This window comes from Natrarchaeobius chitinivorans (genome assembly GCF_003841505.1).
GTDB lineage: Archaea > Halobacteriota > Halobacteria > Halobacteriales > Natrialbaceae > Natrarchaeobius > Natrarchaeobius chitinivorans.
The window spans coordinates 1-57,671 of sequence record NZ_REGA01000007.1 but is presented as its reverse complement, the minus strand read 5'-3'; the positions used below and the strand labels follow the sequence as shown (position 1 = coordinate 57,671).

Annotated in this window: 46 protein-coding genes and 4 pseudogenes (1 of these 50 running past the window's edge); 22 read left to right on the top strand and 28 right to left on the bottom strand. The window is 58.0% G+C overall.

Going from position 1 to position 57,671, the window contains the following annotated elements:
• The 3 genes in view from EA473_RS09925 to EA473_RS09915 are tightly spaced (at most 19 nt apart) and all read right to left on the bottom strand, a layout consistent with a single transcriptional unit that may run on beyond the window.
• Positions 1-428, bottom strand: the 5' end (the start) of a protein-coding gene (locus EA473_RS09925) for an ABC transporter permease (protein ID WP_124195506.1). 481 nt of this gene lie to the left of the window's left edge; the window shows 428 of its 909 coding nt (coding positions 1-428); it begins with the start codon at positions 426-428; its stop codon lies off the left edge, out of view.
• A gap of 19 nt (positions 429-447) precedes the next feature.
• Entirely contained in the window at positions 448-1,395 is a 948-nt protein-coding gene (locus EA473_RS09920; RefSeq protein ID WP_124195505.1) for an ABC transporter permease, read from the bottom strand.
• A 17-nt stretch (positions 1,396-1,412) separates the two neighbouring features.
• Positions 1,413-3,119: an ABC transporter substrate-binding protein gene (locus tag EA473_RS09915; RefSeq protein WP_124195504.1), complete on the bottom strand. Its 1,707-nt coding sequence runs from the start codon at positions 3,117-3,119 to the stop codon at positions 1,413-1,415.
• Positions 3,120-3,237: 118 nt separating this feature from the next.
• On the opposite strand from EA473_RS09915, the gene EA473_RS09910 reads away from it, so the two are divergent.
• A complete protein-coding gene (locus tag EA473_RS09910) occupies positions 3,238-4,788 on the top strand; it encodes an amidase (protein ID WP_165875247.1) in 1,551 nt (516 codons plus the stop codon).
• 168 nt (positions 4,789-4,956) lie between these two features.
• A complete protein-coding gene (locus EA473_RS09905) occupies positions 4,957-7,122 on the top strand; it encodes a hydantoinase B/oxoprolinase family protein (protein WP_207890165.1) in 2,166 nt (721 codons plus the stop codon).
• Positions 7,123-7,269: 147 nt separating this feature from the next.
• Here EA473_RS09905 and EA473_RS09900 read toward each other — a convergent pair whose 3' ends face one another.
• The 5 genes from EA473_RS09900 to EA473_RS09880 form a co-directional block, all read right to left on the bottom strand.
• The gene (locus tag EA473_RS09900; RefSeq protein ID WP_165875246.1) at positions 7,270-8,448 is read right to left on the bottom strand and encodes an NAD(P)/FAD-dependent oxidoreductase; all 1,179 of its coding nucleotides are present in this window, start codon (positions 8,446-8,448) and stop codon (positions 7,270-7,272) included.
• A gap of 272 nt (positions 8,449-8,720) precedes the next feature.
• Positions 8,721-9,101 carry a RidA family protein gene (locus EA473_RS09895; protein ID WP_124195501.1) on the bottom strand — a complete coding sequence of 127 codons (381 nt, stop codon included), beginning with the start codon at positions 9,099-9,101 and terminating at the stop codon, positions 8,721-8,723.
• A 117-nt stretch (positions 9,102-9,218) separates the two neighbouring features.
• On the bottom strand, positions 9,219-9,722 hold the full coding sequence (locus EA473_RS09890) for a nucleoside deaminase (protein WP_165875245.1): 504 nt from the start codon (positions 9,720-9,722) through the stop codon (positions 9,219-9,221).
• Between the two features lie 184 nt (positions 9,723-9,906).
• A complete protein-coding gene (locus tag EA473_RS09885; protein ID WP_124195499.1) occupies positions 9,907-10,860 on the bottom strand; it encodes an electron transfer flavoprotein subunit alpha/FixB family protein in 954 nt (317 codons plus the stop codon).
• Positions 10,857-11,648, bottom strand: a complete 792-nt coding sequence (locus tag EA473_RS09880; RefSeq protein ID WP_124195498.1) for an electron transfer flavoprotein subunit beta/FixA family protein — start codon at positions 11,646-11,648, stop codon at positions 10,857-10,859. The genes EA473_RS09885 and EA473_RS09880 overlap by 4 nt, the downstream gene beginning before the upstream one ends.
• Before the next feature lie 142 nt (positions 11,649-11,790).
• Between EA473_RS09880 and EA473_RS09875 the strand changes: the two genes are divergently transcribed.
• On the top strand, positions 11,791-13,245 hold the full coding sequence (locus EA473_RS09875) for a polysaccharide deacetylase family protein (RefSeq protein WP_124195497.1): 1,455 nt from the start codon (positions 11,791-11,793) through the stop codon (positions 13,243-13,245).
• 80 nt (positions 13,246-13,325) lie between these two features.
• Here the strand turns inward: EA473_RS09875 and EA473_RS09870 are convergent, their stop codons facing one another.
• The 3 genes from EA473_RS09870 to EA473_RS09860 form a co-directional block, all read right to left on the bottom strand.
• Entirely contained in the window at positions 13,326-13,862 is a 537-nt protein-coding gene (locus tag EA473_RS09870) for a helix-turn-helix domain-containing protein (RefSeq protein WP_124195496.1), read from the bottom strand.
• Positions 13,863-13,936: 74 nt separating this feature from the next.
• Complete coding sequence (locus EA473_RS09865) at positions 13,937-14,527, bottom strand: flavin reductase family protein (RefSeq protein ID WP_124195495.1); 591 nt, start codon at positions 14,525-14,527, stop codon at positions 13,937-13,939.
• An 82-nt stretch (positions 14,528-14,609) separates the two neighbouring features.
• Positions 14,610-16,154, bottom strand: a complete 1,545-nt coding sequence (locus EA473_RS09860; RefSeq protein WP_124195494.1) for a class I adenylate-forming enzyme family protein — start codon at positions 16,152-16,154, stop codon at positions 14,610-14,612.
• A 1,223-nt stretch (positions 16,155-17,377) separates the two neighbouring features.
• Between EA473_RS09860 and EA473_RS09855 the strand changes: the two genes are divergently transcribed.
• The 10 genes from EA473_RS09855 (at position 17,378) to EA473_RS22250 (ending at position 25,334) form a co-directional block, all read left to right on the top strand.
• A complete protein-coding gene (locus EA473_RS09855; RefSeq protein ID WP_124195493.1) occupies positions 17,378-18,145 on the top strand; it encodes an IclR family transcriptional regulator in 768 nt (255 codons plus the stop codon).
• 56 nt (positions 18,146-18,201) lie between these two features.
• The gene (locus EA473_RS09850) at positions 18,202-19,236 is read left to right on the top strand and encodes a cupin domain-containing protein (protein ID WP_124195492.1); all 1,035 of its coding nucleotides are present in this window, start codon (positions 18,202-18,204) and stop codon (positions 19,234-19,236) included.
• Positions 19,237-19,487: 251 nt separating this feature from the next.
• Entirely contained in the window at positions 19,488-19,934 is a 447-nt protein-coding gene (locus EA473_RS09845) for a RidA family protein (RefSeq protein ID WP_124195491.1), read from the top strand.
• Between the two features lie 450 nt (positions 19,935-20,384).
• Positions 20,385-21,326, top strand: coding sequence for a 1,2-phenylacetyl-CoA epoxidase subunit PaaA (gene paaA, locus EA473_RS09840; RefSeq protein ID WP_124195490.1), 942 nt, complete (start codon positions 20,385-20,387; stop codon positions 21,324-21,326).
• A 44-nt stretch (positions 21,327-21,370) separates the two neighbouring features.
• Positions 21,371-22,153, top strand: coding sequence for a 1,2-phenylacetyl-CoA epoxidase subunit PaaC (paaC, locus tag EA473_RS09835; RefSeq protein WP_124195489.1), 783 nt, complete (start codon positions 21,371-21,373; stop codon positions 22,151-22,153).
• A complete protein-coding gene (locus EA473_RS09830; RefSeq protein ID WP_124195488.1) occupies positions 22,150-23,532 on the top strand; it encodes an acetate--CoA ligase family protein in 1,383 nt (460 codons plus the stop codon). The genes paaC and EA473_RS09830 overlap by 4 nt, the downstream gene beginning before the upstream one ends.
• Positions 23,529-24,230, top strand: a complete 702-nt coding sequence (locus EA473_RS09825; RefSeq protein ID WP_124195487.1) for an acetate--CoA ligase family protein — start codon at positions 23,529-23,531, stop codon at positions 24,228-24,230. Before EA473_RS09830 ends, EA473_RS09825 begins: the two co-directional genes overlap by 4 nt.
• Positions 24,231-24,489: 259 nt before the next feature.
• Complete coding sequence (locus EA473_RS09820) at positions 24,490-24,756, top strand: hypothetical protein (RefSeq protein WP_165875244.1); 267 nt, start codon at positions 24,490-24,492, stop codon at positions 24,754-24,756.
• A gap of 2 nt (positions 24,757-24,758) precedes the next feature.
• A complete protein-coding gene (locus EA473_RS09815) occupies positions 24,759-25,157 on the top strand; it encodes a metal-sulfur cluster assembly factor (protein ID WP_124195485.1) in 399 nt (132 codons plus the stop codon).
• Positions 25,158-25,160: 3 nt separating this feature from the next.
• Positions 25,161-25,334, top strand: a complete 174-nt coding sequence (locus EA473_RS22250) for a PaaD-like zinc ribbon domain-containing protein (protein WP_165875243.1) — start codon at positions 25,161-25,163, stop codon at positions 25,332-25,334.
• A gap of 301 nt (positions 25,335-25,635) precedes the next feature.
• Here EA473_RS22250 and EA473_RS09810 read toward each other — a convergent pair whose 3' ends face one another.
• The 8 genes and pseudogenes from EA473_RS09810 to EA473_RS22760 all read right to left on the bottom strand — a co-directional run bounded on the left by EA473_RS09810 (position 25,636) and on the right by EA473_RS22760 (position 33,282).
• Positions 25,636-27,750 carry a hydantoinase/oxoprolinase family protein gene (locus EA473_RS09810; RefSeq protein WP_124195484.1) on the bottom strand — a complete coding sequence of 705 codons (2,115 nt, stop codon included), beginning with the start codon at positions 27,748-27,750 and terminating at the stop codon, positions 25,636-25,638.
• Between the two features lie 475 nt (positions 27,751-28,225).
• The gene (locus tag EA473_RS09805) at positions 28,226-28,672 is read right to left on the bottom strand and encodes an acyl-CoA dehydrogenase (protein WP_124195483.1); all 447 of its coding nucleotides are present in this window, start codon (positions 28,670-28,672) and stop codon (positions 28,226-28,228) included.
• A complete protein-coding gene (locus EA473_RS09800; protein ID WP_124195482.1) occupies positions 28,669-29,664 on the bottom strand; it encodes a ParA family protein in 996 nt (331 codons plus the stop codon). Before EA473_RS09800 ends, EA473_RS09805 begins: the two co-directional genes overlap by 4 nt.
• A 978-nt stretch (positions 29,665-30,642) precedes the next feature.
• A complete protein-coding gene (locus EA473_RS09795; protein ID WP_124195481.1) occupies positions 30,643-31,146 on the bottom strand; it encodes a dihydrofolate reductase in 504 nt (167 codons plus the stop codon).
• A gap of 333 nt (positions 31,147-31,479) precedes the next feature.
• Positions 31,480-31,803 (bottom strand): transcription initiation factor IIB family protein, encoded by a 324-nt coding sequence (locus EA473_RS23385; RefSeq protein WP_243645224.1) that lies wholly within the window; start codon positions 31,801-31,803, stop codon positions 31,480-31,482.
• A gap of 131 nt (positions 31,804-31,934) precedes the next feature.
• Positions 31,935-32,298, bottom strand: a pseudogene (locus EA473_RS23380) (transcription initiation factor IIB family protein); the annotation flags it as partial.
• Positions 32,240-32,611: pseudogene (locus tag EA473_RS23375) on the bottom strand (DUF7342 family protein). The pseudogenes EA473_RS23380 and EA473_RS23375, both read right to left, overlap by 59 nt.
• Positions 32,612-32,721: 110 nt before the next feature.
• Positions 32,722-33,282: a hypothetical protein gene (locus EA473_RS22760; RefSeq protein WP_124195480.1), complete on the bottom strand. Its 561-nt coding sequence runs from the start codon at positions 33,280-33,282 to the stop codon at positions 32,722-32,724.
• A gap of 495 nt (positions 33,283-33,777) precedes the next feature.
• On the opposite strand from EA473_RS22760, the gene EA473_RS09770 reads away from it, so the two are divergent.
• Together EA473_RS09770 and EA473_RS09765 are read left to right on the top strand one after the other, a co-directional pair.
• On the top strand, positions 33,778-35,079 hold the full coding sequence (locus EA473_RS09770; protein ID WP_124195479.1) for a metallophosphoesterase family protein: 1,302 nt from the start codon (positions 33,778-33,780) through the stop codon (positions 35,077-35,079).
• Complete coding sequence (locus EA473_RS09765; protein WP_124195478.1) at positions 35,076-38,558, top strand: AAA family ATPase; 3,483 nt, start codon at positions 35,076-35,078, stop codon at positions 38,556-38,558. Before EA473_RS09770 ends, EA473_RS09765 begins: the two co-directional genes overlap by 4 nt.
• Before the next feature lie 282 nt (positions 38,559-38,840).
• Here the strand turns inward: EA473_RS09765 and EA473_RS23225 are convergent, their stop codons facing one another.
• Positions 38,841-39,632: an HNH endonuclease gene (locus EA473_RS23225; RefSeq protein WP_394341304.1), complete on the bottom strand. Its 792-nt coding sequence runs from the start codon at positions 39,630-39,632 to the stop codon at positions 38,841-38,843.
• A 408-nt stretch (positions 39,633-40,040) separates the two neighbouring features.
• On the opposite strand from EA473_RS23225, the gene EA473_RS09755 reads away from it, so the two are divergent.
• Positions 40,041-40,406 (top strand): hypothetical protein, encoded by a 366-nt coding sequence (locus EA473_RS09755; RefSeq protein WP_124195476.1) that lies wholly within the window; start codon positions 40,041-40,043, stop codon positions 40,404-40,406.
• A gap of 365 nt (positions 40,407-40,771) precedes the next feature.
• Positions 40,772-41,791: a hypothetical protein gene (locus tag EA473_RS09750; RefSeq protein ID WP_124195475.1), complete on the top strand. Its 1,020-nt coding sequence runs from the start codon at positions 40,772-40,774 to the stop codon at positions 41,789-41,791.
• Between the two features lie 99 nt (positions 41,792-41,890).
• Here EA473_RS09750 and EA473_RS09745 read toward each other — a convergent pair whose 3' ends face one another.
• From EA473_RS09745 to EA473_RS09730, 4 genes are all read right to left on the bottom strand, one after another.
• The gene (locus EA473_RS09745; RefSeq protein WP_124195474.1) at positions 41,891-42,307 is read right to left on the bottom strand and encodes a PIN domain-containing protein; all 417 of its coding nucleotides are present in this window, start codon (positions 42,305-42,307) and stop codon (positions 41,891-41,893) included.
• Positions 42,304-42,531: a DUF7557 family protein gene (locus tag EA473_RS09740; protein ID WP_007261163.1), complete on the bottom strand. Its 228-nt coding sequence runs from the start codon at positions 42,529-42,531 to the stop codon at positions 42,304-42,306. Before EA473_RS09740 ends, EA473_RS09745 begins: the two co-directional genes overlap by 4 nt.
• An 83-nt stretch (positions 42,532-42,614) precedes the next feature.
• On the bottom strand, positions 42,615-43,070 hold the full coding sequence (locus tag EA473_RS09735; RefSeq protein WP_124195473.1) for a hypothetical protein: 456 nt from the start codon (positions 43,068-43,070) through the stop codon (positions 42,615-42,617).
• Positions 43,071-43,598, bottom strand: a complete 528-nt coding sequence (locus EA473_RS09730) for a DUF7342 family protein (RefSeq protein WP_124195472.1) — start codon at positions 43,596-43,598, stop codon at positions 43,071-43,073.
• 572 nt (positions 43,599-44,170) lie between these two features.
• On the opposite strand from EA473_RS09730, the gene EA473_RS09725 reads away from it, so the two are divergent.
• Entirely contained in the window at positions 44,171-46,837 is a 2,667-nt protein-coding gene (locus EA473_RS09725) for a PD-(D/E)XK nuclease family protein (protein WP_124195471.1), read from the top strand.
• A complete protein-coding gene (locus EA473_RS09720) occupies positions 46,834-49,701 on the top strand; it encodes a UvrD-helicase domain-containing protein (protein WP_124195470.1) in 2,868 nt (955 codons plus the stop codon). Before EA473_RS09725 ends, EA473_RS09720 begins: the two co-directional genes overlap by 4 nt.
• A 77-nt stretch (positions 49,702-49,778) precedes the next feature.
• Here EA473_RS09720 and EA473_RS09715 read toward each other — a convergent pair whose 3' ends face one another.
• The gene (locus EA473_RS09715; protein WP_124195469.1) at positions 49,779-51,017 is read right to left on the bottom strand and encodes an orc1/cdc6 family replication initiation protein; all 1,239 of its coding nucleotides are present in this window, start codon (positions 51,015-51,017) and stop codon (positions 49,779-49,781) included.
• A gap of 962 nt (positions 51,018-51,979) precedes the next feature.
• Positions 51,980-52,357 (bottom strand): hypothetical protein, encoded by a 378-nt coding sequence (locus EA473_RS09710; RefSeq protein WP_124195468.1) that lies wholly within the window; start codon positions 52,355-52,357, stop codon positions 51,980-51,982.
• A 634-nt stretch (positions 52,358-52,991) separates the two neighbouring features.
• Here EA473_RS09710 and EA473_RS09705 point away from each other — a divergent pair.
• Positions 52,992-53,630 carry an HNH endonuclease gene (locus tag EA473_RS09705; RefSeq protein ID WP_243645223.1) on the top strand — a complete coding sequence of 213 codons (639 nt, stop codon included), beginning with the start codon at positions 52,992-52,994 and terminating at the stop codon, positions 53,628-53,630.
• 211 nt (positions 53,631-53,841) lie between these two features.
• Here the strand turns inward: EA473_RS09705 and EA473_RS09700 are convergent.
• Positions 53,842-55,010, bottom strand: a pseudogene (locus EA473_RS09700) (ISH3 family transposase).
• Between the two features lie 36 nt (positions 55,011-55,046).
• On the opposite strand from EA473_RS09700, the gene EA473_RS09695 reads away from it, so the two are divergent.
• A complete protein-coding gene (locus EA473_RS09695) occupies positions 55,047-55,337 on the top strand; it encodes a hypothetical protein (RefSeq protein WP_124195467.1) in 291 nt (96 codons plus the stop codon).
• A 13-nt stretch (positions 55,338-55,350) separates the two neighbouring features.
• On the opposite strand, the gene EA473_RS09690 is transcribed toward EA473_RS09695, so the two are convergent.
• A complete protein-coding gene (locus EA473_RS09690; protein WP_124195466.1) occupies positions 55,351-57,393 on the bottom strand; it encodes an APC family permease in 2,043 nt (680 codons plus the stop codon).
• 86 nt (positions 57,394-57,479) lie between these two features.
• Here EA473_RS09690 and EA473_RS09685 point away from each other — a divergent pair.
• Positions 57,480-57,671, top strand: a pseudogene (locus tag EA473_RS09685) (IS4 family transposase); the annotation flags it as partial.

The following is a 57,671-nucleotide window of genomic DNA, read 5'->3' as shown; positions in this document are numbered from 1 at the left end:
AGGATGCTCGGGAACGCCAGCATGACGTCGACCGCCCGCATGATCGCTTCGTCGACGTACCCCCGGAAGAAGCCCGAGACGAGGCCGAACGTGACGCCGGCGATCGTCGCGAATCCGACGGAGAGAACGGCGACTTGCAGGCTCGCTCGTGCGCCGACGACCGTCCGGGTAAACACGTCTCGACCGTAGTGGTCCGTCCCGAACGGGTGTGCCATGGACGGTCCGGCGAGACGGCTGGCGGAGTCCATCGCCGTCGGGTCACGTGGGACGATGATCGGCCCTGCGATCGCGAAGAAGAGATAGCCGATAACGATCACGAGACCGATCACTCCCAATCGGTGCGACCTGAAACGTTTGTACGCGAGGTGAAACTGGCTCCCGTCGTGGAAGCCGTTTCGAGCAAATGATACGATTTTTCCGTATACCATCAGTTTTCACTCTCCATTGTTAGTAGCTTATCCGCGGGTTCAGATAGCCGTAGACGATGTCGACGACCAGGTTGACGAGAATAAACGTCCCGGCCAGGATCAGGAGGCTCATCTGAACGATGGGGTAGTCCCTGTTCAAAAGCCCGTTCAGGATCAACTGACCGACGCCACCGTAGGCGAACACCGTCTCGATGACGACGACGCCGCCGATCAGGAACCCGAACTGCATCCCGAGCATCGTGACGTACGGAATCAGCGCGTTCTTGAGCGTGTACTTCCAGACGATCCGCTTTTTCGGATGGCCGAACGCTCGAGCGGTGGTGACGTAGTCTTTGTTCAACTGATCGATCATCTCCGAACGCATGTATCTGGTCAACACAGCAGCAGCCAGTATGCCGAGCGAGACGCCCGGAAGGATCAGATGCCGGATGTTCTGTACCGGATCCTCCGTGAACGCCACGGAGCCCGACGCCGGAAGCACGCCGAGATACCTCCCGAAGATTAGCGCGAGCATGATACCGAGCCAGAAGTTCGGAATCGCGATACCGATCTGGGAGAAAAACAGCGTGGCCTGATCCGTCTTCGTGCTCCGGTTGAGCGCACCCATGATCCCGAGCGGGAGGGAGATGACGACGGCGATTGCCAGTGCGAACAGCGCGAGTTCGATCGACTTGGGGAATCGCTCGACGATCAGCGTCAGGACTGGCTGGTTGGAGATCAGACTGTTGCCCCAGTCGCCGGTGAGCGTTCCGACGAGCCAGTCACTGTACTGGACGTACAGCGGATCGTTCAACCCCATTTCCTGACGGACGCCTTCGACGGCCTCGCGGTCGGCGAACCGTCCGAGTGTGACTCTGGCGGGGTCGCCGGGAACTAAATGAACGATTCCAAAGATCAGGATGGACGCACCGAACAGTACCCAGATACTGACGAAGAGGCGTTTTGCAGCGTAACTAAGTATACTCATCAATACCTACTGAGTAGTTACTGATCTAGCCAGGTACCGTGAATGTCGAGGTTCGATCCCCACGGATGGGTACTGTACCCCTGAACGGACTCGTTGTACGCGGTGATCTGGTCGGGGTGACAGACGACACACCGAATCGGATCGTCGACCATCATTCGCTGAACTTCCGCGAAGATGCTCAACCGTTCCTCAGGATCCTCTTCGGTGAGCCCCTCTTCGTCCCACATCTGATAGATCGTCTCGTGTTCTTCGTACATGTAGTTGAAGAACGGCGGGTCGTCCTCCTCGTAGCGCCAGAAGCCACGAAGTGCAGAGAGACTCGGCGCGCCGAACAGGTCTTCGACGGCGATGTCGAACTCGCCGGCCCACATGCGGTCGGACCAGACGGTCTGCTCGTACTCCTGGAGGTCGGGAGCGAAGCCGGCGGCCTCGAGGTTTTCGGCCGTGATCTGGCCGAGTTCGCGCATGTCGTCTCGTTCGGCCGTCGAGATGAGGGTTACTTCCGGTTCGTCGAAACCGGCCTCGTCGAGCAGTGCCCGTGCGGCGTCGGGATCCGCCCCCATCGAGTGGGGGTTGTAATCGATGTGATACGGACTCCCCTCGGGGAAGTAGTTCTGCGTCGCCGTCGCCTGGCCGTTGTAGATGATGTCGACCATCGCGTTCCGGTCGATCGCCTCCGAGATCGCCTGTCTGACCTCCGGGTGGGTCGTCGGGTAGTCTTCGCCGCGGTTCTCCTCGGTCTCTTCCGTCGGGTTGATCAACAGATCGAGGATCGCGAACGAGTCGGTCTGGTCGACGACGGTCGCATCGTCGTCTTCTAGCTGTGAGAGGAGATCGAAGGGAACGTCGACGACGATGTCGACGTCGCCTTGCATGATCTCGGTCATCCGTCCGGATCCGTCCGGGATCGGTCGGAAGACCACTTCGTCGACGTACGGATACTCGTCGTGCCAGTAGTCGTCGAACCTCGTGAGGGTGAGCTGTTCGCCGGTCACCCAGTCCTCGAAGACGAACGGGCCGGTCGCGACGGGCTCGGTCTGCATGTCCATCCCGTCCTCGATTGCGTCGGGCGAATAGATCGGGAACCCGTGCCATCCCGCCATGTAGCTGTCGAACTCGAGTTGACCTTCGTCGAACTCGATGACGAACGTGTGATCGTCTTCGGCGTGCCAATCGGCGATCCCCGCCCACGGTTTGTTCCGCGGCGAGAACCGTTCGGGATCCGTGACGTGATCGAAGTTCCAGGCGATGTCCTCGGCCGTCAGTTCGCGTTCGTGTGGCGGGTGGAAGGTGACGCCCTCGTGGATGTTCATCTCCCACTGCGTGCCGTCGTCGTTCACGTCGACGCTTTCGACGAGCCCGCCCACGACTTCCATGTCGTGGTCGACGCGGAACAGGAAGTCGGTGTTTGCGTACGTGACGATCTGATCCGCCGGCGCAGTCTGCATGTGCCCGTCGAGGTTGGACAGTCCGGTCGACAGCGCAACCTCGAGCGTCCCACCGTCCTGAGGTTCGCCGGCGTCACCGTCGTCGTCGTCCGTTCCGGTTCCGTTTCCGTTCCCACCGTTGCCGTCGGTATCGCCGTTTCCGTTCTCGCCGGCACAGCCGGCCAGCGAGGCGACGCCGAGTGAACTGACGATCGTTGCGTACTGCCGTCTCGTCAGCCCGGTCGACTCGACGTCATCGTATTCCAGGATCGACTCCCCACTGTTAGGCTTTGGCATGATACAATGGATGTCACGTATACTATTTAGTTGTTTCCCTTATATGGTCACTCTTTCTCGTATGAGTGTGGGACAGTTTACCCATACACTTATCTTGTACGTTCATCAGGATTGCACCGTGACCGAAGTACCACCAACGCTTGATCCACCTACGGAGGCAGAGATGGCCGAGTTGGCCGATCAGTTCGGGCTCACCCTTACGGACGAGGATCTGGAGGCCCACAGGGAGCTGATCCAATCGAGATTGGGTGCATTCGAATATCTGGAGGGGCTATCCGTTCCGCCGAAATCACACGAACACCGTACACGCGACCCCGGATACCGACCATCGGCGGACGAGGATCCGCTCAACGCGATCGTGACGAACTGCCGCGTCGAGGGCGAGGAGGATGGCCTGCTGAGCGACCACACCGTCGGTATCAAGGACAATATCGCCGTTCGTGGCGTCGAAATGACCTGTGGTTCTCGGGTACTGGACGGATACATCCCGGCCGAAGACGCGTTCGTCGTCACGCAAGTACTCGACGCCGGCGGGACGATAACCGCGAAGACGAACATGGACGAGATGGCCGTCTCCGGAAGCGGCGAAGTCACCGCGTCGGGCCCGATCGTCAATCCACACAGCGAGGACCACCTGGCAGGCGGTTCCTCGGGTGGCTCGGCGGTCGCCGTCGTCACCGGTCAGGTCGACGTCGCGATCGGCACCGACCAGGCTGGATCGCTGCGCGTCCCTGCGGCCTGGTGTGGCTGCGTCGGGTTGAAACCGACCCACGGACTCGTCTCCTATCGGGGAACGGTTCCGCTCGGCCACTCCTTCGACCACGTCGGACCGATGACCACGACCGTCGACGACAACGCTCGAGTCTTAGAAGCCATCGTCGGTCGCGACCCGCAGGATCCGCGACAGAAGCCGGGTCGATCCGAAGACTACCTCGACGCGCTGACGGACGACCCGTCCGGGTTGACGATCGGCGTTGTCGAGGACGGGTTCGGATCGGAACACGCCGATCCCGCCGTCGATCAGGCCGTCCGCGATGCAGTCGACGACCTCGTCGACCTCGGAGCGGAGAAACGGGAAATCTCGATCGAGGAACACAACGACGGCGTCGTGATCTGTATGGCGGTGCAACTCGAGGAAACCATCGAGATGTGGGAAAGCGACGGCGTCGGGTACTTCACCGGCGGTCAGTACGACGCGCAGTTCGCGGACGTCTTCGGGGCGTTGCGACGGGCGCGTCCGGATCTGTTCGCGCCCACGGTCAAACACATGATGTTGCTCGGCGGCTACCTCCGGAAGAAGTTCCACGGCCGCCACCGGCGCAAAGCTCAGAACCTCCGGAAGTCGCTGACCGAAGCCTACGACGACGTCCTCGAGGAGTGTGACCTCCTCGCGATGCCGACGACGCCGATGACGGCGTTCGAGCGGGAACCGGAGCAAGACCGGACCCAGCTCGTCAACCGCGCGCAGGGAAAAGCTGGCCGGGGACGAAACACGATGCCGTTCGACATGACCGGCCATCCTGCCATGTCGGTCCCGGTCGATACCGTCGACGGGCTTCCGGTCGGGTTGATGCTCGTCGGCAGTCACTTCGACGAACGCGCTATCTTCCGGGCTGCGAGCGCGCTCGAGCGAAACGACGCGACGCTGGACGTGGAGACCGGCGCATGATCGGGGCGGCCTCGTCGGGAAACGGTTATCGTCTTCCAGCGAGACGTACCGACTCGAGACGTGTGTACATGACGAGACAGGACAGCAACGGAGCGACCGGTCGGACATCGGCAGTCGGCTCTGTCAGGAAGGGAACTGTAATGAGCCGTGACTCGGAAGGTGAACGTAATGAGTAAGTCAGACGTGTCACTCGATATCGAACGTATCGATCCGGTTACGTTCCAGATCATCAAGCATCGACTGGTTCGCGTGACTGACGAAGCAGTCGAAGCGCTCAAGCGCGTTTCCGGATCGTCGACGACGAACGAGGGCCACGACCTGATGGTGGCGCTGTATACGAAAGAGGGCGACCTCCTGACTGGCGGGGTCGGATTCTTACATCACTACGTCGGCGCGTCCAAGGCGACCAAACACATCATCGACACGTTCGAGGGGGACATCAACGAGGGAGACACGTTCATCCTGAACGACCCGTATACGGCTGCGTTGCACCCGCCCGACGTCTACATTATCAGTCCGATCTTCTACGAGGGCGAACTGAAGGCGTTCGCCGCGAACTTCGTTCACGTCGGCGACATCGGTGCGATCGATCCGGGCGGATTCTCGCCGAACTCGACGTCGATCTACCACGAAGGGTTCCAGACCCCCGGAATGAAGATCGTCGAAGGGGGAGAGATTCGCCGGGACGTCCTCGATACGATCCTCAACATGAGCCGCGACCCGGGCCGGCTCGAACTCGACTTCCGCTCACAGATCGCGGCGAACAACGTCGCGATCGAGCGGATGCAGGAGATGATCGACGACTTCGGAGCCGACACGGTCGAGGCCGTCGGCGAGGAACTCATCGAGCAATCGCGCGACCAGTTCCGACAGCGGCTCCTCGACTTACCCGACGGGGAGTGGGAAGAGCGGATGTACCTCGACTCCTACCCCGACGACGAGACCTTCACGATCGAGATGACGCTGCGCAAGTCCGGCGATTCGCTCACCTTCGACTTCAGTGGGACCACCGGGCAGAGCGAGTACGGGCTGAACTGTACGCACATCGGGACCGTCGGCGGCGTGCTCGCGCCGCTTTTGCCCCTGATGTGTCACGACATCACGTGGAACGACGGGATCATCAGTCAGGTGGACGTCGAAACGCCCGAAGGGACCGTCGTCAACGCCACGCGGCCGGCACCTGTCTCGATCGCGACCGTCGCGACGTTGCAGGTCTGTAACAGCCTCTCGACGCTCGCCGTCTCGAAGATGCAGGGCTCGAGTGAGTCCTACGACGACCGCGCGACGGCGGTCTGGCACGGCTCACACTGCGGCGTCGGGTTGACGATGCGCAAGGGAGACGAGACGAAAGTCGACATGATCACCGACACGTTCGCGGGCGCCGGCGGTGCCCGCGCGACCGGAGACGGCGTGGATCTCGCCGGCGAAGTGACCAACGTCGTCACGCGGTGGGCGAACGCCGAACGCCACGAGAGCAACCAGCCGTTGCGGTTCCTTGGTCGGAAGTTCACCGCCGATTCGGGCGGTGCCGGTCAATACCGCGGCGGCGTCGGCCACGAGTACGCGGTGACGCCCGTCCCCGAGGAAGGGTTCGACGAGATAATCTCGAGAACGACCGGCCGCGGGGTCTCGATTCCACAATCGATCGGCCTCTTCGGCGGGTATCCGGGCTGTACGATCGAGTTCGCGAAGCTGAAAGGCGCCTCCGGATCCTCGGAGACCGGTTTCCCGAGACCGTCCGACGACGGACACGACGTCGAAAACGTCCAGTGGGGCAACAACGCGCTCGACGACGACGACGCGCTCTACGTCCGTGCGCCCGGCAGCGGTGGATACGGCGACCCGCTGGACCGCGATCCGAACGATGTCGCCAGCGACGTCTCCGACGGGCTGGTTACGCCGGAGACGGCAATCGACGTCTACGGCGTCCCGGTCGACGCCGACGGAACGATCGTCGACGACGTCGAGGAGCGACGGGACGAGCTCTACGCCGAGCGGCTCGAGGCCGGCGACGGCTCGTTCGACCCGCCGATTTCGGCCGCCGACCTCGAGCCGACCGAGTTCGAACTCGGCGTGAACGTCTCGGTCGGTCGCGCCGATGGCGAGTTGTTCGCAGCCTGTGCAAACTGTGACACGCCGCTTGCCAGCGCCTCGGGCGACTGGAAGGCGGCCGTCACCAGTACCGAGAAGCCGATTTCGGCGGCAGGAGCCCACCGCGAGTCGACCGACGACGTCGTGTTGCGGGAGTTCACCTGTCCCGAGTGTGGAACCCTGCTCGACACCGAAGTGGCACTCGCCGACGACGCCCACCTCAGCAGCCGTCTGTTCGAGTAAGAAATCGGTCTATCCGCTTTTCGACCGCTCGTTCGACGAAGTACCCATCGACGTGGCCCGGCTATCCCGTCGATTCGTCTGTAAAAAGGACCCCACCTCGAACCCAGTCGATTCTTTTCGGTGATCGGTCGTCGGTCCGTCGTCGAGTTAGCCGCTGTAGGTGTCGGAGTACCCGTCGAACCGCGAGATCGATACGTCCTCGTAGTACTCGGTCGGCTCGCCGTCGACGATCTGTCGTGAGATGATGTGGCCCGCGATCGGTGCGAGCTGGATCCCCTGTGAGTGAAACGCTGCGATCGAAAAGCCCTCGACGTCGGTCCAGCCGAGGATCGGCCACCGGTCGGGCGTTCGCGATCCCACGCCGACCCACTCCTCGGTTATGTCGGCGTTGAGCAGGAAGGGATACAGTGTCTCGATGACGTCCGTGGCGAGGTCGCGAAACTCGATCGATACGGAGTCACGAACCGTGTCGGGATCGAGCTGTTCGACGTCCTCGTACGTCGTCGACTTGTCGTGTTTCCCGACGTAGATGTCTCCCTCGTGGCTCCCCCGGAAGTAGATCCCCGATTCGTGGTGGTGAGTGTAGGGGAACGTAAACGGCAGCGACCGATCCGGCTCGAGTTGCAGGATGGGTGCCGGCTCGTGGCGGACCGGAAGCGTGAGCCCGACTTTCTCGGCCAGTGATACGTTCCACGGCCCTGCCGTACAGACCACGTGGTCTACGTCTTCGGTTCCCCGCTCGGTCTCGAGTGCCGTCACCGCTCCGTCCTCGACGATCACGTCTTCGACCGCAGTGTTGTTCTCGACGGTCACGCCGTTTTCGGTCGCCCGCTCTAAGAACTCGTAGGCGACTTCCTGTGGCCGGGTGAACCCTTTGTTCGGCCGATATCGCGTCCCCTCGACGTCGTCGGTCCTGAGGTAGGGTACGATCGCGGTCCTGGTGATCTCGTCGCCGGGGAGGTACTCGACCGGTTCGTGCTTTCCGCCGGCGGTGTACAGCCCGGTTTTCGACTCCTTTTTGAGGCTGTCTTCGAGTTCCGCGTCGCCTTCGCTGGTCGTCGCAACCGCGAGGCTTCCGGTCAGGTCGAACCGGGAGTTCGCCTTGGGATCGGAGAAGAAGTCGTTGTAGAGGGAGAGTCCGTAGCGCTTCATCTCGGTCATCGTCTCGTTTCCGGTCCGCCCGAGGATAGCCATCGACCGGTAGGTCGTCTCGGATGCTGGTGACTGGCGCTCGTAGATGGTGACGTCCGCGTCGGTTCGACAGCTCAGATGGTACGCAACGCTCGCTCCGACGATACCGCCACCGATGATTGCATAGGAAGCCATCGTTACTGGTGAGAGAAACCGTGTCCACATAAATCTAGTTTCTGGCGGGCGGTTCCCAGGCGAAAGACGGTATCCCGATTCCGAGACGCCCGGTCGCACGTCGACGTCACGGCGGTCGAAAATCCGTCCATCCCGTCCGCAATCGCTCGAGTGACAGGGACGTTCAGATTCGCCACTTACCAGTCCAACACGCCGTTCAGATTCGCCAGTCCAATGCGGCGTTCGGATCCGTCCGCCCTCGAAAATCCGTCGGCTCCTCGTGATCGCTCAGCTTACTCTTTGGCCGCGATCGCTTCGATCTTTACGGCTGCACCCTTCAGCACCGTCGCCACCTCGACGACGCTTCGCGCCGGCATGTCGCCGGTGAAATACTCCTGGTACACCTCGTTCATCGCGTCGAAATCGTCGATATCGTCGAGATACACCGTCGTCTTGACGACGTCGTCCGCGTCGAGTCCGCTCTCCTCTAGGATTCCGACCAGGTTGTCCAGACACTGACGCGTTTGAACGTCGATCGGTTCGTCGATGAGGACCGAACCGTCGTTTTTCATCGGAACCTGTCCGGCCGTGACGACCAGATCGCCGACTTCCCATCCCTGACTGAAATCTTCCGGTGCGACTGGAACGTCCTCGTTGTGAATAACGCGCGTCATACACCCACTGTGTGAGCAGGTCCGCTTAAAGATATGTGTTTTCCGCCCCCGCTGGGGTTCGAGCGCGACAGAATGTGATCGGTTCCGTGTACCGATCGCAGGCGTTACAGAGCCCGTCTACTCCGACCCGTGTAACTGGGCCGTAAAGGAATCGTCCGGGAGCGGTTTGGACCAGAACCGACTGTGGATCTCCCGCCCGTCGTCCTCGAGCGTCGGGCCCTCGACTTCGACGTCGATCGAGCCGGAGTCGACGACTTCTCGACAGGACATCGACGGCACCATCCCGGTCCCCGAAACGTCCGCCTCCTCTGCGCTCACGCCGTAGACGACCTTCGCGATGCCGGACCAGTAGATCGCGCCGGCACACATCGGACACGGCTCCGTACTCGCGTACAGGATCGCCTGATCGAGTTCCGCTGGCTCGAGAGAGCGCGCCGCCCATCGCGCCAGTTTCAACTCGGGATGGGCCGTCACGTCGCGGTCGCTGTCGACCGTGTTCGCCGACGTCTCGACGACGTCTCCGTCGACGGCGATCAGCGCACCGAATGGGAAGTCCCCGTTTTCCGCCGCCTGCTCGGCGAGTTCGTAGGTTCGTTGGATGAGTTCTTCGCGTTCAGCCATACAGTCACTCTCTCCCATACGACCAAAGTAGTACTGTTTCCACGCCGTTCGTAGATCGGTAAGCGAACCGGGCTAGCGGTAGATCAGGACGGTCGCTTCCAGTTGTTATACTGTCGGAAAGTATACTATTTGCGGTTCCGAATCGTCCGGTTCCGCCGTCAGCGCTACCGCGTCCCCGCTCGTCTTACTGGAACTGCTCGGTCAGCGCGGGGACGACGTCGAAGAGGTCGTCCTGGATGGCGTAGTCGGCGATGTCCATGATCGGCGCGTTCGGATCGGTGTTGATCGCGACGATCGTCTCCGAGCCTTTCATGCCGGCGACGTGCTGGACCGCTCCGGAGATGCCGATCGCGATGTAGACGTCGGGTGTCACCACTTTCCCGGACTGGCCGACCTGTCGGTTCTTCGGTAGCCAACCGCTGTCGACGATCGGGCGCGAAGAGGAGACGGTGGCGTCCAGCGCGTCGGCGAGGTCGTGGATGAGTTCGAGGTTTTCTTCTTCGTCGATGCCGCGACCGACGGAGACGAGGACGTCGGCGTCGCTGATGTCGACGTCGCCGCCGGCGACCTCTTCGAAGCCGGTGACGGTCGCGCCCAGTGCATCTTCGTCGATGTCGGGGTCGAACGCCTCGATCGTGGCGTCACCGGTGCCCTCGGCGGCGGGCCACTCCGCGCCGCGGATGGTGACGACGGCGGGTCCGGACAGCGAGACGGTCGTTTCGACCTTGCCGCCGTACATCTCGCGGGTCGCGCGCAGTTCGTCGCCATCGCTCTCGAGGGCGACGGTATCGGTGACGATGGGAACGTCGAGGCGTGAGGCGACGGCGGGGGCGTAGTCCAGCCCGTTGACGCTGTTGGGCGTGAGGACGTACTGGGCCTCGAGTTCGGTGGCGAGCTGGACGGTGGTCTGGGTGTAGACGCCGTGGTCGAACTCCTCGCCGTAGTCGACGGTGTGGACGGTGTCGACGCCGTCGCGGTCGAGTTTGGGGGCGAAGTCGTCGACGGTGCCGCTGATGACGGCGACGTGGAGGTCGGCGCCGACGTCGTCGGCGAGGGCTCTGCCGGCGGTGAGGAGTTCGTAGCTGACGTCTCTGAGTTCGCCGCGGCGGTGGTCGGCGACCGCGAGAACGGCGCTCATTGTGCCACCCCCTTCTCGCGGAGCAGGTCAGCGAGTTCGGCGGCGGTCTCGTCGGCGTCGCCCTCCCAGACGGTGACGTCGGTCTCGCTTTCGGGTTCGGCCATCTCCTCGAGGGTGAGCGCCGATTCGAGGCCGTCGGCGTCGATGCCGAGGTCGGCGAGATCCTGCACCTCGAGTGGTTTGCGCTGGGCCTGCCGGATACCCCGGAGGCTGGCGTAGCGGGGTTCGTTGATGCCGGTCTGGATCGTCAACACGGCGGGAAGCTCGACGTCGGTCAGCTCCTCGACGCCGCCCTCGAGTTCGCGTCGAACGGAGGCGGTATCGTCGTCGAAGTCGTGGGCGAGGTGGTTGACGACGGCGGCCCACTCGTAGCCGACGGCGTCGGCGAGGGTGACGCCGGTGGCGCCGAAGCTGTCGTCGCCGGACTGGACGCCCGAGAGGACGAGATCTGGCTCCTCGGCGTCGACGACGGCGGCCAGAATCTGGGATTTGAGGCCGACGTCGAGGAGATCGGCGTCGGCGAGAGCGTCGTCCCAGACGCGGATGGCGCGGTCTGGGCCCTTCGCGAGGGCCTGTCGAATGGTCTGTTCGCAGTCGTCGGGACCGATGGTGACGGTGACGATTTCGTCGGCGAGGCCGGCCTCCTGGAGCTGGACGGCCTCCTCGATGGCGTACTCGTCCCACTCGTTGAGGTCGGCACCGAGATAGCGATCGGCGATGGCGGTGCCCTCGATCTCGAACTCGTCTTCGACGGTCGTGACTTCCGTGACCGGAACGAGAATCTTCATACCCGATCACTCTCGTCAGCACTCAATAAGTGTAACTCTTTCACACGGGTCGGTGCCTCGAGCGGTCGGGTCCCTCGAGACCGGCGTCCGAACCCGTCGATCCGGTATAATAATGGCGCTGTAGCTCCCACGACGAGACGACATGACGGAGGGATCCCCATCCAACGGCGACCGGATACACGGGACCGAATCGAACCTCGACGCGTATCCGCCGGTTCGCGGGACGGTGTACAGGGCGACCGATACCGGCCGTACGTACGTCGGCGACGGCTCCGACTGGATCGAAATCGACGCCGCGGAAGGTGGCCCCTCGCTCGGATCAGAGCCGTTTCGAAGCATTAGACCGCCGGTACGACCCGGAAAGACGGGATTCGCGTCGGTCGATCACGACCTTCGATCGCGTCTCGCGAGCTACGAGGGCGGGTACACGAAGCCGGTCTTTCACCTGACGTTCGACGGCGGGGCGGACAACAACCACGAGTTCCGGGAGGTGTTCGAGGAACTCGGCGTGACGCCGACGCTTGCGCTTACGCCCGCGGCGATCGGCGACGACGGGAAGATGACGTGGGACCAGGTCCGCGAACTCCAGCGGGAGTACGGCTGGCGGATGTCGAATCACGGACACAGACACGATCGGTTCGACGAAATCGACCCGCCGGAACAGGAGCGGGAGATCGACGAGGGGATCGACGCGCTACAACGCGAGCAGGTCCACCACGATCACTACATGTACTCGTGGGGGAAATCCGGCGGTCGGGACGGACGATCGATCGTCGCTTCCAGGTACCCGTTCGCGTGGGGGACGGTTCACGCGCCCGATGCGGACGGCATCGTCGACGTCGACTCGCCGTACGAACTCCCGCGGGTGTTGATCGAACGCGAGGAGATGGCGGAGATCGAGGCGGCGATCGACCGGGCGATCGAGAACGAGACCGGGATGGTGTTTTTCGGCCACAACGTAACCGGCGGGAGCCTCGAGGACGAAGACGGGTTCGAGACGTCGGTCGAGAAGATCGAGTCGATCGTGGAGTACGTTCGCGAACGGGGTGGCGAGTGGGTCGACTCGCTCGACGAGGTGCTTCGATACTCGGCGACGCCGGTGCGATTGTCCGCGGGTAGAGAGCCGGTCCACGTCGACGACCTCGAGGCGGGGTCGATCACCGCGGAGACGGCGACCACCGAGAAGATCGGCGCGATGGCGTATCAATCGAACCCGCAGACGATCGAACCGGACGGGTCGACGACGGTATCGCTCGATTCCACCCGGTTCGACCACCGCGGCGAGTTCGACGACGAACGCGACGGGATCACGGTTACGGTCGGCGGGACCTACGAACTTCACGGTGCCGTCACCGTCGCGGAGGCGTCAGCGGGAGCGCAAGTCACGCTCTCGATTCGACGGAACGACGACGTCGTGGCTCGAGCGACTGCCGCAACACCGTCCGACGACGGGGCCGTGTCGACCCGGGCGATGACGCACGCCGAGCTCGAGGCCGGCGATCGAATCGAGATGGCCCTCACGCACGACTCGAGTGATGCGATCGAGACCGACGCCGGCGCTGATTCGGTTTCCCTCGCCGTGTTGAAACTCGGATAACGGTCGCAGTCGGTCTCGTGTGGCTGGCCGAACGGAACTCGTCCGCCGGTGGGGGTGTCCGGTGTGACAGGCCGGCGCGACTACAGGTACTGCTTGCCCGCCGGCGTCTCTTCTAACACGTCGTCGAAGATTTCCGCGTCGGTCTGGAACTTGTGGACGGTGTGAAGCATCGTCGTGTGGAACTGGGCGATCAACGGGCCGTACTGCTTGAACAACTGGTGGACCCACTTCTGTTGTTGCTCGTCCGTCCGGAACTGCGCGATGATGTGCCAGTGGTAGTTCCCGTCTGCATTGAAGAACATCAGTACGTGGGGATCGTTGACGATGTCCCAGTAACACGACTCCCAGTACTCGTCGAAGTTCGGGTAGAAGAAGGCGATTCTGAAGAGGTAGTGTCTGAAGAGGCGTTCGTCGGGGATGATCGTTTCCCGAAACATGTCCTCTTCGGCCATCTCGCGAAGTATCTCGTTGATCCGGTTGTGCGAGAGGTTGATGTCGTGTTTTTCGGCGAGGATTTCGCTGAGTTCTCTCGTGGACGCGGTCGGGTTCGCAACTCGAACTTTGAGAATGACCACGTCGCGCGGGGAGATGTCGTCCGACGGTGGGGTCAGCGTCATAGCTCTCCGTACTGAGGCCACCGTAATAATTCAACTGGATGTAACGTCGTCGGCCCGCGGTCGCCGGTCGGAAACTACGGCGGGCGCTCGTGGTACTCGTACTCGCTAATTGGGGAGTAGTAGCCGCCCGAGAGGCGTCCGACCGCGTCGAGTTCTTTCACGTCGAGTTTTCCGTCCACCGTGATCGAATCGTCGATGTGTGCGCGGACGACGTCTCCGAGGATGAGTGCGGATTTCCCGACCGGGACGATCTCGTGGAGCGTACACTCGAAGGAGACGTCGGCGTTGCCGACCCGGGGCGGGGAGACGACGGTCGACTCGGCGCGTTCGACGTCCGCGTGCTCGAACTCGCTGACCCCGTGAGGGAGGCGCGCACTGGTTTCGTTCATCGTCTCGAGCAGCGGATGGGTGACGATGTTGACCACGAACTCCTCCGTCTCACGGATGTTGACGAAGGTGTCTTTGAGGAGATCGGGTTTCTCCTCGTCGAACTTCGTCACCGAGAGGAGCAACACGGGCGGAGTGGTGGTTGCGACGTTGAAAAAGCTAAACGGTGCGAGGTTTTCCTCACCGTCGGGTGAGATCGAACTCGTCCAGGCGATCGGCCGCGGAACGACCGCGCCTGCTACGGTCCGGTAGTCGATCTCGGATCTAGCCAATTCCATAGGTCACTGTTCGATCGAACGGGCATGTACGTTGTGGTTTCAGCGAAGAGCGCCGTTACTGGTCTCGGAGCTTGTACCGAAGTTACTGGCTCCGAAGTTTGTACCGAAGTATCTTCCCGCTCGCGTTTCGGGGCAAGGACTCGAGAAACTCGTAGCGCCGGGGGCGTTTGAAGTCGGGCAACGACGAACTGTCTTTGCACCACTGATCGAGCGTCTCCTCGTCGACGTCCTCGTCGCAGACGACGTAGGCCTTCGGAATCTCTCCCCACGTGTCGTCGTCGATACCGATGACGCCGACGTCGAGAACGGCAGGGTGGGCTGCGATCTCGTCTTCGACCTCTGCCGGGTAGATGTTCTCTCCGCCGCTGATGATCATGTCGTCGCTTCGGCCGGTGATGACCGTACGTCCCTCCGACGTCTCGTATGCGACGTCGCCGGTGAAAAACCAGCCGTCGTGAATCGCTGCGTCGGTGACGCGTGGTTTATTGTGATACCCGGAGAAGACGATCGGTGACTCCATCGAGACGATCAGCTCACCTTCCGTTCCCTGTTCGACGACGGCGTCGGGATCGTTCGATTCGAGTTCGACGATTCTGGTCGCCTGCAGGAAGTTCGCGGGTCCAGTTTCGGTCGGTTCGCCGTCATCCAGTAGATTGAGCTGTCCGAGCGGCCCGTACGCTTCCGTACACCCGTACTGGTTCGACAGGTAGTCCGGATCGAACTGCGTCGTCACCTGTTCCATGAGCGTCGAGTCCATCGGCGCACCCGAGTAGGTGAGGACGCGTACGGACTCGAGGTCGTACTCGTCGATCCCGTCCGCTTCGACCAGCTTTTTGAAGATCGTCGGTGCCTCGTGCAGGGCGGTCACGTCGTACTCCGAAATCGCGTCGACACACCGTTCGGGATCGAAGTTCGGCTGACAGAGGTAGGTGCCGCTGAGTGCGAGCATCGAACAGAGGATGCCGTGGAGGCCAACGGTGTGATACAGTGGCATGACGCCGAGCATCGTTTCCCCATCGATGCGGAACTGCTGTCCGTACGCGTTCAGAACGACTCTGCTCGCACTCGCGAGCTGGTCTAGTTCGACTCCTTTCGGATCGCCCGTCGTCCCCGAACTGTACTGGATGACGCTCAGGTCGTCCGGCGTGACCGTCACGTCCGGTCGATCCGTCTCGGCCGCCCGGATATCGTCGAACGGTGTCGCAAACGACGGGGTCCGTTCGCCGACGTGAACAAACGTGTCCACCGCCACGTCGCTGTAGAGGTCCGAAACGGTCTCTGCGATCGTATCACCGAAGACGAACGCCGTCGGCTCGGCGTCCGCCAGCGTGTACTCGATTCCCTCCGCTTTCAGACGGAAGTTAAACGGAACGGCGACCGCTCCAAGTTCCTGACAGGCCAGGAACGTGATGCAGTGTTCCGGGCGGTTTTTCAGACAGATCGCGACGTAGTCTCCCTTTTCGACACCGCGTCTGTGCAATCCGTTCGCGACGGCGTTTACTTCCTCCCGTAGCTCGCCGTACGTGAGCCGTTCGTCGGTTTCTAGATCGATGATCGCGTCTTTTTCGGGCGTTCGTTCGACCGCCTGACTGAACAGGGCGGGAATCGTGAAAGTGTTAATTCGCATGGTAGTGGTTGGATAGTGTGGTGTCCGATTCGGGCCGACTCGAGTACGTTCGTCGTCCGTTACCGTGTGAACTGAACTGCTCCCGACTGCGTGAGCGTCCCCGATCGCTCCGGGTTCGGCTCCCGAGTGTCGGCAGATATCGGTCCGAGTGCCGACTGGTCGCTCCCGGAAACCCGTGAGTGTGTCGCGATAATTCGATCGATAGTTCCTTGGGTGCCGTCATAGGTCGGGATCGTATAGCGTTCTAAAGCAGTTATCGATTGCTTCTTAAATCTTCCGCTGCCCGGAAGATCGGGTGCGAGCGCCACTGTCTGCGGTCGCAATCGAACGACCATGGAGGCAAGCGGCTACGATATCCCGCTACTTGCCTGCTGACGTGTCTGTTCTGTGCCGAATCCTGACCGCCGTACCGACTCGAGGCGCGTGAAGAATGTACTGTCACGCCCATCATCAATTGCATAATACGGAACACGTGATGGTGGGCCAACGGATCGTCGCGATTCGCTTTTCGTATAGCCTGACAGGTTAGTGCCAGTCCCAGCAGTGACGAAACAACATACGGAACGGTTTCAGTAACGAATATCGGAAAAATACCGGTTTTTGGGAGTATAATCGCTATTCTACATTACAGTTCTCGATGAATGGTGTGGTGAAGTCGGTTACGATCATCTGTCAGTATTGAGGAGAGGTCTGTGACGGTGGGTCGGTTGTCACACGCGGCCACGGCTACGTGTAGAGCCGCTCGAAACTGGTGATCGGACGCGCCGAGTTAGTCGTCCAACGGTCGCCTGAGGACTCGAACGTACAGTGGAAGGGTTATTCCTCCACTCGTTCCGTGGGACGTACGGTAGTACGGCCCCGAGAACTGATTACATCTGTATGTTTGTAATAACTCTCTGTATCCAGGAATTCGACGATTTCGAATCGACACGGACGAGGAAAGATCGCGGGAACAATCGAAATATCCGGCCGTCACGGACGTTGCAAGGCGATATCACCGTCCTTTAAATTCGAACCCCGTCGCGACGACGAACGTGTCTGTCGGGGATGGTCTTCGATATCGGCCGGCACGGGAGACTGTGGCATCGTCGCGGTGACACGGCACCGAGCGTGTCACACTCGGTGGGTGGCCCAGCAACCGGTATCACCACCGAAAACGTTGGACCGGCCGTCATTGCATATTATGCAATGCACTTATATGACGGTAGTTCCATGAGATGTGTATGCACGACAGTCAGGAACCTCGGGGGCCCGTGGAAACGGATAAGACCGTGTTGCGAATAATTCAGGCGCTCAAGGACGAAGACGGTGCAACGGTGGCCGAACTCGCGGATCGATTGAACATGGCGAAAAGTACTATTCACCGTCATCTGACGACCCTCGAGCAAAGTATGTACGTCGTCAAGCGGGAGGGCGAGTACGAACTCGGTTACAAGTTTCTCGACTTTGGCCGATACGTGCAGACGAGGTCGGAGATCTACGACCTGGCCGAACCGCGCGTCCAGGAACTCGCAACCGAAACCGGGGAGGCGGCGTGGTGTGTCGTCGAACAACACAACTACGCGGTGTACCTCTGTCAGGGAAAGACGCCACAGGCCGTCCAGACCCACGCCCGAATCGGAAAGTGGGAGTACCTTCACACCATCGCAGCGGGAAAGGCGATCCTCGCCCACCTGCCGGACGAACAGATCGACGACGTCATCGAAACGGTCGGCCTCCCGGCACGGACACCGAGTACGATCACGGATCGGGACGAACTGGAGGCGGAACTCGAGCGCATCCGAAACGAAGGCATCGCGTTCAACGACGGGGAAACGGTTCGGGACGTTCGGGCGGTCGCCGTTCCGATACTCCAAAACGGGTACCCCGTCGGGGCGCTGTCCGTCACCGGGCCGAAAAACAGGCTCATCGGCGACAAGTACCGGGAGGACATTCCGAACGCGCTGCTCGGCACAGCAAACGAGATCGAACTCCGACTCACCTACTCGTAATTGTCACAAGTTCGTGGAAACGCTAATATACTTTGACTACAAATCTTCCTAACGAGATGTCATACCTGACTGAGGAGTCTCGAGAAGCCATCGACGATCGGAATCTGCGGACGATGTGGGACGTCCACGACCAGTGGAGTTCGCCGGACACCGATCTCGAACCGTACCTCTGGGAGTGGGAGGATATCGAAGCGTCGCTGCGTACGATCGAAGAGGAAGCCCCGCTCGAGGATCTGCCACAGGGGATCCGACGCTCCCTCGCGCTTCGAACGCCGGGTTCGGATATCACGTCGTCGACGATCGCGGCGTTCTACCAGACCGTCACCCCGGGGGAGGTCGCTGGCGCACACCGACACAACGTCGGTGCCTTCCGATTCGTCGTCGAAGGGAACGACAAGATGTACACCGTCGTCGAAGGTGAGGAGTTCCCCATGGAGCCGGGCGACCTGATCCTCACGCCGAACTGGACCTACCACGACCACGAGAACCAGTCGGACGAGACCGCGGTCTGGGTCGACGTGCTCGACTGGCCGTTTATCGGAAGCGCGCTGGGCGCACCGATCTTCGACAACCACAAGGAGTTCGAGCAGCCGGTGGACAAAGAGCAGGGATACTACAACAGCCAGTTCGGGACGATGCGGCCGGCGAACGACAACGCCAGCCGGTTCCGAGACACGCCGCCGTACCGGTTCAGCTGGGAGGAGACCTACGACGTGCTGACGACCGCAGCCGACAACGACCAGGCGTACGATCCGTACAACGGGGTGAACATGGAGTACGTCAATCCCGAAACCGGCCAGGGACCAGTGATGTCGACGATCGCGCTTCGCCAGCAGATGCTCCGGGATGGCGACTCGACGAAGACGCACAAACACAACACGTCCGAAATCTACTACGTCGTCAAGGGAGCCGGCAAAACCGAAGTCGGCGACGAGACCCTCGAGTGGAGCGAGAAGGACTCGTTCGTTGTCCCGCCGGGCAAGTGGCACTCACACGAGACGACCGCGGACGAGAGCGTCCTGTTCGCGATGAGCGATCGGCCGATCTTCGACGCGTTCAACCTGTACCACGAAGAGCGGAAAGACGAGTGAACGCAACGAGCAGGGGGAGTGCGTACGCGTAGCTGAGCGCCCCGAAGAACCCGAGAGGACGTTTTCACTTCTGTCCTCAGAACGGAGACGTCACTCGAGTCGACTAGAGTCATCGCACAGACCGGGAGTCATCGAACCGGCCGCGATCGATACCGAACGCGGACGAGCGGCCGAAGACAGTCCGAGACGCGACCGGAGAACGGACGATCCCATACGAATAAGTACCAGTATCGACAGAGAGGTAACTGACGATGAAGAAAACCGTTATCGATCCGGCCGCAGGCAACGAACTCGTAGAAGACGCCGATTCCGTCGACGAGACGGCCTACTCGAGGGGCGTCGTCGTCGATCACGACGGGTACAAGCGAGTGTACTGCTCGGGGGTTACGCCGGTCGAGACGGCAGACGACTCGGTCGAAGAACAGACGAGGGAGGTCCTCGAGATAATTCAGGACCTCCTCGCGGATCAGGGCGGTACGATGGACGACGTCGTCCGGGTACGAATCTTCGTACAGGACGTCGTCGGCGACGAGTTTACGACGGTCCACGAGGTCCGCGGACAGTTTTTCGATCGAGATCACTTCCCGGCGAGCACGCTGGTCCAGATCGACACGCTCGTCCGTGGCAACATCGAAATCGAAGCCGAGGCGATCGTTCCCGAGGACGACTGGGACGTCGAAACGATCGATGCGGAGTAAGGCGCACTGATACTTTCGGAGCCACTGCACGTCGATGCACACCTGATCGCACAGCTGTCGTGCGATCCGTACTCGTGGTTCGTCCGATCCGTACTCGTCGGATCGCTCGTGGGTAGTGGTGAGAAGACGGATCCGATTGTGTCGCAGGTGCTGTGAGTCCACGACGCGTCCGGCTCTCGTGACTGCAGGGAGGTCAGGTCCTCCCCGGCCGATTTCTCCTCACGGCTCGAGGCGACGTTCTGCTCACGGGTACGCGACGACCCCGTGGCGCTTCCTCGAGGTTTCGTCGTTACCCTCCTCTCCGAGGACGTGCCATCACGGGATGGGACCTCGAGTGATCGTTCGTTGAACTCATACTGACCTGAATCGAGTTACATCATAATCTTCAACTTAAATAGAGGCCGGTGATTGGAGGGTACATTTATATTAGTCGAGGCCTAGTACACGTGCATGGAACTCGAAGAACGAATCGCGGAGGGTCAAACGATCGAACCGACGGACGACCTGACCGACGAGTACGAGCGGCTCGTCTCCAGGATCGTCCAGTTCACGGCGAACAGCGAACTGATCGGTGCGTTCACGGAACGGCCAATGATCGAGCGAGCGCCGAACTACCACCGGAAGCTCGCGTTGCTCGCGAAAAACCAGGACGAGATCGGCCACGCGCTGATGCAGTATCGGATCGCGGAGGACCTCGGACGGGACCGAGAGCAGATGCTCGAGGATCTGCTCGACGGAAAGGTCGGATACGGGAGCAGTATGCAGTTTCCGGTCGACGACTGGATCGAGCTAACGGCGTTTACGTGTCTGACCGACGGTGCTGCGATGATCCTCCAGCACTCGTTGCTCCAGACCAGTTACGGACCGTACGCGCGAGTTATGCGCCGCATCTGTCGCGAAGAGGAGTTCCACCTTCGTCACGGTCGGGACCTCCTGCGGGAGTACGCGACCGGAACGAGAGCCCAGCAGGAGGCGATGCAGGAGGCCGTCGACCGCTGGTGGCCCCGCGGAATGCTGTTTTTCGGACCGACCGACGACGAGCAAAGCGACGCGGCACTGCGAATGTACGATCTGGGAATCCGTACGAAGAGCAACGACGAACTCCGACAGGATTACCTGGACTTCTGGGTGCCGAAACTCGACGAGCTCGGCCTCGAGATCCCCGACGACAAGCTGGAGTACGACGAGGAGGCGGGTGAGTGGTCTTACACCGAACCCAGCATGGAGATGCTCGAGAAGATCCGAACGGAAGGCGGGCCGGCGGGACAGCGGCGCCTGGACGAACGACGACGCGTGTTCGACGACACGAAGTGGGTTCGTGACGCGCTCGCGGCGCACAACGACCGGGCAACCAACCGAATCGGCGACAATCTCGACGCCACGGCCGACTGAGACGCGCCGTTCGACGCACAAACACAACTACACATAACAGACCAATGACACCATCTATCCCAGACGACAGCCGAACGGAAACCCTCGAGTTTCTGCTCGCCATCGCCGACGACGAGTACTTCACCGGACACCGCCTCGGAATGTGGCTGGCAGTCAGTCCGACCCTCGAGGAAGACAACGCGCTGACCAGCATCGCACAGGACGAACTCGGCCACGCTCGACTGTGGTACGACGTCGTTGCCGACGAGCGATCGACCACGACCGACGACCTCGCGATCGGCCGAGGCCACGACGATCGGCGTAACTCGATTCTCGTCGAGCGCGAGCATCACGATTTCGCCGACGCGATCGTCCGAAGTTACCTCTACGATCGAGCCGAACTGCTCTTCCTCGAGTCGATCCGCGACGGCGACGTCGAAGCGCTCGCTGACACGGCGTCGGTCGCGCTCAACGAGGAGCCGTTCCACCGCGAACACGCGGCGAAGTGGCTCGAGGTTCTCCACGCCACCGACGAGGGAACCGAGCGCCTCGAGCGTGCGTTCGAGACGAACCTCGAGGCCGCGTCGGACCTCTTTGCGTTCGAGGAATCCCAGCAGGACGCACTCGTCGATGCGGGCGTTCTCGCTCGCTCGCCGGACGAACTCGCCGAGACGTGGGAAACGGAGGTGACGAAGACGCTCTCCGAGCTCCCGATCGACGTCGACAGCCAGGCGGTCGCCGACGCCGTCTCGAACTCCCCGTCGACGAACGGCCGGCGCGGCGAACACACGGACGAGTTCCCGGCGGTCCTCGAGGAAATGGAACCGGCGACGATCGACCAGATATGAGCCTCAGTAGGCTGTTCGAACCCGAATCGATCGCGGTGATCGGGGCCTCCGCCGACGAGGGGAAGATCGGGTACGCCGCGATGGACAACATTCGGTCGTTCGACGGCCGGGTGTATCCGGTCAACCCGAGCACGGGCGAACTGTTCGGTCACCGATGTTACGACGCGATCGACGAGGTCGACGACCGGGTCGATCTGGCGCTGTCGTGTGTACCGCGGCAGGTGACTCCCGCGGTCGTCGAGGAGTGCGGCGAGGCGGACGTCGGCGGCGTCGTCGTCTACGCGGCGGGGTTCTCCGAACACACCGAAGAGGGGAGCGAACTCGAGGCCGAAATCGTCGCGACCGCTCGAGAGCACGACCTCGCCGTTCTCGGACCGAACACGAGCGGCTTCATCAACGCGAACGACGGCGTTATCGCCTCGTTCGTCTCCGATACCGACGCGGTGCCCGCGGGAAACGTCGCGGTCGTCGCACAGAGCGGCGGGATCAACCACGTCCTCATGTTCATGGCTGAGAACAACCGCGTCGGGATCTCGAAAGCGATCGGGCTCGGAAACGCGGCCGACACCGACTTCGCCGAGGTGATCACCTACCTGGACGCGGACGACGATACCGAATCGATCCTGTTGCACGTGGAAGGGACGGACGACGCGCGGGCGTTGCTCGAGACCTGTCGTGGCGTCGAAACGCCGGTTTCGATCTACAAGGTCGGTCGGGAGGACGTGACGGACTTCGCCGCGTCGCACACGGGATCGATGGTCGGCGATTACCAGCTGTACGAGGCCGGCTGTGCACAATACGGCGTTCCGATGGTCGACTCGTGTCAGGAGCTGCTCGACGTCGGAAACGCGTTCGCGTCGCTTCCGGAACCGGACGGGTCGAACGTGGCGCTCGTCACCGGCCAGGCGGGGCCGGGAATCGCGATCACGGACCGGCTCAAACGTGCCGGGACGACGCTGCCGTCCCTCTCGGAGCGGACGTGCGAGACGATCGACGACATCTTGCCCGGGCTGACGTACACGTCGAACCCGGTCGATACGGGCCAGCCCCCGGATCCGGCCGCATACGAGACGCTGCTCGGAGCGATCGCCGAAGACGAGGCGGTCGACATCCTCCTCGTCTACCAGCTCTACGAGGAGCGAGTCGAGTATCCGGTCGATATCCTCGAGGGACTCGTCGAAGACACGGGCGTCCCTGCGGTGTTTGCGACGACCGGACCATCCGACGCCGTCGACGATGCGGTCGAGCGGTTTCACTCCGCCGGCATCCCGGCGTTCCAGAGCCCAGAGCGCGGCGCAGAGGCGGTCAACGCACTCGCGACGTACGCTGAGATGAAGACGGACTCACCGACCGTGACCACAGCGGGGTCCGAACGATGAGCGGCGGGACCGATCACGAGAACGCCGGCAGTGCCGACGTCCTGACCGAAGCGGACGCGAAATCGCTGCTGTCCGAGGCCGGAGTTCCGGTTCCGGACTTCGAACTCGTCTCGTCGCCGGAGGAGGCGGTCGACGTCGCCGACTCGATCGGCTATCCGGTCGTGGTGAAGGTGTCCTCACCGGCTGTCCAGCACAAATCGGAGTGGGGCGACGGTGTCGGCGTCCATCTCGGTCTGTCGAACGCGGAGGCGGTACGAGACGCCGCCGAAGCCATCCAGGAGGCGGCAGACGACCGCGAACTCGAGGTCGATATTCTGGTCGAAGCGGCGGTGGACACCGACGAGGGCGTCGAAACGATCGTCGGCGGAACGCAGACGCAGGCGTTCGGCCCGACGGTCGTCTTCGGCCTCGGCGGCACGTTCACGGAGGTACTCGAGGACGTGACCCACCGTCTGGCACCGATCGGAACGGACGAGGCCGGGCAAATGACCGAAGAGATACAGGGTGCGGAGTTGCTCGAGGGGTTCCGTGGCTCACCACAAACGGACCGGGAAGCGATCGCGTCGACCATCGCGACCGTGAGCGATCTCGTCGCCGACGAGGAGTGGATCGCGGAGATCGAGATCAATCCGTTGCTGGCGACCGAGACGGGCGTCGTTGCACTCGACGCACTCGTGGTGCGGGCGGACGACGACTGAGCCTCGCGGAAAACTCGCTTTCGAATTTCGCGTCGGTCACACCCGACCGTCGGCCGTGGGAACCGAGTTGCGAACCGCGGTCGACCGTTCCGTAACCATCGTCCCTCGGTGTACCGCTGGCGCTCTCGATTTCCGTTCCGAGATTCAGCCTGGCGAATACCGGGATGCAGCTCGGTGAAGTTACAACGAACGCTTTGACGGGGCATATAGCTCCCAATCATGGATAAGGTTTTTACCCATGGCTCTCGATAATCATTGTATGGAACCGTACAGGGTCTTCGTTCAATGGCAGCGGGGAAAACCCCACGAGTACGCCCAGACCGTGACCGCCGCGGACGACGAGATGGCTCTCATGCTCGCAAAACGTAACATCGACCTCCGATCCGATCCGCTCGACATCTGGGTCACACCGGAAAGCGAGATAACGGAGATGTCGAAGGACGAAACCGCATTGACGCCGAGTACTGACCGGACGTATCGGGAAGTGTCCGGCTACTCCGCACAGCCTACGGACGGTTCGACGTGAGTATGACCGACGCATCCATCCCGGATCCACGACAGCAACTCGAGACGGCCCCGGCCGAAGAACGGGCGGTCTGGGACGCACTGTTGACGGTCGAGGATCCCGAGCTTCCGGTCAGTATCGTCGACCTCGGGCTGGTGTACGACGTTTCCCTCGAGGGCGGACACGCGACGGTCGAGATGACGCTTACGTACTCGGGCTGTCCGGCCCGCGAGATGATCGTCGACGACGTCGAACGAGCGGTTACCTCGGTGTCCGGCGTGGACTCCGTCGAGGTGGACCTCGTCTACTCACCCCCGTGGTCTACCGACCACATCACGGACGTCGGTCGGGACGAGCTTTCGGAGTGGGGACTGGCCCTCCCGGAGAAGTCGTCGACGTCCGGTGCGGCCTGCACCCAGTAACCGATGTCGTTCGACCGAAATCGCGGACGGACCGGGGACGAAACGGGCGACAAAACCGTTCGGTGTCCCTACTGCGGGTCCGACGAGTGCGTCCTCGAGCGTGAACGGGGGCCGGGACTCTGTCGAACCGTCCACTACTGTACGGACTGCGAGCAGCCCTTCGAAGAGTTCGGCTGAGTTTTCGGACCGACGATCGACGGAGCGAGACTTCTCTCCAGCAGTCGTCTCTTGTCAGTACTCGTTTCCTGGTAGTATCCGTTTCACAGCGTGCCCTGTCGAATTTGTCCGGGCCGAATCGACTACCGGGTAGCTCGGAGTAATAGTAATCGTCGAAGCGATTCGCCCCGCTCTCACCGTTGAAGCGATCCTGTCCGTTCGCGCCGTTGAACAGATTCTCTCCGATCGCACGCAGCCGACCACACCCCCAGTGCTGGCCGTTGATTCGCAAACGGGAGTGCAATGACGGAAAACGAGTACTCTACCGCTCGTAGTCGTCTTCGTCGATCTGTATCTCGATATTCTGATAGCGGTCCATTCGTGCGACGTCGCCGGGGTTGAGGACGATCGTCGTCACCGGCGTCAGGATAACGCCAGGCTCTCGGATCTCGTCGCCCGGCTCGAGCGCTTCGAAGTCGTACAGTCCGGCGTCGATACGGCCGCCGGCTGCTTCAAAGTGCATCTCTTTCGTTCCGATTCGGGCGTGTTCGGCGCTCGAGTCGGTTATCGCCTTCTCGTCGAGATCGGGCGTCTCCAGCGGGCCGATTCCCCGAACTCTGAACTCGGTCATCTCGATGCCGCCCTCTTTGAACGCCGAGCCCTTGCCGTAGCGCTGTTCGTACAGCGTCTCGAACTGCTCGACGACCTCGTCGACGTCCGCCGAGTTCAACGGCCCCGTCGTCTCGACGGGCGTGAGCAGCTCGTGGACCTGCCGCTGATACCGCATACTGATCGACCGTTCGATATCGGCCTCGTCTTCGTCGAACCCTTCGCGGGCGAGTTTGTCCCGTGCCGTCTCCTCGAGGTCGGCGAAGATGCCGTTGATCTCGTCTGGATCGAACGGCGGCTCGATCTGTCTGACGTCGATGTGTTCGTGAGTGACGTCCGTCGAGAGCAGGCCGAGCGCGCTGTTGACCGACGCCGTGTAGGGGATGAGCACCTCGGGGATGTCCAGTTCGCGTGCGTAGGAGGTCGCATGCATACCGGCCGCGCCGCCGATAGAGACGAGCGTGAACGTCCGCGGGTCGATCCCCTTCTCGACGGTCATCTCGCGGAGGAGGTCCGCGATCATCGAGTTGATGAGCTTGTAGATGTCCGCTGCAGCGTCGGTGACCGACTTGCCCAGCGGATCGGCGATCTGTTCTTCGAAGGCGTCGTAGGCGGCGTCGGGATCCATCTCCTTTTCGCCGCCGAGGAAGTGCTCCGGCGAGAAGTAGCCCTGGATGAGGTCGACGTCGGTCACGGTCGGTTTCTCTCCACCGCGGTCGTAACAGACGGGGCCGGGATCGGAACCGGCGCTCTCCGGTCCGATCGTGGGGACGTTGTTTTTCTCGTCGAGTGATACGACGCTGCCGCCTGCGACGGCGATCGAGTGGATGTCACGCTTGGGGAACTGGTAGTGGTGGCGACCAACCATCGGCTCGTCGGCGTACTCGATGCGGTTGTCGTTGATGACGCCGACTTTGAACGTCGTTCCGCCCATATCCGTCGAGATGATGTTGTCGATTCCTCGGCGGTTCGCGACGAACTTGCTCCCGAGGAGGCCGCCGACCGGCCCGGACTCCATCAACCCGACCGGGCGCTCGATCGCGTCCTGCCGACTGACGAGCCCGCCGTGAGCGAACATCAACAGGAGCAACCCGTCGAAGCCGTACTCGACCAGCGTCGAACGCAGACTCGTCAGATACTGCTCGGTCGCGGGACCGAGATAGGCGTTCAGTACCGTCGTCGACGTTCGTTCGTACTCACCGAGTGTCGGGGATACCTCACTCGAGATGGATACGTACACCTCGGGATACCGTTCCTCGATGAGCTCTTTGATACGGCGTTCGTGCTCCGGAACGGTAAACGACCAGAGTAGACAGCCGGCGATCGACTCGACGCCGTCTTCTACGAGGGCGTCGACTGCCTCGAGCACCTCCTCTTCGTCGAGTTCTTTGACGACGCGTTCTCGGTATGCGCGTTCGGAGAGTCCCTCGATTCGCTGGCGAGGGATCAGCGGCTCCGGCTTATCCGCACTGACGATGTCTTTGACTTCCTCGAAGGGAAGTCCGGACCACCGTCCGTACCCACCACGTGTGGCGTGAAGGGTTTCCTCGAACCCTTCCGTGGTCAACAGTCCGGTTTCCGAGCCATCGCGCTCGAACAGCGCGTTTTCGCCAACTGAGGTCGCGTGCAAGAACAGGTCGGTGTTCTGGAGCAGTTCCTCGAGGCCGATATCCATGTCCTCGGTCGCATCCGACAGCGAATCGAAGATCCCCTGGGAGAAATCCGGATACGTCGTCAGATCCTTTCCGATGTACACTCGCCCCTCTTCGTCCATCACCGTCGAATCGGTACACGTCCCGCCGATGTCAGTGCCTATTCGGTATCCCATATGATCTCCTGCAATTGTTGAATAGAGTCGATACAGACGAGTTAAATCTATGGGTCGCCGTCTCTGTGTCAGATATTCGATAAGCAGGTTCGGCGTCTGAATGGGAGACCCGTGCCAATCGGTGAAACTTTTGGATTAGTTTCTACGCATCCACTCGAGATCTCCCGACGGAACCTCGCCTCGTACAGAGTGGGGTTTCGACGTTTGGTTCGTGTCGTGTCTGGTTCGTATATCTCGTCGATTGATACGGTTTGCTATGACTGATTGCCGGTCGATCGCCCACCGTTCTGCGATCGACCGGTAAAGACTCATAGCAGACCGTATGAGACGCTGGTTTCGTTCGATCGTTCGACCGCACTGGAACCGTGAGTGACGAGTTTCGGCCCAACAGTCGTGGCTTTGTTGGAAATATGAGGAAAAATAATGGCCTTATTATCTATCTGCTAAACTGATGTTTTAGGATTTGTGTCGGGAGTTAGTCGAATACACCGTACCCTTCCTCGGCCATCAACTCTGCGACTGCCTCCGGGTTTCGAAACGCGTGGATGAGAGCGAACTCGCGGGCGTCCGTCTTCGAGACGTCGTCGACGTCGAGGTGGGTGGCGAGCTCCTGGCGAAATTCGGACTCCTGACTGTGGACCTGCTCACGAAGGTGGATCTCGATCCGCCGATTCCTTTCGTCGGAAACGTTGCTTCGACGGATGAAGTATGGATACTCTTCCGGCGGTTTCTCCGCCGACGAACGGCCTTCTGTCTCTGGCCCTGAACTATCACTATCTTTTCTATTCTTGGTTTGTCCAGAATCACTATCACGTTCTGTAAAGTCCGTCGCGGACTCCTCGTCTTCGTCCGATCGGTCGGACGAGTCGGATCCTCCGTCGCCGAAATCCAGGTTCCCGGAACCGGATTTGAAGCTGGTCATCGTGTCACGACCTCCGTTTCCGCCCGTTCTCGGACGTCGAACGTCCTCGGTTCGTCGTCCTGGATGTCGAGGACCAGTTCCGTATCGACGTCGACGCCGAACGTGTCGGTGGCGATAAACGCCGCGAGCTCGTAGAGATCACACAGCGTTTCTACTTCCCTGTCTCGCACTCTACGGTGCCCCGGCTCACTGACCATCTCACCGTCGTCTTCGAACGTCTTCCACCCCTCTTCGAGGACTTTAAACGCCGATCCTCGGGCCTCCCACATCGTGTCCATCAAGCTCTCTCGGTCTGCGATGGCGACCGGGGTATCGAACTCGTCGGTTCCGTCGAACTGTTTGTAGTACTGCTGGTGGGCGTTGGTTTGTCCGACACCAGATGGGATGACACAGGAAAGCCCGATCTGTATATCTAGTTCGTCGCTCATGTTCGCTACGAGCTCTTCGAGTCCGTCCAGACTCAGGTTGCCTTTTCCTGCGGGTTTGACCGGGGCGACGAGCGTGCGGAGGGCAAAGATAGCATTGTAAAGGAGGTCTTCCGCGCGGGCGTTCGGGTCGATGAGAACGGCGTCGTACTCTTCGTGTAACGCCTGCTTCTCCCAGAGCAACTCGTGGAGGAGTTCGTACCGTGGATACTCCGCTTTGCTCATGTTCTTCATCCCCGTCTCGTAGGAAATCTTCTGCTCGAGATTCGACGTGAAGTCGCTGAGCATGTCGTGACTTGGGATGACGTCTACCCCCTCGTCGGACGTCTCGATCAGGTCGTCGAAGTCACCGTCGGGCATCTCGAGGATGTGTTTGACCAGGTTGTCCACGTCGGGATCGCTTCGGTGCTCGCCCACGTCGAAGAGACTCGTCAAATTCCCCTCCTGTGGATCGAGGTCGATGACGCAGACGTCCAGCCCCATCCGAGCCCACGCCGCCGCAAGGTTAGCGGTCGTCGTGGTTTTGAACGTCCCGCCCGATTCCGAGTAGACGACAACGGTAATCATACGCGGAGTAATTTCGATTTAGAGTACTTAATTCTGTCCCAGAATGTCGTCACTCATTATCGGAACAGATGCTCGTAACAGACGTCTATAACAGACGTATGTAATTGGTTCCTGTAATACATGGATGTGATATCTGGGCGTGTCAAGTGGCTGTGACAGACACCTGTAGTTCGCTCTTACATGCGATCAGACTCGAGCACATGCTACCGATTGTGGTTCGATCCAGAGGCTCATTTCCGAGCTCGCTGTGTCTGACTCAATATACAGATATCTATTACAGACGCCTATAACAGCTATCTGTGGCAGGTCCGGGAGCGTTCGTATTTCGGCCGACGGCGTCGATCGCTCCCTCGAATCTCGTTACGATATCTGTCACAGAGATACATTACGGACAGATCGGCCGGCCTATGATGCGTAACGGAACTCTGGTACAGACTTCTTTCACAGATGCCTGTAACATATGCTCATCTGTAACAGATGGCCGTCTGGAGCTATTCTCGGAGTTCACTCAGTAAGCCCTCTCGATCAACTGTGACGAGCGACTGTTACAGACGTCTGTAATAGATGCCCGTCATGGGCTTCGATAACAGGCCAGGCACGTCATGCTCTCGGACAGTCCTCGGGCGGTCCGTAAACCAACACGCTGTGTGAAAACGTTTCGAGCTACGATTCCGAGCGGACCAGTTCGGCCAGAGACCGGTCTCGAGAGTACAATCGTTCTCAGCCACTGATCCCCGGCCGTCGTCTGGTGACCACTGGCAAAGTTTCGGTAACCAGCACCTCCGGAAGAGACACTACTCGCCCTTTGGTCGTCCGTCCAGCCAAGCTCCCACTCGGGCAGAACGTTCCAGACGACTCAGCCCGGTGGCCGCTGAGTGCGATCGTGAGCAAGTCGTGCAGCAATTACGACCGAACCCTCGAGTTACACGGACCGCAGGCGAGTACCGATTCTATCGGAACCGACGCATGACGGTCGTCTCAATTCACAACGTCGATAACTGCCGGTCGGTCGGACCGGACCCATTTTTCGACAGTAAACGACTCGTACGACGTCCGATTGTCGACTCGCCACTCGTCGCGTTCCCAGGACGGGAAGTACGAATCACCGTCGTGGTCGCCGGCCACTCGAGTCAGCACCATCTCGTCGGCGTGGGGCTGGAAGAGTTCGTAGATCGATTCACCGCCCAGAACGTACGCCGTACTCGAGTCCGTCGCCGCTGCCGTCTCGATGGCCGCTTCGACCGACGAGACGTACGTCGTCGTGGCATCGTCACTGTCGGACCGGGTGCGACTCAGGACGATCCGGTGTGACCCAGCAGGGTCAGCGTTCATCTCGTCGTGCGTTCGCCGACCGAGGATGACCGGCGAGTCGGCGACTCGAGCCCGATACTGTTCGACGTCCTTGGGCAAGCGCCAGGGGACGTCACCGTCCTTTCCGATTACTCGGTTTTCGTCGAGTGCCGCAACCGAGACGAGTTTCATCGGTTCGAACTCGCAGTTGGGCGTGTAAGAGTCATTCTACTTCGGGAGGGTACGGTAGTTTGGTTACACACTCGTCTGTAAGAGATGTCTGTTACAGACTTCTGTTACTGTGGTATCGTTTTCCCTCAAGGGTGAGATTGACACCGAGGAACGCCTCTCCAAGCGACCGAAGTTCCTGGCGATCGTGATATCTTTGATTCATCGAGGTACTCTTTGTAGGCACGTCTCCTACTTAAACTCAAGCCGAGACCGATCAACGAACTTCTGAGGCGTTTGTTCAGCTTTCACTTCAAGTCACCCCACGATACTTTGCCGTTGAACCTTGTGAGGTAACTACTTCCGATCTTCGAGGACTTCGAGCAGGCCATCACGGTGTGCTCGAATCGTCGTCGACGTGTTTGCACTGTCAGCAACCTCTTGCTGTGAGAGCCCATAACCGAACTCGTGGCTGGCTCGGTATAGACAGGTTGCAGCGAAGCCTCGAGGACGACGTCCACTTGAGATCCCAGCATCTTCTGCGAGCGTTGCTAACTCGAGTGCTCGGTGTCGAATCTCATCTGGAACCTCGGGCGTGGCTGCGAGTCGTGGGAGGGCATTCTGTAGCCGTGGAATTGGTTTAGTATCTCGAGGTCGGTGTTCATCTCCGAGTACGCACACTCTATAGTAACAACTGGAACTATTTACACACTGATCGCACAGCTGTCGTGCGACCAGGTGTGCATTGACTTCCAGTGGCTACTATAGCTCTGATCGTGAGCACGTCGCCACCTGCTTGATCTCTTCGAGGGTCCGTCTGAGTCCATTGCACCGACACACTGCGTAGACGCTCGTTGCTGCACTTCCCTCAAGTGACCGCCCTTAACAGAGGTCCTCTCCTTGGGCACGCCGAATGAGCAGACACGCCTGTTCGCACAGCGAGTCTGGCAACTCGAGCGCACTTACGATCCGACGGATTTCACCGAGACTGTATCCAAGATTTCGTTCACGTTTTGATCGCTATCGACTGCGTCGATGCTCCCGCCGAAGGCGATTGAGTTGACTACGCTTCTGTCCGGGGAGTGCGTTCCCTTGCCCATCCGTCTACCACCCGATTTCAGTGGACAGTCCACGGTCGTGTCGGCGTGCTGTGAGCGGAGTACCTATTCGACGTTGGCTCGAGCTCTTGCAGTGAATCGACGTCGTATTTGCGTTTCCACGTTCCAATCTCCGATGCGATTGCCTCGAGTTCGTCTCGGAGCTCGTCTTTCGTATTTTCGACGACAAGCTCCTAGACATGGTCGAGATACGCTCGCATCGGATCGATCTTGTAGCGGGTATCGGTGTCTATCTCGACGGTTGTGAGCTGGCCTGCATCAATGAGATACTCGAGTTGGGATTTCGTTGTTTCCCAAGATGCAACCTCCGCTTGTTCTTTTGTCCAGTTGACCGACCGGAGCTCACGAAGTGTGAAAGCAACGGCTTCGATCCGATCTCAGGCAGTCATCGCTTCAGTCCAGTCGCCCACGGTATTGGGCGTGGATATGAGTCTCTGAACTTTCAATTTGAGAGTAGGCCGCTATATCGGAGAGGCAGTGGTTACCGAACGAACGTCCCATCTGGTGCAGGAACAAGTCCAGTCCGAATCTCGAGGTCAACACGGCGGAGATGCTTGCAACCCCCGTCTGGTTGGCGCTGTTCGAAATCAGGGCAGGTGCACGTCTCTTTTTCGACGTCGACTACGTACGTTGTTCCACTCTCGCTGAGGACGGTATAGACGGGTCCTTGTTGGCCGAATCGTACGTCTATATCTTCGGTAAGTGCACGGCGAGTTCGTGGTTCGTCGATCGAGTACCCACCCGCCTCGAGTGCAGTTGGTGGCTGTGGGGTGTCACAAGGGCTGGTGAACTCGTCTCGACGGCCGCGTTCGTGTCCACATTTTCTGCAGCGCCAGTAGCGTGTCGGGTATTCGTGACCCTCAGTCAGGTCAATCTCGTACGGTGACGGCTCCGTGCCGAGGAGCCACTCGTCAATGGCGACGAGCTCATGTCCGTGTAGGTGGGCAACGTCACCTGGATAGCTGCGGTCTCGATCGCTTGTGTCTGTCTGGGCCGATTCGTTCCGATGCGGGTCGCTCTGCAGTGGCTGATCCGTACTCATCAGTGATCTCGAGGCACACTCAGTTGCGCCTCGAGCCTCTCAGGCGCACAAAAAATGACTTTGAGCGTCTGCTGTTGAGATCCAGTAGTGTTGGTACCATCGGAGGAAGCAGTGTTGGAGCCGGCCACGATGACCAGTCGTATCCGCACGACTACGACGAAGAATCGAACTCCGATGAGACTCTGAACTGTGCCGCGACTCTGTTCTGGACGGGAACGCGGGTGTCAGTACGGATTCAACGGAACGGTTTGCACTCAAACCTACGGGCGTGCAGAGCGCGTCCTGAGTCCTGACGATGCTCGGCAATGCACTTCGGACAGTTTTTGATGGTCTTGTCAATGGTGCAATCCCCAACACCTAACTTATCTGTCTAACATCTCCAAACCAGCAACTCAGGCTTCTTCCCCCGCGCCACTCGTTGAAGTCTGCCAGATTTAACAAAATATCACTGGATTTATATAGTTATGTTCTCCAGAGGCACATCATCTGAGAAACATGGTGCGGGATGAAATTACGATCCTCTGTACGGGTGACATTCACCTAGGACGTCACTCCAGTCGGATCCCCAAAGATTTAGATAGTCCCGAGTTCTCGCCGACTGCCGTCTGGCGAGATATCGTCCGAGAGGCCATCAAGCGCGACGTCGATGCGGTCGCAATCAGCGGCGACGTCGCCGATCGAGAGAACAAGTATTTCGAGGCTTACGGTGCCTTTGAGGACGGCGCCGCTCGACTTGACGCCGCCGACATTCCCGTCGTCGCAGTGGCCGGAAACCATGATTTCGACGTGTTTCCACGAATCCAGCGCGATCTCGAGCTCGAGAGCCTCCACCTACTCGGGGAGGACGGGACATGGGACTACTGGACTCTCGAGCGCGACGGCCAGCCGCTCGTCCGCTTCGACGGCTGGTCGTTCCCTGACGAGCACGTCTATGAGTCCCCGCTTGAGTCGTACGACCTGCCCGACAGCAACGTACCGCGAATTGGCGTCCTGCACGCCGATCTTGGCTCTCGGGAGAGCCCGTATGCGCCAGTCGAACTCGCCGACCTTCGTGAGAAGCCGGTGATGGCGTGGCTGCTTGGCCACATTCACAGACCGTCGATCCCGAATAAGTCCAACCCGTTGGTCTGTTATCCGGGATCACCACAGGCACTTGATCCGGGTGAATCAGGTCCTCACGGTCCGTGGTTGCTATCAATTGACTCGAACGACCAGCCGGCTGTTGAACGGATCCCGCTCTCGACAGTCCGCTATGATACCCTCGAGATCGACGTCTCCGGTATCGAGGATCCGAAGGCCGCCATGCCGAAAATCTCCGACCGCCTCCGAGAACACGTTGAGTCGTTGTCGGGGCACGGATCACTGGAACTCATACTCCCCTGTATCCGACTCATGGGCCGGACGGAAGCCCACGCAGATCTCGTCGATCGAAGTGACGCGATCCGGGAGCAGCTAGGTACCAGGGCGGGCTCGGCCGACGTCCGCATCGAGGCCGTCGAAGTCGACACGCGACCGGAGGTCGACCTCGAGGAGCGCGCTACGGGCGACGACGCGGTCGCGGCCGTCGCCAAGCTGCTCATAGAACTCAAGAATGGCGAGCTGAGCGACGAGAACGAACGACTCCTCGGGGAATCACTGGACGCTATGCGCCAGGCCCACAACGCCAGCGCGTACACCGTGCTCAGGCAGGAGACAGACATAGACCGTCCCGACAGAGACGATGCGATAGAGACGCTCGAAACACAGGCTAGGCTGGTCCTCGATACGCTGCTGGAACAAACGGAGGCCGAAGCATGACCGAGGACGCAGAGGGGCTCACGTTGGACAGCGTCGACCTCGTCCGCGCCCCTGGGTTTGAGTCTGAGGGGGTCGCGGTCGAGGACGTATCTCCGGGTATCAACGTCGTTCACGGCCCGAACGCGGCTGGGAAGACGACCATGGCCGAGGCGATCCAGTGGCTGCTCTGGCCGGAGACCAGCGCTGATCGAGCGACCGTCCTCGGCTCCCTCTCGCTAAACGGGACGGATTGGCGAATCGAACTGGACGGCGGACGTGTCTCCTACCAACGCAACGGCCAAGACGCGAACGGGCCACCGCTCCCGACCGCCGACCACCGCGACCGCTACCAGCTCTCGCTGCATGATCTCCTCCAGCAGGATACCCGCAACGAGAGCTTCGCCGAAACCATCGAACGCGAGTCCGCCGGAGGCTACGACCTCGCGGCGGTCCACGATGAACTGGGATACGACGACACGCCGAATACGCGCCGCAAGAGCGAGGTCAAAGAGGCGGAGAACGCAGTCCAGCAGTGGCGTGAGGCGCAGGCTGACGTCACCGATCTTCAGCGGGAACGGGACCGGCTCTCGACGCTCCAGGACGCCCTCGAGGAAGCGAGAGACGCGAAGGCGAAGGTTGACTTACTCGACCAAGCGATCGAGTACGTCGAGACCCGCGACGAGCTGCAAGCGGCGCAGGCAGAACTCGACGAGTTCTCTGATGTCCTCGAGCGCGTCGACGGCAACGAACTCAAGACGGTGGATGGACTCGAAGACGAAATTCAGGAATGGACGGAGAAACGAAATGCGGCCGAAGCTGAACGACGGGAGGCCCGCCAGCAACTCGGTGACGTCGAGCTTCCAAACGAAGGCGTCCCCACCGGCCGTATTGATCAACTGAAGAAACGCAGGGACGAACTCGAGGGGGCTCAAGACCGGAAACGGAATCTCGAGGCAGAGCTCGAAAGTGTCAAAGCGTCTCGAGCAAACGCTCGTCATGATATCCCCCTCGAGGTCAATCAAGACGAACTAGTTGAGTTCGATCCCGTCACGTGGAAGGACGTCTCGCGATTCGCCCGGCGGGCAGAGTCAGTGCGGGCCGAACGCGAGTCTCGAGCGGCGATCGAGTCCCACTTCGAGGACGCAGAGGTAGACTGGTTCGACAGTGATCGAGCGACACTGCAGCGGGCCAGTCAGTCGCTGGAGCAGTGGTTAGCGACGCCGTCACCTGACAATACCGAGACGGACGATGCCGCCTATCGGATCGCCCTCGTCTCGTCTGCGATGCTCTCAGTAGCCGGCATCGCGCTCGGACTGCTGGTCAATCCGGCACTTTTCGTGACGTTGCTGGCGGCGGCCGGGGTCTTCCTGTACGGCTACCGCAACCGGAAACCGACGGACACCGGCCACGATCCGCGGCGGCCATACCGCGAGTCGTTCGAGGGGACTGGTGTGGCCGCTCCGGACTCCTGGACGGAAGACGATGTCCACGCCCGGCTGGTCGAACTCTACGATGCGCTTGCCCAGTATGAGGTGGCCCAAGAGCGTAACCAGCTGCACAAAACGCTCGTCCCTGACCAGGAGAACCTCGAAGCAAAGCAACGATCGCTCGAGGAGACGCGCGAAGAGCTTCAAGAGCGACTCGGTGCGAGTCCGGACGCCACCGACGTGGAACTCACTGTCCTCACGAAGCGGATCCTCGACTGGCAGGAGGCCCACGACGACGTAGTTGGGCTCCAGCAAGAACTCGAGTCAGTCGAGCGACAGATTGCTTCGCTCCGCGAACAGCTCCATACCGAGCTGGAACCGTACGGCTACGATGACGTCGCGGACGCGGCGCCAGCGACGGAGGTGATCCGAGACCTCGAACGGCGTGAGAGTCGGCATGAGTCGGCGAAATCGACGCTCGAGCGCACCCAGGGGACGATCGAAGAGGCCACCGAGAAAATCGAATCACTCGAGACAGAGCGAGACACCGTCTTCATCGATCTCGATCTCGAGCCCGGTGACCGTGACGCACTCCGACACCTGTGCGAGCAGGTCGACGACTACGAGCAAGCAGTGAAAGACGTCGAATCGGCTAAAGCCGTCGCCGAGAACGAACGCTCCGACCTTGAGGCGTACGCGGAGTACGATCCGGGCCTCGAAAAGCGAACCGTCCCCGAACTTGAGGACGAGAAGCGGGAAGCGGTGGAGGTCGCCGATCGATACGACGAGATCCGCGACGATATCGCCGAGATCGAGACGAAGATCGACCAGGCTAAACGCAATGATGCGGTCGAGGCGGCGATCACAGCAAAGGAGCGTGCGCTGGAATCGCTTCGGGGCCAACTCGAGTCAGACTCCGCTGCGATGGTCGGTGACGTACTCGTCGGACACGTCCAGGAAACCACGCTGGAGGCTGGTCGGCCGGTGGTCTTCGAACGCGCTCGAGAGATTTTGACGACAATCACCCGTGGCCGGTATCGGTTGGATCTCGACGAAGACGAAACCTCGTTCCGGGCCTTCGATACGGCCAAGGGGAAGGGCTTTGCATTAGACGAGCTTTCAAGTGGTACCCGTCTGCAGGTGCTGCTGGCCGTCCGAATCGCGTTCGTCGAGCAACAGGAGCAAGACGTCCAGCTGCCGCTTCTCCTCGACGAAACACTCGCAAATTCGGACGACCTGCGGGCCGACGTGATCATCGAGTCGATGATCGAACTCGCGCGAGCAGGCCGGCAGGTGTTTTACTTCACCGCACAGGGCGACGAGGTAGCGAAGTGGCTTGCCGCACTCGAGGATACTGACGCCGTCGACCACTCAGTGATCGATCTGGCGGACGCACGCGACCTCGACCGAACTGTACAGGTACCCGACATCGACGAGATTTCCGCCCAGGTACCCGAGCCGCCACGCCCCGACGGACACAATCACGAAACCTACGGCGAGGAGCTGGACGTTCCGTCGTTCAACCCCCATCGCGGGGCCGGAACCGCACACCTCTGGTACGTCGTCGATGATCCCGAGATGCTCTACGAATTGCTGAAACTCGGGATCGACCGCTGGGGCCAACTCAAGAACCTGCTCGAGCGCGGCAACGGAGCCCTCGCCGTTGACGACCCCGATCGACTGGAACCCGTTCGACAGAACGCCGCCGGGTTCGACGCCTTCGTGAAGGCATGGAAGGTCGGTCGCGGCGAACCCGTCGACCGGCAGATCCTCGAGGACTCCGGCGCCGTCAGCGACAACTTCATCGACAGGGTCACTGATCTCGCGGAATCAGTCAATGGTGACGCCGAAGGGATCATTGAGGGACTGCGAAACGGGGAGGTCAATCGGTTCCACAGCGACAAGACCGACGAACTCGAGACGTATTTCGAGGAAAACGGCTACATCGAACCGACTGACCCCCTAGACGACGACCAGATCCGACTTCGGATGGTCGAACGGCTCGTCGAAACCGGGGTCGACCGAGCCGACGCGAACGACCGGGCGACAGCGCTTCTCTCGCGACTTGGCTGAGGCGCGGATCGCCGGTTTGTCAGCACAACTGGAGAATACCTCGGGGATTGATCGCCGATTCTATTCACTCGAGCTAAAGGTGTTCTGAGAATCCGGATTCAGAATTCGACCCAGCGCGACTCGAGTACGTTCCAATTGCTATTTTTGTGGCGCTGATATATGCGACATTTGCGGTGGTCAGCCCTGAAATAGCAGGACGAATGTCTCGGAATCATTCGAAAATCAGAGATCTTCGTGATGACGAAACACGGGCCGTTTCGAACCACGTAACCTCGAGGTGATTCACGTTCCTTCGTTGAGATAACCGACAATGACCGCTGTTTCCACTATTCCAAGGACTAAGATAAAGCGCGTTGCTGACCATGTTGTCATCGAGCTAAGTACCATCAAGAGAACTTCTAGAGTACCCCAAAGTACTAGGGATAAAACAATCCCTCCAAGAAATATGCTGGAGAAACCAAGATCGTGTTCATTTTCCACTGTCTCCCTATCGATTTGCTGAGCCGTAGAGGTAGCTGCTGTCGCCGGTGTTTTTGAATTGTGATCTCGCTTTTGGTGAGGATGTTTACTATTGTTCTTTGACTTGGTTTGTCGGTGACTGGAAGTGTTCCTGTTTAGTGAACGGGGCTTCTTCGAACTTTGAGTTCGCTTATCCGCGGATGGCGAATTTACCGGTGGTGCGTCCACTTTTGGCGTCTCTTGGCTCGAGGGTGAATGATCGCTGGAACTAGCGCCCGTAGATCTGGAGTTTTCAGATGAATCTGTTACAGCCTGTGAGGCTTTGACTGGACTGCTGTGTAGTCGTTTGTGACAGCTTGTACAAAGCGTGAGCAAGTTCTCTAGGTCGTTTGAGCCGCCTTCTTTGAGATAGGTCGAGTGATGAACCTCGGCATTGGTTCCATCTTGTTCTACATGTGCACCACATGATTGACAAATGTGTTCGTCTCGTTTGAGGACTTTTTTGCGGCGGCTACTCCAGTCTCCTGGATACGAAGAGCTTGTAGAATCACTCGCGTTATTGGTTGCTCTGCTTCCTGTTTGTATACTAATACATGGTGCGTCAGAACCGTGCATTCTTACTTTTAGGATATGTTTGCATCCACCTGCGACTCCCTCTTTCCGCCAGTCAGGGCACGTACAGGTAAACTCATTCATGTTTACTAGGTAATTGAGATCTCTATTACCATTGATTAGATAAACTCCATTTTCAAATTCACCGATGATATCAATATCTTGTTCAATCGCACGATCAAGCCGTTTTAGATCAGTTGGTAGGTCGTCCGTGTTAACTGGCATAGAGGGAGTGATTCGTCACAATCATTGGTCAGACACTATGTATATTCCTACAAACAATCTATAGCTTTTTGGCCGCCTCCTCAAGTTTTCACCTATACATTTTACTTAGTGCGGTTACAAACCCGGATAAATGTAATCCCACTTGCAATAACCTATATCGTTCTGTTCTGTGGACTGTATAATTGGATGACTGATCTCGAACAGTTACCGCGGACGGATAACGAATATGTGCGGAAGGATGATTCGGTTCAGTGGCTACGGGAACGATCAGAACCGACGTCTGAGGAGATTGTCGATGCTATCACCCCAAAGCCGTACGGACAGAAAGGGAAGACGTTCAATAAATCGATATCGGACGTACGGATCAAAGGAGATGCAGAGTTCGTGGAGACGATCGCGGGACTGCTCAAAGCATTTGTCGATTGTGAGTCGATGAACACGCGGCTTGATATCCAACTCCAGAAAGTGAAACACAAAGAGACGGGTGAACCGACGGACGCGTGGTCGCTCTATCTCAAATCGGCTGAACGTGGGTCCGGGCGACAGCCATAGAGCCAGACCATTTCTTTAGCTCGTTCTGATGATCTGGTAGTCTCAGGTTGACTGCCAACAGAATTGGATTCCCGAGCCTGGACCGGTCTATACTATATCATATTTCGTTACCATCTTCCTGTCGGATATGCGGATTACCTTCTTGGTCAATCTTGCTCCGGAGCAACGCTGGAATTACCGATCTACTCACTAATCTGGTTGATAACTCTCCTACGGTTGACTTCTCTTCAGATCTCCTCACCACACAATTAGAACACCAACTACCCGATTGGATAACCCGAATACAATATTGATATTGGGTTCCCAACTCCAGTAGTGATAACTAGCACCCAAAGTATATCTTGTTGATAGATAATCTACGTGTAATGTATCTATATTCGCCGGACGAGATCGACCGAGAGCGAGCGAATCACCAGGCGGTCATTCAAGGTGCGGACGATATTGACGTGAAGCGAATTGGGAATCTCGGTGAGCTTGCGTTCGAGCAATTCTGCCGGGAGTACCTTCCGATCGAGATGTGGGAGTGGGAGAACGAAGAAGCAATTCGGCGGTGTAATCCCGAGAGTTTCTCCGGGCACGATTTCGAAGTATTCGGCTACGAAGTGGACGTGAAGACGTCGAGGGACGTCTCGGCGTTTCGCCCCGCGAACCTGTTGGAGAACGACCCCGACGACGATATCATCGTGATGGTCTGGCATCGGGACAACGAGGATGCACTGATCCTGATAGGGTGGGAACGCACTGAAACGCTCAAGTCGAAAGTGAAGACCCAAGCAACGTACTCGGGTGATGAACCGGAAAAACTAGCCCATCTCGCCGCGCGGCCGATGAACGAGTTACAGGAGCTGGGGCCGAACACGGCATACATGAATCAGAAACCGGAGAACCCGTTCAAGCCCGGCGACCGTGTGATTAAAACGGGTGACGATGACGCGTCAGTCGGCGTCGTCATCGAGGTGATGCCGCCAGAGAAGAATACCGGTGCCTTCGGACAGGAACTAGACGGCGAGGCCGTTCGCGTAGCATTCCCTAGCACACTCGACAAAGGGCCCGCAGACTGGCGCGAGTACCACCCTGGGATACTCGCATCCTACTGTGTCGACACCGAAATCAAACTCTGGACCTACAAACACGAAAACCTCGAGTTCGCCGACAACCCGTATGTTCCGGGTGACCGCGTCATCAAAACCAGTCACAACGACCCGAACACGGCTGTTGTGGTCGAACGCGGTAATGACGACGAAGATTCGGTCACCGTTGCGTATCTCGGCGACTTCGACGACGAGGGCGTGTGGCCATCGAAACTTGCAGAACACTGTGAAGAAAACGAAATCAAGAGTTACACGTACTCTGCTGGCGAACTAGCATTCGAGAAAATAACCTGACTGACAGGGATTGTGAGTTAGCCCAGTCAAGTTATTTGACTCAATAAAACCGTCTCTGTGAAAATCACCTCTGTATCAAGTCGGTGAATCGTTGGGAGATTACACTCGGTGCGGATTGTACTCCTCTACAGGTAGTACTTCTTGGACATCCTTTGTCCAGAACTGCTTCTCAGCTGTCGCAAACCTCCCACCATGTTCTAAGGCAGAGGCAGCAATCAGTGCATCGAGCTGATCGACTGGTGCTCCTCGATCGTGGAGTTCTGATTGCAAGTCATGAGCTTCGGTTGCAGTCCGCTGTGTCGTTGTGAGGACATCCATCGACGTCGCGACTGCGTGGTTAATTTCGTCTGGAGCGGCATCTATATGTCCATAGAGTGAGCCCATGAGCGCTTCGAATAGTACGATAGATGGGACTCCCCACCTATATCGATCATACTCCTCAAGGAACTCTCTGGCGTCGTCTGTTCCATTGAGATAATCGCTCAAAAGATTATTGTCGAGGACGATTAACGTCACTGATCCATCTCCTCGACGTGCTGATCCATCCGTCCACGTAGCCCATCTCGGATCTCATCCATGCCTTCTCGAGACTCCTCAGGATCTCCTGATGCGATTCCGAACCCACTCCACTTGTCAGTCGACGTAAGTCGGAAGATTACGTCGTCGTAGCTTTCACCCTCCCGTTTGAAGATGTCCAGGCGGGACTTTGCCTCGTCTGATAGTCGAATTGAAGTGCTCATGCATACACCAACGCATGCGTCCTTGATAAGGGTAGTTGTTGTTTCAATTGTTGGACCGCCTACAAGAACGGCAATTGATCAAGTTAAGGTTTATAAAAAATTAGAATATTCTTTATATCTGGTGCTATTGTCGTAAGAACGGTCGAGTATATTTCGAGTGGGTGGAGTGATGGAAGTTCGATGTCAGTGACTTCGGTGGCAGATGGTGGCTCATGGAAGTGCAATCGAGTGTTGTGCGTGTTCGAATGCCAGTCCCAGCGACACTCCCAGAGTGTGCCATCCTCGTGTTCTTCTACGTAGTGAATCGAGAAGTCACCAGTTGTGAACCATCGGATGTTAAGTCGGGCCGCAGTCACCGAGTCAGGATATTGTTCAGGGTTGAGCTGTCCAGTAACCAGCCGGGGTTCGTAGGGATCTGGATTGAACGCGGTCTCGATAATGAGGGAATCTGATGCAAGATGTCGCTCCAGCAGGCGTAGAGTCTGTCGATCCGGTGGGCCTGTTGAGTGTGGCGCTGAATCCTCGGGTGGCTGGCTCATTTATGCTGGAATGAGATGCCCGTCGTTCTGTGAGAGCTGGCGTGCAAGTTCGTACAGTCGAATATCTCGAATTACGCCCTGCCATTCGCTGACTGCAGTCATCCGCTCGTGAATCGTTTCATGGTCATCGTAGTCGAACACGTTGACAGCTGTTGGGTCTGTTGTCTCGAATCGCGCTTCGTATTCCGTCCGCTGTGCTTCAAGGTCCTCTATACGGCTGATGATCTTTTCGACGGGGAGATCGGTTGCGATCCGACTGGCGTCCTGCCATTCGAGATAACCCTCGTTTCGTTCGTATGTCGCTGGACGTCTGTCCTGATCGGCTCGGACGATGCCCATCTCCGCCAACCGGTCAAGATGCTTTTTCGCGGCATTTGGAGAACAGTCCGCAAGGTCAGCAATCTCGGTGTACTCCGTCGGAGACGTGATCCCAAGGACGACATCGTAGATACGACCAAACGTATCTGTTCCCGTCTGCCATCGTCGCTGCGTATCGTCGGATGCGGGTGCCGGATCGAACCTAGTCATACCTGTCTATAGGTGGTCACTCTCAATATGTTTCCTGGTATATCAAATATATTCGAATCTTCGGAAGTGGTTTCGAAATCATATCGCACACGGGGTGTATTCGATCATCGAAAATCAACCAACATACGCTGAGAAAACCATTTTCCGTTGGTTAATAGTATCCAATAATTCTGAGGATTCATCTCTGGTTAGCGGCAGAAACCAGTGTGGACAACCGATAGCACCCCAATAGAGACAATTCCGATGTGAGCTGTCCCATAAAATACAATGTTAATACCGAGTAGGGTAACTGGAGTCGTATCAAGAGCACCTCCACTTCCAGTATCTCTGCTGTTGGCGATTCGAGAGGGTGCCACTATCCCCCTCATTCTGAGGCCGTGATTACCCACTATACGTCTCGCTGATGGCTGCTTCCTCTTCTACTCTGTGGAACTTCTCGAGTGCGGAAAGGGTCGCATCGATCGATGCCCAGATTCTCGTTTGCCAGCACGATGTCGGCTGTATACAGAGGGGACAATCTGCAACAGCTGACATACAAACTTATTGTCTAGTAATTCAACCCGCTATGCATCGTGTTATTCAAGCAGTCGAAATCGATCGATCGGCTGTATCAGGAGGTCACCGATTACGACCTCGTGATCGTTCCCGACTCACCGCTCGCGGATGCTCTCAACCGGCGCCTCGAGCGATCACATTTTGGCCCGTTCGCGATCACACCCCGACGGCTCGCAACGAGACGACGAGAAACTGCAGAGGACCGAACCGCATTTCTCGAGGTGATCGACGAGACCGAGTTGAGCTGGAAGCAGATCGCCTACACGGTCGGGAACGTCCTCCAGTGTTGGGAATACGAAGGAACCGCTGACGGAATCTTCGAGTACGAGGCGTTCGATACGCCGGCGACACGGACGGTCGTCGATATCATCGACTCGCTGCAGACGTCCTCGCGTCTTCTTGCAGACTATGAGATCGACGTCGGTTCAGACGAGTCGATCGCGGTCGTCGGCGAACGCCAACTGACGAACCTCGAGCGTTCGATTCTTCCCACGGAGTACGATTCGATTGACCGATTCACCGACACCCCCGTCGAAATGCCGCCGTTCAGAATCTTCGAGTCACCGGCGGCTATCGTCGACGCGGTACTCGATTCCGTGACGCGTGAAAACGCAACTGACATCGCGATCGTGCTCGACGCTGGGAGCGAGTACTCGCCGCTCGTCGAATCGGCACTCGAGACCGCAGGGATTCCATACTACGGCGGCCCTGGATTCATGGACCAGCGCGACCACCGCGCGTTCGTCCAGTTGCTCCGCTGTACGACTGCTGGCTCCGATACCCGTGTCCGGTCCGTCAAGCCGTTGCTCACGTGTCTCGGTGCGACGGTATCCGTCGAACACGACGAGAAGTGTCTCTCCGACGTCGACGACTCGGAAGTCGACTGGCTCCAGGAGTTCACCAGTCGGGCGAACGAACTCACGTTTGCGGAGGCGTTGAACGCATACGAAGATCGAACGGGACGAACGCTCGAGGCGTTTCGCGACGAACTCGAGAATCTGGACGTGCTCGAAGAATCGATGACTCCGAAGGCGATCGATCAGCTTACGTTCTATCTCGAGACCTACGACGTCCCGATCGACCGGGACAACGAGGGGGTCTTGCTGGCGGATGCAAAATCGGCTTCGTTCGTTGACCGACCGGTCGTCTTCTATCTGGGTCTCGACGAACGCTGGACACACGACTCGCCGAACCGCCCATGGGTCGATCGCGACGAGGAGTACGAGCGAAACATCGAGGGGTTCCAGTCGCTCCTCCAAAGTGGCGTCGACCAGTACTATTTGGTTCAGGATTCAGCCGGCGGCTCGCCCGTCACGCCGTGTCTGTACTTCGAGGATCTTCTCGAGACCGACTTCGAGCGCTTCAGCGACCTCGAGTCGATTCGCCACACGCGCCCGGATCGAACGGTCGACAACGGATTCGAGACAGAACCACTTACCGCGGACGTCGAACCCAAATCTGTCGAGACGATCAGTCAGTCGAGTCTCAACGCGTACGCGAACTCCCCACGAGACTACTTTTTCGGGCGACTCGTCGAGACGCCCGATAAACACTACTTCGCCGAGGGGAACCTCTTCCACGACTTCGCCGAATTCGTCGTGAATCATCCCGAGGCTGTCGACGATGATCGCCTCGAGGAGGTCGTCGAGGTCATGATCGAGGAGACGCGTGCGTTCCACCGGAACGTCGATATCGAGACGCGCCGAACGCGATACCGAATCGGACTCGAGACGATCTGTGAGTACCTCGACGAACACGCACCATCCGATACGACGTTCCTGACCCCCTCGAGCGGCTGGGGACGAAACTTCTTCGCGGAGTACTTCGATCGAACGGTCGATTCACCGGTCACTGAACGCTGGTTCGAAGACGAGAGCCTGGGACTCAACGGAAAAATCGACCTCGTCCAGTCGCCGACGCAGCTGGTCGATTTCAAGAGCGGACGCAGGAACACTGCATCCCAAGTCACGAAACACGCCTCAATTGAGACGCCGAGCGACAGGCCAAACTTCCAGGCGGTACTCTATCTCACCTACTGGCGACACCAACAGCCCGACGAGCGACTGGCGTTTACGTTTTTCCACTTCCTCGAGACGATCGACGATGTCGTCAGCGGAGACGCCTCTCTCGAGGATTGTCTCACGACGGTGACCTACCACCCAATCGCGTTCGACGAGTTCGTTCAGTCCCGGTCGGTCTTCGATGCACTCTGCGAAGACGCCGCTAACGACTGCAATAAGACGTTCTCGAAGACCTGCTACGAAACGTATCTGACGGTGTTCGATTCCCACGAGATTCCCAGAACGAGGGATGCAGACGAGATGGCGGCCTCACCGTTCGGCGAGGCACTCGTCGAGCGAATGATCGACGACGTCGGCGACTACAAGTATGTCAAAAACGGCTGCGTACAGGCATTTAGACATCTCTGTGGCTATCGGACGGAAGGCTATTTCGTCGAAGATCTCGACAACTTCGAACGGTTCATCGACGAGCAACTCGCGGAGTTGAACCGCTACCGCCGCGGCGAGGATCGCTTTCCCGTCGCCGGCCGCGCCGGCGAGCCGAACTACCGCTACGTGAACAACCGCGATATGCTGCTCACCGACTCGCGATCCGCTCGAGACGACGCACAGACTGATTCTGCGACTTCAGCCACAGAGCGGAAACCGGAGGTGAGTCGATGACATCGTCGTCCGACGCGTCACTGGACGAGGGGCTGTCACCGAACGAACGTCAGCAACGACTCATCGAGAACACAGACGGACTGTACCTCGTCGACGCCGGCGCCGGGACCGGCAAGACGTTCACGGTGACCCATCGGTATGCGAACATCGTCGATCAGGACGACGTCGACCCCGACGACGTCCTGTTGATCACGTTCACACGCAATGCGGCGTCGGAGATGAAAGATCGAATCGTCGCCAGCTGCGACTACGATATGCGGGCGCTAAACGACGCTCCGATTCAGACCTTCCACAGCCTGTGTAACGATATTCTCGACCAGCACGGCTTTCACGCCCCTTCGTATCTCGGTATCGACGACGCGATCACCGGCTCGACGCAGGTCCTCGAGAACGAGACGATCGAACGGGAGTACTTCCACGAGTTCGTCGACCGATTTAGCGATGATCACGACGAATACGACGACCTGCTTCGCTGCCTCTCGGATCCGACGGAACTGCTCAGTCTCATCAACAATCTCGCCTCGAAGGGCATCTTTCCGACTGCAGACGGCTGGTACCGCAACTCCAGAGACGTACTCGAGGGCGACTTCGAGGCGTTCAAAGCTACCTTCGACGAGCTGAACCGGCCGCGAAACGATGGCAACAAACAGTCGAAACTCCGTTCGAGTCTCGGCCGATATGGCAAGAACAAGTGCTATCTGCCGGATGCACCCGACCGAGGAGAACTCCGTGGTGAGTACGGCTCGAAGTCGGTCCCCGAAGACGTCGCTCGACTGGTCTTCACCGAGGATCGCGATCATCTCGTGGAGTTCGTCCACGACGTCTACTTTAAATACCTCGAGTTCGCACTCGGGCGGAACTATCTGAACTTCTCGTTCCTTCAGCTCTTCGCGTTCGTCCTGTGTTGTGAGGACGGCGACCTTCGCGAATCACTGGAGTTCGAGTACGTGATGATCGACGAGTTTCAGGACTCGAGCGAGATTCAGTTCAAACTCGCACTGCTGCTCTCGGGAACCGACAATTTCTGCGTTGTCGGTGACTGGAAACAGAGCATCTACTCGTTTCAGTACGCGGCGATCGAGAACATCGCCGAGTTCGACGCTCGATTGCAGCGCTTTGCCGGCGAACTGAACGACGATGCCGAGCGAGTGTCGTTCCCGCTCGAACCCGTCACCACGATCGAACTCGAGCAGAACTATCGCTCGACGCAGTCGATCCTCGACTTCTCCGAGCACGCGCTCGTAGCACCGGGCAGTAGTCGCGAGTCGATCGACCAGAAGTCGATTCTCGAGCGGATCGTGTCACTGTTTTCGAACACCGACCACGATCACTCACAAATCGAGGCGTTCCAGCACGCCGACGAACACGAGGCGATCCTCACAAAGATCCAGGAAATCGTCGGCAACGACGAATATGCGGTCGAAGAAGACGGCGAACTTCGAGCGCCGACGTACGGCGATATCGCAGTACTCACCCGAACTCGCGATTTCGGGCGGGACTTGCTCGCGACCGCCGAGACGTTCGACTTCCCGATGGCGTACGAGGGAGGGATCGAACTCTTCCGAACTGATCAGGCGAAACTGGTGCTCGCCTGGTTACGGATCCTCGAGGCCAACTCGGAGGCCGAACGAGGGTGGGCGGTCGTACTGGAGCGCGCCGGCTACACGCTCGACGAGATCGAGTACGTCCTCGAACACGACGCCTATCCGAGTGAAATGGATGCGTTTCGTTCCGAACTCACAGCACTCGAGACCCACACGGCCGTTGCTCGGCGTGTGTTCGACCGCTACGGATACGACGGGTCGACGGCGGACGTCGTCCTCACGACGATCCAGTCGATCCACCGCTCGACGACGATGACGCGGGGCGACCTGATCCGGATCATCGAACACGGTGTCGACAACGGCTATACCCAGGAAGTGGAGGCCGCTGCCGGCTCCGATTCGGTCACCGTACAGACGATCCACTCGGTGAAGGGACTCGAGCATCCGATCGTGATTCTCGGGAATATGAACAGTGGCAAATTCCCACCTTCCGGGGGGTCCGGCGGAACGATCACGTACGACGAGCCGATCGGTCTCCGTCAGCGGAAGTGCTACGCCGACGCCCACGGTGAGCCACACGTCTACGACAACTGGCGAGCCGACGTCCTCCGACTGTGCCAGCCGACCGAGTACGACGAAGAACGCCGCCTCCTCTACGTCGCGATGACTCGCGCCGAAGACCATCTGTTGTTTGCGGCGGGAGAGGAGCCGAATACGTTCCTCGAGGAATTGCCAGTCAAAATCGACGAACTCGAGCCGACTGTTTCGTCCGTCGACGTGGACGTGGAAACGCAGACGGCGTTCAGCGTCGACATTCCAGCCCCGGCAGGACCGCGTGGCTATTCGCCACACTCGCTCATGGACGACAGCGTTTACGAGGACGTCTCCGATGGGAGAGGAATGGACTTCGGGTCTCACGTACACGAGTTCGCCGAAAACTACGCTCTCGGTGAAGAGGTTACACCCACCAGTGACGACGAACGACACGTCAAAACGTTCCTCGATGGACTATCTGGTGAGCTACTGGTCGAGGAGCGAGCGTACCTCCCGCTCGAGGTTGACGGTACACAGGTTACACTGTCCGGGGTTATCGACCTGGTTCACGTGACCGACGATACCGTCGAGATTATCGACTTCAAGACTGATCTCGGCCGTCACGCCGAGTCAGAGTATCGAATCCAGCTCAGCGTCTACTACCACGTCCTCGAGGAGTGGTACAGTGATCGCACCGTGATGGCATCGATATTCTACACTGCTGACAACGACCGAGTCATGGTTAATCCGCTGTCCAAGGCTGAACTCGCCGAATTGGCTGTGTAGCTGAACGTCACTGCGACTCTGCTCAAGAAACGTTTGAACGGGTGGTGTGTAGGTCAGCTTCTGATCACGCCAGCAAGCTACAGAAACCCCTGGCTTTCAGCGTTCTGACGAAGCGATTCCAGATCCAGTTCGCCGCTCATATACAGATTCTCGAGTGTCGAAAGGGCCGCATCAATCGGGACATCAATTTCGTATTCGTAATAGATCCCGCCACCTCTGCCTTCGTTTCGCTTCGTTCGATCGAGGATACCGAGCATCGAGAGTTCAGCAAGATGATTATGGAAGGCTCTTCCACCGAGTGGATCGCGATTGGTTGCGGCTGTGAGATCGCGGTACTGCTCATAGAGCTGTTGTTTCTGGAACGGGACTTGCGATGGATCGGTAACCATAGAAGTAACCACGGCTAAGAGTGTGAGGTGTCCGTGGGAAGTTAGCTCTTTCATGCTCTCTCCAATTCGTTGCTTTTCGAGCAATTGCTTTGCCTCGCGGACGTGATCTTCGGTGACAAAGGGGTCGTTTCGTCGACGAGCCAGATCTCCAGCCTCGAGAAGCAGATCGAGTCCTTGACGGGCACTGCCCTTGTCCTGCGCAGCGAACGCCGCACACAGTGGAACGACATCGCCCTCGAGGATTCCACCTTTGAACGCTAGCGCTGCTCGTTTTTCGAGGATATTCTGGAGTTTGTTCGCGCCGTATGGTGGGAAGTGGAGTTCGCGTTCGCAAAGGGTATCTTCAACACGTGGATCGAGCTTCTCTCGATATTTGAAATCATTACTAATTCCGATAATCCCGATACGAGCATATTCGATTTTTTCATTGCTACGTGCACGGGGAAGTTGATAGAGAATCGAGTCGTCATCGCCGATGTAGTCTACTTCGTCAAGGACGATCAAAATCGTTCCACCGATCCGATCGAGTTCTGCCCAGAGCTTTTTATAGACAGCATTCAGCGGATAGCCCGTGCGACTGATCTGTTCGGACGGGTCACGGAACGTATTAACGAGTTCCACAGCAACCCGATAACTACTGGTCAGATCCTCGCAATTGAGATAGACCGTCGTTACCGTGATGTCGTCGTACTGCTTGGCATCTTCCTCAAGATGGTGAAGAAGATACTTCGTGGCGGCTGTTTTCCCCACACCTGTTTTCCCATAAAGAAAGATGTTTCGAGGCTGTGAACCGTTGATGACGGGTTGAAGATACGCTGTGTACTGCTCGAGTTCGTCGCCGCGCTCCTCAAGTGATTTAGGCTGATAATCGTCGTGGAGGACGTTTTCATCCTCAAAGATGGCTTCAGACCTCTTGAATAATGTCATGTGTTATTTACTATGTAAGCCACAAATAAAGCCATCGGTGCGAACGTTACGAACGATGCGCTCGTTTCAGTCGATAGTTGGGTAGAGAGACACCACTGATTCAATCGTTCCATGGCGAGAGAACTCGCCACTGCTGGAATTTGTTCGAATGTGGGTCTAGTAACTAGGTTAGATTTATCGCGGTCAGGTGAGAACCAAACCCGTACTGCTAGTGACCCAGAAACGATTGAGTGGGTGGTGTGTCCGCTCTAATATCCTATTCTGGCAAGGATTTTGTTGAGAATATTCACGAGAGCGCGCCTATTTCCTCCAAACGTTTGAATGGGTGGTGGGTGTCGGACGAATACCCAGAGTGCTATCCCGGTGGAAACGTTTGAATGGGTGGTGTCTCTCTGTGCTCTTGCTATGCTTCTGTGTAATTTCGTGTAACGGAGGAAACAGTAACTCCATTACGGCTGAATGGCTGGTGCTTGATCGTAAGTTATGAAGAACAAGCCGATATGGGTGCGTTCTCTGAGGGATGTTTCAGGAACAGATCGATAGAGGTGCACCCTGAGGACTTCCCTCAGTGGTTCATATTGTGATGGGGTGTATTCAATCGAATTGGTTAACCAACATATGCTCGGTGAATCCTTTGTGTTGGTTAACCATTGCTGGAGATTCTGTGAATTCGTCTCTATTTGGTGGTGGGGCCAGTGCAGACAATCGACAGGATTCCGTTGGAAACGTTCTTAGTGTAAATCACCTCTCAAAATACAGTTCTAGCTCTATGTAGCGTAACTCGAGTCTCAGCAGGAGATGCCACTATTTCTACTATTTCCGCTGTTGGCGATTCGAGACGGTGACACTCCCCCTCGTTTTGGGATCATAGTTACAGGGAGAACAGGCGAAAGCCCACGGCTTTACAGTAGTTGCTGATTCGATCAGGAAAGCCGGTGAGGATTGAAGTCTCGTATCAGCAACTACTGTTCAGCCGTGTGGAGGATGTCAAGACCGTTCATCCGTCGATGCTCTCGGATTACAGACTTGAGCTGGCGACAGGCATCTTTCGCTCGATAAGCAAGTTCACCCTCTCGAGTTCGCTGAAGCATGTCGGCGTACCACTCACAGGCATCAGCAGCGAGAGCCAGCCACGCAACTCGAGTGTGGACACGCCCATGGCGACGTCCGACCATCCAGATCGTCGCGATCGCATCCAGTCGATTTCCGACTGCATTGTCACCGTATGATTCGAACCACTCTCCTCGAAGCTCGCAGGCCGAGACGACTGTCTCGCAGAACTCTTCGTCGACGTCGAGTACGACGTGATGTCCTCGAGTCTGCTGGATCTCGAGCATCATGACTGTCCCTCCGTGATCTCGAGTCTGATTTGATCTTGGTGCGAAATGGCGCATGCCGGCGAGCAGTATACCGTCAACGTTGGGTTTTCACAGACTTGGTTGAGGCACGCCGTCCTTACGGGTTTGGCAGTACGTGTCGTTGACTGATTCATTGGGTTTTCACGCGGACACATTCTCTGATGCGCCTGCACCCATTCAGGCGCACAAAACACGACGCGAAGGCGGGTCTGGGGTTGCCCAAATAGTGATGTGGGATCCTTCGAAATGTATTGTAGATCTATAAATGTCGTCTGAACGGCTCCGAAGCATCGTGCCGATGTTTGGCGGAGCGACAAGCTACGTCGAGACACTCGATGCAATCATTGAGTGCGTAGAGGCTCAACAGCCAACGACGGACGAACTCGTTGGTTGGCATCGAGGACGGTTTGAACAGGTCTCGAGTCGGGATTCGATCTTGAGACGGTGTGACTATCTCGAGGACGTTGGCTTCCTCGAGGTTCATGCCGATAAGTGGGACCTTGGCCCAGAGGGCCAACGGTATTTGGCTAATCGATCAACTGAAACCCTCCTCGAGATCATGTGTCGACGAAATCTCGGACTTCGGAGCTTGCTCTATGCGCTGTCTGTGGGGTCAATGTCCATCGAAGGCGTCAGTCGACAACAGCTCAACACGCATCCCGAGCTTGGCTGGGATCCATCAAACGACGATATGGCGCTACAGCGGGTCAATTGGCTCCGTAGTCTCGGTGTTGTTCAGAAAGATGGTGACCAGTACGCACTGACAGCTGAGGGGCGTCAGTTTGCCGACAACGCGGTAGAGGAGTGGGCAGGCTCAACAATGACAGAGGAGTCAGATACGTCGGATTCAATGATGGCTGGTACCTATGAAACCACAGTAGAGGCCAGAGCAATTGATCCCGAGTTTCGAGCGACTGCACTCTATCAATTCGATCAGACCTGTGCTGTCTCTGATGTAGACCATCCAGCTTTGTTGGACGTTGCCCATATCCTTCCGTGGTCGGATTATCCAGAATATCGAGCTGACCTCCAGAATGTCCTCCCGCTGAGTAAGATCCATCATGCAGCATTCGATCGGAGGCTGTTCACAATCGATGCTGAGTTCCATTTGCAAGTGAATCCCCAGTTTGAGACGGACAGCCAACTGCTGCGTGAAACCATTTGTGATCGTGCCGGTGAGCGGATTTCACTACCCGAGAACACGGTTTCTCCGAAGCATCTCGAAGCGCATAATGCGGTACTCGAATGGGTCTGATTTTAGGATCGGAATTTCGCACGTCCTCAGTACCTCACAAATCAGCCTCGGCTAACTGGCGCTGAAGCGTGATTTGCCGACGAATCAGAGCCGAATCTGTGCTCCGTAGATCTACCCGACAACAAGAGATGAGAGGCTGTCGCAGTCGGCGGCGATCAGCCGCCGACGCGACGGTGTTGCCACTGGTCGATAGGGCATCCCCGGTCACCGGTTACCGGTTGAAGCGATCATCTGGTGGCCGATTCGCGGGGACGGCCCGACGCACTGCGAGGGCCGTCCACGCTGCCCGAGTCACCATGTCGTCGAACTCTTCGAAGGGCCACCACCAGAGGCGACGCCCGCCTCGGCGGGGCGTCGCCACATACTCCCAGTGCAAGTACCGCCAGACGTTCTGAATCAGCAGGCTGAGAACGACGAACAACAGCCGTCTCGTTGGATCTTGCGTCGTCGTTGAGATGATCGTTGACTTGGAGAGCCGATAGCTCGCTTCGATCCCGAACCGTTTGCTGTAGTGGGATCGGGCTTGTCGAGGTTCATCGACGAACGGCGCGTCGACGGCGTAGCCGTGACGCGCCACCCCGTGCTCACCGTATCGCCCGTTCTTGTAGGTACAGTCGATCACCACTGGAAACTCGACGGTCCACTTGTTCTCGCCGTAGGTCGTCGTGAGATCGTGAGTGATCTCACGACTCCAACCGGTGCTGAGTTCGTTCTTGATCTTGCTGCCCCACTTGATCACTGGAACGATGTACGCGAAATTGTGGGCTTGGAGCAATGTGAGACACTTGCCGTCGTAGAAACCGCTGTCGAGATAGACCGCTTTGACGTCGACTCGAAGTTTTCGAGCAATCCAAGGAACTCAGCGAGGACATCGCTGGCGGTGTCGCCGTCGGTAAGACGGCGCACCGCCAAGGTGTATCGCTTGTTGTTCACGCGGGCGTAGAGTGTGGCGTAAGCGTGGAACGCAGTCGTTCCTGCTTTGGCCTCGCTGTAGTAGAGGCCGTCAGTCTCGTCTTCGTTACCGTAGTAGGGCCGCAGGTGGAGGTCCGTGACGACCTCCACCTGCTGGGGGAGCGTTTCGAGGACATCTTGCTGGAGAAGCGTGCTCCCGGTTGATTCGACAGTTTTGAGGTCGAACTTGGTGCGCAGGTGGTAGAGAACATAGTTGCCAGAGGGTGCGTCTTCGCTCTTCTCGCAGAGTGAAGAGATCGAGGTCCCGTCGGCGGTCGCGCCGACGAGGACCTCGAAAATGTCCTCTGGGTCGATTTCAGCGTTCTCTCCGAGGTTCAGGGTAAATGCGCCGGTGAGAACGTTGACGAGAAAGTTAAGGAGTTGGTCCCCATGGATTTCACTGTCTGCTTGCTGCTGTTTGCTAGGCACATTCACAGCAAGCAGATGTTCTAACTAAGCGGCTTTGTGAAGTACTGGGTCTATGTTCATCTGAACAATGATGATGTAAACCAAGCGATCAGAGAACAGTACGGGATCTCGAATGACAAAGACGAGGAGAAGAATATCGAGTGCAGTTTCTGTAACGCCGAGAACAAACCAGGTCATACTGAGTGTCGGAACTGTGGAAGAATACTCTCACTCAAACAGGAGACAGAGGAAGAGGAGAAGAGAGAAGTCTTAGAACGTTTAGCTGAACTTGAGAAGAAAGGAATACTGGACAAAATCCAGAAATTGGGCCAAGAGGATGCCAAGTAAGCATTCTATTGACTCATGAGTCCTCTAAACGCTCGTGGAACTCTACGTAGTTGCTTCCGTCCTCTCCATTCAAACTTTCTGTAATCTCGTCTTGGAAACCGGTATAACTCCATAGATTATCCGGTCTCAGCCACCATCCATCCCTCGCATAGGTTCTAGAACCAGTTGGATATCCATACTCCTCCATTAGTGGTCGAGGGATCCGACTTCTACTTTCAGGAATCTCATAGAAATCATCTACAAGAACATTCCAAAGCTCAGGTGTAATCGACTCAGGATCGTGATATTGGTTGATCCAAGCCCCAGTCATCTTGAGTTGTTTGTACATTTTTTTCAGATTCCTCTCGTTGATATCACCGGACGAAGAATATTCCTCAGAGAGTTCTTGGTAGAGTTCTGGATAGGGTTCGATAAGTTCAGCAAGCACTTCTGGATCATCTCGATGAAAGTAAATCAAGAATGCTGTGAAGTCACTGATCCTCTGATTTAGTTCGGAATCAACGTTCTCTGAGCTTTCAAAGGCGTCTATGTAAGTGGTCTCAATTAGTTCAATCCAGGTTTCATTAAGATCAGTAATCAAATCGAGTTTCATTTCATCTTCTACCGGCACTCCCGTTTCAAAGACAAAAAGAAACTGAGTAAATCCCTTATAGATATCTGAGTGGTTTTCTTCAGAGTTTGTTAGACTTATATCTCGAAGGAAATCCACAATCTGAGATAGAAGATCGTGAAGAGAACGTTGGGTTCGAGGGTCCGAGTCTTGATTTTCTGAAAGCGACTGCGCAATTCTACCCGCAAAAGGATTCAGTCCAAAAAGACCTGCATACAGTACCTGTTTGTTCATATAGCTATAGTTTGATTTCGCTTGATTGAAACTGTCCGCAAATACCTCTAATAACGATGAGACATCGTACTCTGGTGCAAATCCTATATCCAATAATGCCGCTATGTACGCCGCATACATTTTCTGGTATTGTCCATGAAGAGACTGTAAAAGAGAGGCAAGATAACTATGATTCCCGCTACTACAGATAGTGGATATCGTCTCCAGCTTGCCTTGGAAGACCCGCACAGAATCCGAGTCTCCTTTTTCGATTGCTGTAACAGACATCTCACCAAGTTTTTGAATACTGAGGGATGCAGCAGCCGTTCTATCGAACTCCAATGAATCCTGGAAAAGATCTTTCAACAGGTCTGCCCACATTGAGGCCTGGGCACCGAGCTCTCGATTCTTAGTAATCGCCACACCGATATCGCCAATTGTCTCAACTACGCTCTCAGAGTACTTTTGACGGGAGTAATCCTCAAAAGCCGCCGAACCAATAAATTTGAACTGATCATTGAGTTCTTGAAGGAAACCTTCACTCACATCTCTTTCTGAGGTTTGATCAAGATATTTATCGACAATTCGGCTCAATGAACTCAGACATGTATCAACTACGGGCCGCTGGTTTTTCTCGATAGCTCCGATACATGTGCTGACAATAAGCTGTGTATCACTGGTGAGTTGCCCAATATAATCTTCATCCTGTAATGGGACACCGAAATAATTGGGTCGATAAATCTGTTCAGTAGCAATATCTTCTTCTATATTCCGAGTGATGTATTCTATAATATTAGCGATATTAATGAAGTAACCCGTGAAGGCAATCAGAGAGCCAACAAGAAGGACGGTCGCAATTGAGAAAGCATACCCAATCACTGTGAAGGGAGATCCCCAGTCAAAATAGCTACCTGAGATGTTAAAGACGGATGCAATTAGGATGACTACTATAATTGCAAGGAAGTAAAAGTTGTGAAAAATAACGCCCGACAAGCGGGACGAATATTCTTGGTTGGCATTTTGTATGAGGAAAATTACGACAACGAATACTAAGCTGATGATACTAAGAATGAGGTTCATCGAAGAACTGAAAAAGTCATTTGAGGGGTTCTGAACCAGCCAAGACAGTTCTTCGATTACAAGTCCTACTTCACCCAATATTACACCAACAACAGCGATCAGTACGACAGCAATAGCACTGAAGTATCCGTCTTTAGCTAAGCGTGAAACCACGTGACAGCGACAGCTTATCGTGGATACTTTTCGGAAGGAATGAGGAGGTATCGAGTGTGCACAACGAAACCTCCTCATCTCGGATTATGCGTCGGCTCACTACATTGTTTCCCTCCGAGTTCCTCGAAGAGCACGCCGAGGAACTCGGCGTGGTCGAACGCGACCGCAAGCTCCAGATTCCCGCATTCGTCTGGGCATTCGTGTTCGGTTTCGCCGCAGGCGAAAGCCGAACACTCGCTGGCTTCAGACGCAGCTACAACTCGACAGCTGATGAGACG

What these genes read in the sequence shown, in the direction of transcription:
- EA473_RS09920 (WP_124195505.1), bottom strand. Translation starts at nt 1,395, where the DNA reads ATGAGTATACTTAGTTACGCTGCAAAACGCCTCTTCGTCAGTATCTGG.
- EA473_RS09915 (WP_124195504.1), bottom strand. Translation starts at nt 3,119, where the DNA reads ATGCCAAAGCCTAACAGTGGGGAGTCGATCCTGGAATACGATGACGTC.
- EA473_RS09905 (WP_207890165.1), top strand. Translation starts at nt 4,957, where the DNA reads ATGAGTAAGTCAGACGTGTCACTCGATATCGAACGTATCGATCCGGTT.
- EA473_RS09900 (WP_165875246.1), bottom strand. Translation starts at nt 8,448, where the DNA reads ATGGCTTCCTATGCAATCATCGGTGGCGGTATCGTCGGAGCGAGCGTT.
- EA473_RS09895 (WP_124195501.1), bottom strand. Translation starts at nt 9,101, where the DNA reads ATGACGCGCGTTATTCACAACGAGGACGTTCCAGTCGCACCGGAAGAT.
- EA473_RS09890 (WP_165875245.1), bottom strand. Translation starts at nt 9,722, where the DNA reads ATGGCTGAACGCGAAGAACTCATCCAACGAACCTACGAACTCGCCGAG.
- EA473_RS09885 (WP_124195499.1), bottom strand. Translation starts at nt 10,860, where the DNA reads ATGAGCGCCGTTCTCGCGGTCGCCGACCACCGCCGCGGCGAACTCAGA.
- EA473_RS09880 (WP_124195498.1), bottom strand. Translation starts at nt 11,648, where the DNA reads ATGAAGATTCTCGTTCCGGTCACGGAAGTCACGACCGTCGAAGACGAG.
- EA473_RS09875 (WP_124195497.1), top strand. Translation starts at nt 11,791, where the DNA reads ATGACGGAGGGATCCCCATCCAACGGCGACCGGATACACGGGACCGAA.
- EA473_RS09870 (WP_124195496.1), bottom strand. Translation starts at nt 13,862, where the DNA reads ATGACGCTGACCCCACCGTCGGACGACATCTCCCCGCGCGACGTGGTC.
- EA473_RS09865 (WP_124195495.1), bottom strand. Translation starts at nt 14,527, where the DNA reads ATGGAATTGGCTAGATCCGAGATCGACTACCGGACCGTAGCAGGCGCG.
- EA473_RS09860 (WP_124195494.1), bottom strand. Translation starts at nt 16,154, where the DNA reads ATGCGAATTAACACTTTCACGATTCCCGCCCTGTTCAGTCAGGCGGTC.
- EA473_RS09855 (WP_124195493.1), top strand. Translation starts at nt 17,378, where the DNA reads ATGCACGACAGTCAGGAACCTCGGGGGCCCGTGGAAACGGATAAGACC.
- EA473_RS09850 (WP_124195492.1), top strand. Translation starts at nt 18,202, where the DNA reads ATGTCATACCTGACTGAGGAGTCTCGAGAAGCCATCGACGATCGGAAT.
- EA473_RS09845 (WP_124195491.1), top strand. Translation starts at nt 19,488, where the DNA reads ATGAAGAAAACCGTTATCGATCCGGCCGCAGGCAACGAACTCGTAGAA.
- paaA (WP_124195490.1), top strand. Translation starts at nt 20,385, where the DNA reads ATGGAACTCGAAGAACGAATCGCGGAGGGTCAAACGATCGAACCGACG.
- paaC (WP_124195489.1), top strand. Translation starts at nt 21,371, where the DNA reads ATGACACCATCTATCCCAGACGACAGCCGAACGGAAACCCTCGAGTTT.
- EA473_RS09830 (WP_124195488.1), top strand. Translation starts at nt 22,150, where the DNA reads ATGAGCCTCAGTAGGCTGTTCGAACCCGAATCGATCGCGGTGATCGGG.
- EA473_RS09825 (WP_124195487.1), top strand. Translation starts at nt 23,529, where the DNA reads ATGAGCGGCGGGACCGATCACGAGAACGCCGGCAGTGCCGACGTCCTG.
- EA473_RS09820 (WP_165875244.1), top strand. Translation starts at nt 24,490, where the DNA reads ATGGAACCGTACAGGGTCTTCGTTCAATGGCAGCGGGGAAAACCCCAC.
- EA473_RS09815 (WP_124195485.1), top strand. Translation starts at nt 24,759, where the DNA reads ATGACCGACGCATCCATCCCGGATCCACGACAGCAACTCGAGACGGCC.
- EA473_RS22250 (WP_165875243.1), top strand. Translation starts at nt 25,161, where the DNA reads ATGTCGTTCGACCGAAATCGCGGACGGACCGGGGACGAAACGGGCGAC.
- EA473_RS09810 (WP_124195484.1), bottom strand. Translation starts at nt 27,750, where the DNA reads ATGGGATACCGAATAGGCACTGACATCGGCGGGACGTGTACCGATTCG.
- EA473_RS09805 (WP_124195483.1), bottom strand. Translation starts at nt 28,672, where the DNA reads ATGACCAGCTTCAAATCCGGTTCCGGGAACCTGGATTTCGGCGACGGA.
- EA473_RS09800 (WP_124195482.1), bottom strand. Translation starts at nt 29,664, where the DNA reads ATGATTACCGTTGTCGTCTACTCGGAATCGGGCGGGACGTTCAAAACC.
- EA473_RS09795 (WP_124195481.1), bottom strand. Translation starts at nt 31,146, where the DNA reads ATGAAACTCGTCTCGGTTGCGGCACTCGACGAAAACCGAGTAATCGGA.
- EA473_RS22760 (WP_124195480.1), bottom strand. Translation starts at nt 33,282, where the DNA reads ATGAGTACGGATCAGCCACTGCAGAGCGACCCGCATCGGAACGAATCG.
- EA473_RS09770 (WP_124195479.1), top strand. Translation starts at nt 33,778, where the DNA reads ATGGTGCGGGATGAAATTACGATCCTCTGTACGGGTGACATTCACCTA.
- EA473_RS09765 (WP_124195478.1), top strand. Translation starts at nt 35,076, where the DNA reads ATGACCGAGGACGCAGAGGGGCTCACGTTGGACAGCGTCGACCTCGTC.
- EA473_RS23225 (WP_394341304.1), bottom strand. Translation starts at nt 39,632, where the DNA reads ATGCACGGTTCTGACGCACCATGTATTAGTATACAAACAGGAAGCAGA.
- EA473_RS09755 (WP_124195476.1), top strand. Translation starts at nt 40,041, where the DNA reads ATGACTGATCTCGAACAGTTACCGCGGACGGATAACGAATATGTGCGG.
- EA473_RS09750 (WP_124195475.1), top strand. Translation starts at nt 40,772, where the DNA reads ATGTATCTATATTCGCCGGACGAGATCGACCGAGAGCGAGCGAATCAC.
- EA473_RS09740 (WP_007261163.1), bottom strand. Translation starts at nt 42,531, where the DNA reads ATGAGCACTTCAATTCGACTATCAGACGAGGCAAAGTCCCGCCTGGAC.
- EA473_RS09735 (WP_124195473.1), bottom strand. Translation starts at nt 43,070, where the DNA reads ATGAGCCAGCCACCCGAGGATTCAGCGCCACACTCAACAGGCCCACCG.
- EA473_RS09730 (WP_124195472.1), bottom strand. Translation starts at nt 43,598, where the DNA reads ATGACTAGGTTCGATCCGGCACCCGCATCCGACGATACGCAGCGACGA.
- EA473_RS09720 (WP_124195470.1), top strand. Translation starts at nt 46,834, where the DNA reads ATGACATCGTCGTCCGACGCGTCACTGGACGAGGGGCTGTCACCGAAC.
- EA473_RS09715 (WP_124195469.1), bottom strand. Translation starts at nt 51,017, where the DNA reads ATGACATTATTCAAGAGGTCTGAAGCCATCTTTGAGGATGAAAACGTC.
- EA473_RS09710 (WP_124195468.1), bottom strand. Translation starts at nt 52,357, where the DNA reads ATGATGCTCGAGATCCAGCAGACTCGAGGACATCACGTCGTACTCGAC.
- EA473_RS09705 (WP_243645223.1), top strand. Translation starts at nt 52,992, where the DNA reads ATGTCCATCGAAGGCGTCAGTCGACAACAGCTCAACACGCATCCCGAG.